This is a genomic window from Corynebacterium sp. CNJ-954, from assembly GCF_001942345.1.
Taxonomy (GTDB): domain Bacteria; phylum Actinomycetota; class Actinomycetes; order Mycobacteriales; family Mycobacteriaceae; genus Corynebacterium.
Window position 1 is genome coordinate 1 of record NZ_MKKI01000003.1, and the last position, 57,671, is coordinate 57,671.

At 65.6% G+C, this 57,671-nt stretch carries 49 protein-coding genes, 1 tRNA gene, 1 other RNA gene and 4 pseudogenes (1 of these 55 running past the window's edge); 39 read left to right on the top strand and 16 right to left on the bottom strand.

Annotated features, from left to right (window positions below; genetic code table 11):
* The 3 genes from BJF89_RS01570 to BJF89_RS01580 form a co-directional block, all read right to left on the bottom strand.
* Positions 1–450, bottom strand: a 450-nt coding sequence (locus tag BJF89_RS01570; RefSeq protein WP_075811693.1) for a hypothetical protein, incomplete at its 3' end; no start/stop codon positions are given.
* A 52-nt stretch (positions 451–502) separates the two neighbouring features.
* A complete protein-coding gene (locus BJF89_RS01575; RefSeq protein WP_075811695.1) occupies positions 503–850 on the bottom strand; it encodes a helix-turn-helix domain-containing protein in 348 nt (115 codons plus the stop codon).
* A 70-nt stretch (positions 851–920) separates the two neighbouring features.
* On the bottom strand, positions 921–2,426 hold the full coding sequence (locus BJF89_RS01580; RefSeq protein WP_075811697.1) for a long-chain fatty acid--CoA ligase: 1,506 nt from the start codon (positions 2,424–2,426) through the stop codon (positions 921–923).
* A 221-nt stretch (positions 2,427–2,647) separates the two neighbouring features.
* Here BJF89_RS01580 and BJF89_RS01585 point away from each other — a divergent pair.
* Positions 2,648–3,484 (top strand): annotated as a pseudogene (locus tag BJF89_RS01585) (DNA-formamidopyrimidine glycosylase family protein); the annotation flags it as partial.
* A 184-nt stretch (positions 3,485–3,668) separates the two neighbouring features.
* On the opposite strand, the gene pgi reads toward BJF89_RS01585, so the two are convergent.
* The 3 genes from pgi to BJF89_RS01600 form a co-directional block, all read right to left on the bottom strand.
* The gene (gene pgi, locus BJF89_RS01590) at positions 3,669–5,372 is read right to left on the bottom strand and encodes a glucose-6-phosphate isomerase (protein WP_083650435.1); all 1,704 of its coding nucleotides are present in this window, start codon (positions 5,370–5,372) and stop codon (positions 3,669–3,671) included.
* A 63-nt stretch (positions 5,373–5,435) separates the two neighbouring features.
* Positions 5,436–6,269 (bottom strand): histidinol-phosphatase, encoded by an 834-nt coding sequence (gene hisN, locus BJF89_RS01595; RefSeq protein ID WP_075811699.1) that lies wholly within the window; start codon positions 6,267–6,269, stop codon positions 5,436–5,438.
* Positions 6,266–7,111 (bottom strand): inositol monophosphatase family protein, encoded by an 846-nt coding sequence (locus BJF89_RS01600; protein ID WP_075811701.1) that lies wholly within the window; start codon positions 7,109–7,111, stop codon positions 6,266–6,268. Before BJF89_RS01600 ends, hisN begins: the two co-directional genes overlap by 4 nt.
* A gap of 62 nt (positions 7,112–7,173) precedes the next feature.
* Here BJF89_RS01600 and prfB point away from each other — a divergent pair, with 62 nt between their 5' ends.
* The 9 genes from prfB (at position 7,174) to BJF89_RS01645 (ending at position 15,944) form a co-directional block, all read left to right on the top strand.
* A complete protein-coding gene (gene prfB, locus BJF89_RS01605; protein ID WP_075811703.1) occupies positions 7,174–8,307 on the top strand; it encodes a peptide chain release factor 2 in 1,134 nt (377 codons plus the stop codon).
* 101 nt (positions 8,308–8,408) lie between these two features.
* A complete protein-coding gene (locus tag BJF89_RS01610; protein ID WP_075811705.1) occupies positions 8,409–9,326 on the top strand; it encodes a hypothetical protein in 918 nt (305 codons plus the stop codon).
* 23 nt (positions 9,327–9,349) lie between these two features.
* The gene (locus tag BJF89_RS01615) at positions 9,350–11,002 is read left to right on the top strand and encodes a sodium:solute symporter family protein (RefSeq protein ID WP_075811707.1); all 1,653 of its coding nucleotides are present in this window, start codon (positions 9,350–9,352) and stop codon (positions 11,000–11,002) included.
* Positions 11,003–11,028: 26 nt separating this feature from the next.
* A complete protein-coding gene (locus tag BJF89_RS01620) occupies positions 11,029–11,343 on the top strand; it encodes a hypothetical protein (protein ID WP_075811709.1) in 315 nt (104 codons plus the stop codon).
* A gap of 14 nt (positions 11,344–11,357) precedes the next feature.
* Entirely contained in the window at positions 11,358–12,527 is a 1,170-nt protein-coding gene (gene galT / locus BJF89_RS01625; protein WP_187344663.1) for a galactose-1-phosphate uridylyltransferase, read from the top strand.
* On the top strand, positions 12,524–13,240 hold the full coding sequence (locus BJF89_RS19890) for a galactokinase family protein (RefSeq protein WP_369803619.1): 717 nt from the start codon (positions 12,524–12,526) through the stop codon (positions 13,238–13,240). Before galT ends, BJF89_RS19890 begins: the two co-directional genes overlap by 4 nt.
* A gap of 374 nt (positions 13,241–13,614) precedes the next feature.
* Positions 13,615–13,881 (top strand): hypothetical protein, encoded by a 267-nt coding sequence (locus tag BJF89_RS19895; protein ID WP_369803624.1) that lies wholly within the window; start codon positions 13,615–13,617, stop codon positions 13,879–13,881.
* Positions 13,882–14,018: 137 nt separating this feature from the next.
* Entirely contained in the window at positions 14,019–14,300 is a 282-nt protein-coding gene (locus tag BJF89_RS01635; protein ID WP_075811713.1) for a hypothetical protein, read from the top strand.
* Positions 14,301–14,744: 444 nt separating this feature from the next.
* Positions 14,745–15,944 (top strand): RtcB family protein, encoded by a 1,200-nt coding sequence (locus tag BJF89_RS01645; protein WP_075811717.1) that lies wholly within the window; start codon positions 14,745–14,747, stop codon positions 15,942–15,944.
* Here BJF89_RS01645 and BJF89_RS01650 read toward each other — a convergent pair.
* Positions 15,931–16,548 (bottom strand): class I SAM-dependent methyltransferase, encoded by a 618-nt coding sequence (locus BJF89_RS01650; protein WP_075811719.1) that lies wholly within the window; start codon positions 16,546–16,548, stop codon positions 15,931–15,933. The two genes, BJF89_RS01645 and BJF89_RS01650, sit on opposite strands and share 14 nt — an antisense overlap.
* 171 nt (positions 16,549–16,719) lie before the next feature.
* Between BJF89_RS01650 and BJF89_RS01655 the strand changes: the two genes are divergently transcribed.
* The gene (locus tag BJF89_RS01655; protein WP_255372446.1) at positions 16,720–17,394 is read left to right on the top strand and encodes an aminoglycoside 3'-phosphotransferase; all 675 of its coding nucleotides are present in this window, start codon (positions 16,720–16,722) and stop codon (positions 17,392–17,394) included.
* A 173-nt stretch (positions 17,395–17,567) separates the two neighbouring features.
* Here BJF89_RS01655 and BJF89_RS01660 read toward each other — a convergent pair whose 3' ends face one another.
* On the bottom strand, positions 17,568–21,062 hold the full coding sequence (locus tag BJF89_RS01660; protein ID WP_075811723.1) for a proline dehydrogenase family protein: 3,495 nt from the start codon (positions 21,060–21,062) through the stop codon (positions 17,568–17,570).
* Between the two features lie 404 nt (positions 21,063–21,466).
* On the opposite strand from BJF89_RS01660, the gene BJF89_RS01665 reads away from it, so the two are divergent.
* On the top strand, positions 21,467–22,060 hold the full coding sequence (locus BJF89_RS01665) for a TetR/AcrR family transcriptional regulator (protein WP_075811725.1): 594 nt from the start codon (positions 21,467–21,469) through the stop codon (positions 22,058–22,060).
* The gene (locus BJF89_RS01670) at positions 22,053–22,850 is read left to right on the top strand and encodes a heme biosynthesis HemY N-terminal domain-containing protein (RefSeq protein ID WP_075811727.1); all 798 of its coding nucleotides are present in this window, start codon (positions 22,053–22,055) and stop codon (positions 22,848–22,850) included. Before BJF89_RS01665 ends, BJF89_RS01670 begins: the two co-directional genes overlap by 8 nt.
* Here BJF89_RS01670 and BJF89_RS01675 read toward each other — a convergent pair.
* Entirely contained in the window at positions 22,745–24,352 is a 1,608-nt protein-coding gene (locus BJF89_RS01675; RefSeq protein WP_187344661.1) for an AbgT family transporter, read from the bottom strand. The genes BJF89_RS01670 and BJF89_RS01675 overlap by 106 nt on opposite strands.
* A 113-nt stretch (positions 24,353–24,465) precedes the next feature.
* Here BJF89_RS01675 and ftsE point away from each other — a divergent pair, with 113 nt between their 5' ends.
* The 8 genes and pseudogenes from ftsE to BJF89_RS19230 form a co-directional block, all read left to right on the top strand.
* A complete protein-coding gene (gene ftsE, locus BJF89_RS01680; protein ID WP_075811729.1) occupies positions 24,466–25,155 on the top strand; it encodes a cell division ATP-binding protein FtsE in 690 nt (229 codons plus the stop codon).
* 15 nt (positions 25,156–25,170) lie between these two features.
* Positions 25,171–26,073 carry a permease-like cell division protein FtsX gene (ftsX, locus tag BJF89_RS01685; protein WP_075811731.1) on the top strand — a complete coding sequence of 301 codons (903 nt, stop codon included), beginning with the start codon at positions 25,171–25,173 and terminating at the stop codon, positions 26,071–26,073.
* Between the two features lie 21 nt (positions 26,074–26,094).
* A complete protein-coding gene (gene smpB, locus BJF89_RS01690) occupies positions 26,095–26,646 on the top strand; it encodes an SsrA-binding protein SmpB (RefSeq protein ID WP_075811733.1) in 552 nt (183 codons plus the stop codon).
* A gap of 88 nt (positions 26,647–26,734) precedes the next feature.
* Positions 26,735–27,112: a transfer-messenger RNA gene (gene ssrA, locus BJF89_RS01695) on the top strand.
* Between the two features lie 145 nt (positions 27,113–27,257).
* Positions 27,258–28,148: a cutinase family protein gene (locus BJF89_RS01700; RefSeq protein WP_075811735.1), complete on the top strand. Its 891-nt coding sequence runs from the start codon at positions 27,258–27,260 to the stop codon at positions 28,146–28,148.
* An 85-nt stretch (positions 28,149–28,233) separates the two neighbouring features.
* Positions 28,234–28,953: a FadR/GntR family transcriptional regulator gene (locus tag BJF89_RS01705; protein ID WP_075811737.1), complete on the top strand. Its 720-nt coding sequence runs from the start codon at positions 28,234–28,236 to the stop codon at positions 28,951–28,953.
* Positions 28,954–28,955: 2 nt separating this feature from the next.
* Positions 28,956–30,179, top strand: a complete 1,224-nt coding sequence (locus tag BJF89_RS01710) for an MFS transporter (RefSeq protein ID WP_075811739.1) — start codon at positions 28,956–28,958, stop codon at positions 30,177–30,179.
* A 206-nt stretch (positions 30,180–30,385) separates the two neighbouring features.
* A pseudogene (locus BJF89_RS19230) lies at positions 30,386–30,763 on the top strand (phosphatase PAP2 family protein); the annotation flags it as partial.
* A gap of 52 nt (positions 30,764–30,815) precedes the next feature.
* On the opposite strand, the gene BJF89_RS01720 reads toward BJF89_RS19230, so the two are convergent.
* Entirely contained in the window at positions 30,816–32,516 is a 1,701-nt protein-coding gene (locus BJF89_RS01720) for an AMP-binding protein (protein WP_075811743.1), read from the bottom strand.
* Between the two features lie 122 nt (positions 32,517–32,638).
* Here BJF89_RS01720 and BJF89_RS01725 point away from each other — a divergent pair, with 122 nt between their 5' ends.
* Entirely contained in the window at positions 32,639–33,220 is a 582-nt protein-coding gene (locus tag BJF89_RS01725; protein WP_075811745.1) for a lipoprotein LpqH, read from the top strand.
* 30 nt (positions 33,221–33,250) lie between these two features.
* On the opposite strand, the gene BJF89_RS01730 is transcribed toward BJF89_RS01725, so the two are convergent.
* Positions 33,251–34,675 (bottom strand): sodium:alanine symporter family protein, encoded by a 1,425-nt coding sequence (locus BJF89_RS01730; RefSeq protein WP_075811747.1) that lies wholly within the window; start codon positions 34,673–34,675, stop codon positions 33,251–33,253.
* 265 nt (positions 34,676–34,940) lie between these two features.
* Here BJF89_RS01730 and BJF89_RS01735 point away from each other — a divergent pair, with 265 nt between their 5' ends.
* On the top strand, positions 34,941–35,735 hold the full coding sequence (locus tag BJF89_RS01735) for a thioredoxin domain-containing protein (protein ID WP_075811749.1): 795 nt from the start codon (positions 34,941–34,943) through the stop codon (positions 35,733–35,735).
* Positions 35,736–36,008: 273 nt separating this feature from the next.
* Here BJF89_RS01735 and BJF89_RS01740 read toward each other — a convergent pair.
* Positions 36,009–36,084: transfer RNA gene (locus tag BJF89_RS01740), tRNA-Ala, on the bottom strand.
* A gap of 200 nt (positions 36,085–36,284) precedes the next feature.
* Here BJF89_RS01740 and BJF89_RS01745 point away from each other — a divergent pair.
* The 6 genes from BJF89_RS01745 to nrdE all read left to right on the top strand — a co-directional run bounded on the left by BJF89_RS01745 (position 36,285) and on the right by nrdE (position 41,968).
* Positions 36,285–36,899 carry a vitamin K epoxide reductase family protein gene (locus BJF89_RS01745; RefSeq protein ID WP_075811904.1) on the top strand — a complete coding sequence of 205 codons (615 nt, stop codon included), beginning with the start codon at positions 36,285–36,287 and terminating at the stop codon, positions 36,897–36,899.
* Positions 36,900–37,112: 213 nt separating this feature from the next.
* Positions 37,113–37,235 carry a type B 50S ribosomal protein L36 gene (ykgO, locus tag BJF89_RS01750; RefSeq protein WP_012732041.1) on the top strand — a complete coding sequence of 41 codons (123 nt, stop codon included), beginning with the start codon at positions 37,113–37,115 and terminating at the stop codon, positions 37,233–37,235.
* A 376-nt stretch (positions 37,236–37,611) separates the two neighbouring features.
* The gene (gene nrdH / locus BJF89_RS01755) at positions 37,612–37,842 is read left to right on the top strand and encodes a glutaredoxin-like protein NrdH (RefSeq protein WP_038549888.1); all 231 of its coding nucleotides are present in this window, start codon (positions 37,612–37,614) and stop codon (positions 37,840–37,842) included.
* 108 nt (positions 37,843–37,950) lie between these two features.
* Positions 37,951–39,276, top strand: coding sequence for an MFS transporter (locus BJF89_RS01760; RefSeq protein ID WP_075811751.1), 1,326 nt, complete (start codon positions 37,951–37,953; stop codon positions 39,274–39,276).
* Between the two features lie 25 nt (positions 39,277–39,301).
* Complete coding sequence (nrdI, locus tag BJF89_RS01765) at positions 39,302–39,745, top strand: class Ib ribonucleoside-diphosphate reductase assembly flavoprotein NrdI (RefSeq protein WP_075811753.1); 444 nt, start codon at positions 39,302–39,304, stop codon at positions 39,743–39,745.
* A gap of 63 nt (positions 39,746–39,808) precedes the next feature.
* Positions 39,809–41,968: a class 1b ribonucleoside-diphosphate reductase subunit alpha gene (nrdE, locus tag BJF89_RS01770; RefSeq protein WP_075811755.1), complete on the top strand. Its 2,160-nt coding sequence runs from the start codon at positions 39,809–39,811 to the stop codon at positions 41,966–41,968.
* 118 nt (positions 41,969–42,086) lie between these two features.
* Here the strand turns inward: nrdE and BJF89_RS01775 are convergent, their stop codons facing one another.
* Positions 42,087–42,584 (bottom strand): ferritin, encoded by a 498-nt coding sequence (locus tag BJF89_RS01775; RefSeq protein WP_075811757.1) that lies wholly within the window; start codon positions 42,582–42,584, stop codon positions 42,087–42,089.
* A gap of 378 nt (positions 42,585–42,962) precedes the next feature.
* On the opposite strand from BJF89_RS01775, the gene nrdF reads away from it, so the two are divergent.
* The 4 genes and pseudogenes from nrdF to BJF89_RS01795 all read left to right on the top strand — a co-directional run bounded on the left by nrdF (position 42,963) and on the right by BJF89_RS01795 (position 48,155).
* Positions 42,963–43,961, top strand: a complete 999-nt coding sequence (nrdF, locus tag BJF89_RS01780) for a class 1b ribonucleoside-diphosphate reductase subunit beta (RefSeq protein WP_075811759.1) — start codon at positions 42,963–42,965, stop codon at positions 43,959–43,961.
* 327 nt (positions 43,962–44,288) lie between these two features.
* Positions 44,289–45,968 (top strand): annotated as a pseudogene (gene ctaD, locus BJF89_RS19235) (cytochrome c oxidase subunit I); the annotation flags it as partial.
* Entirely contained in the window at positions 45,942–47,345 is a 1,404-nt protein-coding gene (serB, locus tag BJF89_RS19240) for a phosphoserine phosphatase SerB (RefSeq protein WP_255372453.1), read from the top strand. The pseudogene ctaD and the gene serB, both read left to right, overlap by 27 nt.
* Positions 47,346–48,155 carry an aminoacyl-tRNA hydrolase gene (locus BJF89_RS01795; protein ID WP_255372447.1) on the top strand — a complete coding sequence of 270 codons (810 nt, stop codon included), beginning with the start codon at positions 47,346–47,348 and terminating at the stop codon, positions 48,153–48,155.
* Between the two features lie 24 nt (positions 48,156–48,179).
* Here the strand turns inward: BJF89_RS01795 and BJF89_RS01800 are convergent, their stop codons facing one another.
* From BJF89_RS01800 to BJF89_RS01810, 3 genes are all read right to left on the bottom strand, one after another.
* Positions 48,180–49,751 (bottom strand): AMP-binding protein, encoded by a 1,572-nt coding sequence (locus BJF89_RS01800; protein WP_075811763.1) that lies wholly within the window; start codon positions 49,749–49,751, stop codon positions 48,180–48,182.
* Positions 49,752–49,897: 146 nt separating this feature from the next.
* Entirely contained in the window at positions 49,898–51,985 is a 2,088-nt protein-coding gene (locus BJF89_RS01805) for an ATP-dependent DNA helicase (protein WP_075811765.1), read from the bottom strand.
* Complete coding sequence (locus BJF89_RS01810; protein WP_075811767.1) at positions 51,982–53,316, bottom strand: nicotinate phosphoribosyltransferase; 1,335 nt, start codon at positions 53,314–53,316, stop codon at positions 51,982–51,984. The genes BJF89_RS01805 and BJF89_RS01810 overlap by 4 nt, the downstream gene beginning before the upstream one ends.
* A gap of 32 nt (positions 53,317–53,348) precedes the next feature.
* Here BJF89_RS01810 and clpS point away from each other — a divergent pair, with 32 nt between their 5' ends.
* The 6 genes and pseudogenes from clpS to BJF89_RS01840 all read left to right on the top strand — a co-directional run.
* Positions 53,349–53,663, top strand: coding sequence for an ATP-dependent Clp protease adapter ClpS (gene clpS, locus BJF89_RS01815; protein WP_038549864.1), 315 nt, complete (start codon positions 53,349–53,351; stop codon positions 53,661–53,663).
* Positions 53,664–53,673: 10 nt separating this feature from the next.
* On the top strand, positions 53,674–54,288 hold the full coding sequence (locus tag BJF89_RS01820) for a DUF2017 domain-containing protein (protein WP_075811769.1): 615 nt from the start codon (positions 53,674–53,676) through the stop codon (positions 54,286–54,288).
* Positions 54,281–55,338, top strand: a pseudogene (locus BJF89_RS01825) (P1 family peptidase). The gene BJF89_RS01820 and the pseudogene BJF89_RS01825 overlap by 8 nt, the downstream one beginning before the upstream one ends.
* An 8-nt stretch (positions 55,339–55,346) precedes the next feature.
* The gene (locus tag BJF89_RS01830) at positions 55,347–55,994 is read left to right on the top strand and encodes a rhomboid family intramembrane serine protease (protein WP_083650438.1); all 648 of its coding nucleotides are present in this window, start codon (positions 55,347–55,349) and stop codon (positions 55,992–55,994) included.
* A gap of 61 nt (positions 55,995–56,055) precedes the next feature.
* Entirely contained in the window at positions 56,056–56,916 is an 861-nt protein-coding gene (gene murI / locus BJF89_RS01835; RefSeq protein WP_075811908.1) for a glutamate racemase, read from the top strand.
* An 89-nt stretch (positions 56,917–57,005) separates the two neighbouring features.
* Positions 57,006–57,671, top strand: the 5' portion of a protein-coding gene (locus BJF89_RS01840) for an MBL fold metallo-hydrolase (RefSeq protein WP_075811771.1). 162 nt of this gene lie beyond the right edge of the window; the window shows 666 of its 828 coding nt (coding positions 1–666); it begins with the start codon at positions 57,006–57,008; its stop codon lies beyond the right edge, outside the window.

Below are 57,671 nucleotides of genomic sequence, written 5' to 3' on the forward strand. Positions count from 1 at the left end.
GGACGTCCAGACCATCGAGGCCCCGGTTGACGAACCGGCCGAAGCGGAGCGCGAGAGCGTTCCGACCGGTGACGTCGTCGCCGAGGCACGTCCGGACGCCTCCGCACCGTCGCCCGCCGTCGACGAGTGGACGATCTCTTCCTCAACGCTTTCCGCGGTGTCGGCGGAGGCCCGCAGGATGTTGAGGGTCAGCTCCTTCTGGGCGGCGAGCAGTCGTTCGGTGAGCTCGAAGTTTGCCTCGACGACCTCGCTGGGCTTGGGCATCCGGTCCTTCATCGACTCATTGAACTGGGCGAAAGGCTCGGGGAGCGGCGGGACGGTGGGCAGGTTGGCCTCACCGGCGAGTCGGGACGAACGCTCGGCCCACCGGTTGACGACGTCCTCGGTACGCTTGAGCGTCTCGATCCACTGGTCGCCGATCTGGCGGGTGATGTCCTGGTAGCTGCTCATGATTTCTCCTTACTGTGAACCGGCGGTGCCAGGTTCATGACGGGTGGGACGATCACTTGTCCGCGATCATCGCTTTGTAGGTCTGGACCAGTGCAGTCTTCTGGGTTGAGGTCAGGTACTCGTCTGCGGCGATCGCCGTGGGCACGTCGTCGCGGGCGGGGGCTCCCGCAGACAGCCACCCCATCCGCTGGAACAACTGGTCCGGTGCGATGTTCAGTGCCGTCGCGATGGACCGCAGGACCTCCGGTGACGGTTGGTACTTACCCCGTTCGATCTGGCTCAGGTATGAGTCCGAGACACGGCTGACGCGTGCCAGATGGCGTATGGACAGCTGGGCGATCTCACGTTGTGCTTTGAGGTACTTCCCGAAGTCTTCGAGTGCCTCGGTGTGCCTGTCCATGGTGACTCTCTTTCTTTCGACTGCAGAAATAGTAAACCACGCAAGTGCGTGGCAAGTCAAGCACTCGGTGTCAGGATTTCAGCGCGCGCTTGAGGATCTTGCCGGTGGGCCCTTTCGGCAGCGAGGGGAGAATGGTGAGCGTGCGTGGGTACTTGTATGCCGCCAGCTGCTCCTTGCAGTAGGAGATGATCTCGTCCTCCGTGGCGGTTTCGCCGGGTGTGAGGGAGACGAACGCGGTGACCTCCTCACCCAGTCGGTCATCGTCCCGGCCGATGACGGCAGCTTCGGCGACTGCCCGGTGGGTGTAGAGGACCTCCTCCACCTCCCGCGGGTAGACGTTGTAGCCACCGCGGATGATGAGGTCCTTGAGACGGTCGACGATGAACAGGAACCCGTCCTCGTCGACGTAACCGATGTCGCCGGTGTGGAGCCAGCCGTCCCGTAGCGTCTCCCTGGTTGCGTCGGGGCGCTTGTAGTACTCCTTCATTACGTTGTGTCCCCGGACCACGACCTCCCCCCGGTGGTCGGCGCCCCGGGGCTGCTCGTCCCCGTTTTCATCGACGATCTTCACGTCCACACCCCAGATCGGCTTGCCCACGGACAGCACCTTCCGGTTTTCGGCGCTGATGTTGAAGGTGGATGTCGACGCCGTCTCGGACAGGCCGTATCCCTCGAGGACGGTCGCGCAGGGAAACTTCTCCTCGAAGGAGCGTATGACCTCGCCGGGAATCGAGGATCCCCCGGATATGGTCATGCGCAGTGACGACACATCGCGCCCCTCGGTGGGAGTCTGGATGAGGGCCATGTACATCGTGGGAACGCCGGCGAACTGTGTGGCGCTGTGTGTCTCGACTGCGTCGATCACTGCCTCTGCGGTGAAGCGCGGAATAAGGACGATCGAGGCGCCGTAGCGGATGACGGTGTTGAGCACGCTCGAGAGGCCGAAGACGTGGAACAGCGGCAGCACGCCGACGGAGACGTCGTCGCCGCTGAGATCGACCAGGGATCCGGCCACGGTGCAGTTCATGTACAGCTGGAAATGCGTGAGCTCTGCGCCTTTCGGTGTGCCTGTGGTGCCGCTGGTGTAGAGGCGCACCGCCGTGTCGTCTGCTCCTCGTGCGACGAGGTCGCCGGTGTCTGCCTCGGTGAGGAGGTCGTCGAAGGGGCGTGCGCCGTCCGGAACGCTCCCGACCATGTACACGGGCACGTCGCCCGCTTCGCGGGCACCCTCCAGCGCGTTGTCGGCGAACTGGTGGAACGTCACCAGTGCCCGGGAGTCGCTGTCGGTGAGGTGGTAGGCGATCTCTCGTGGGGAGAGCAACGGGTTGAGCGGCACCATCACCAGTCCTGCCTTGAGGATGCCGAAATAGGCGACGACGAACTGCGGGATATTGGGAAGTTGGACCGCGACGGCCTCACCGGGCTCATATCCGTCGCGCCGGAGGGTTGCGGCGAGTCGGCCGGACGCTTCATCGATCTGTGCGTAGCTCAGCTCCTCTCCCTCGAAGTACGCGAAGGTCTTCTCCGGGGCCGAGACCGTGGACTCCTTGAGCATGGTGGCGAGGTTGAACGACATGGTGGTCCTTTCGGGAGGGTGGTGTGGTGCCGTTCCTGAGGGGTGTCAGGACCGATGTCCGCCGAAGCGTTCTTCATACGACGCAGTATCATTCACAGCGACTACTATGTGATTTTGCTCTCAAACTATGTTCCCCGTCAAGTTGACGGCACGGGCGTGGAGACGTGGGGCGGCGTAACGTGAACCGGTGGCAGTGGTTGCGGCGACGGAGGAGGAGCGCGGTGCCTGAGGGTGATTCAGTACTTCAACTGTCCGACCGCATGCAGTGGATGACCGGCCGGACAGTGACCCGCTCAGACATCCGTGTACCCCGCTTCGCCACCGAGGACCTCACCGGTAGGCAGGTCACCAGGGTGTGGCCCTACGGCAAGCATCTCTTCATGGACTTCGACGGGCGTGTCCTGCACACCCACCTGAAGATGGAGGGAGTCTGGTCCATCCACGCCGCCGGAGCCCGGTGGCGCAGGCCCGGTCACACCGCGCGGGTCGTCCTGCGGCTGTCCCCGCAACATGCGGGAGGGCCGCAGATCGAGGCCGTCGGCCACAGTCTCGGATTCGTCCGGCTCTTCGACCGTGACGACTACGACCAGATCGTGGGCCATCTCGGGCCGGACATCCTCGCGTCGGACTGGGAGAGCGCGGCGTTCGGACGTGATGAAGCACTGGGAAGAATCCTCGCGCGCCCGGACCGTAGCATCGGGGCGGCGCTGCTCGACCAGCGTAATGTCGCCGGAATCGGCAACGAGTACCGGGCGGAAGTCTGTTACCTCGGTGGCGTGGACCCACGCCGTCCCGTCGGCGGCGGGGCGGAGGCAGAGGTTGCCGCGGCCCGCCTGCTCGATCTGTCCCGGAAGGTGATGTGGGAGAACCGTCGGGAACCCCGTCGGCTCTTCACCGGCGACCGGCGGCCCGGAATGGGCAACTACGTCTTCGGTCGGGCGGCGAAGCCGTGTCTCCGCTGCGGGACCGCGGTACTCAAAGGATTCCTTGGCGGGGTGGACGCCGGTGGGGATGACGGCGAACTCGAGAGGGTCATCTGGTGGTGCCCGGTCTGCCAGGCGGCTGAGCCGCCGGGAAGACAGATGCCGGGAGACAGGGTAGGAGTGGCAGACCTGTCGGTCAGATGGCAGATGCACCGGTCGATTTCCGGAGGTAAATCGACCGGTGCATCTGCCACGCGGGCGATACCTCTGCCATGCCCACCCTGGGGCGGACGTGTTGCCGGGAGCGGAGAGGCCGGGACTACCGCTTCCGGTTGCGCAGGACGTGGCGCAGCAGCGAGTCGGTCGACGGGTCACCGGTGTCGACGTCTGCGGAGTCGGTGTTGCTGCTCAGCAGAGGGAGCAGTTCATTCGCCTGCTTCTTCCCGAGTTCCACACCCCACTGGTCGAAGCTGTTGATACCCCAGACCACGCCCTGCACGAAGCAGATGTGCTCGTAGAGAGCGATCAGCGAGCCCAGGGTGCGCGGGGTCAGCTTGTCGGCGATGATCGTGCTGGAGGGACGGTTGCCCGGCATGACCTTGTGCGGGATGAGCTTCTCGTCCACTCCCGCCTCACGCAGCTCCTCCGCGGTCCGGCCGAAAGCCATGACACGCGACTGCGCCAGGAAGTTAGACAGCAGCATGTCGTGCATACTGGTCTCCCCGTCGGAGCTCCGGTGGTCGGTGTGCGGGTTGACGAAGCCGATGAAGTCCGCCGGGATGAGGTGCGTGCCCTGGTGGATCAGCTGCATGAAGGCGTGCTGGCCGTTGGTGCCGGCCTCACCCCAGTAGACCTCACCGGTCTCGGCGGTGGTCAGTTCGCCGTCGAGACGCACCGACTTGCCGTTGGACTCCATCATCAACTGCTGGAGGTAGGCGGGGAAGCGGCCGAGGTCCTGCGAGTAGGGGAGGACCACGTGCGACTGGGAGTTCAGCACCGAGGTGTACCAGACCCCGAACAGGCCCATCAGCACCGGCGCGTTCATCTCCAACGGCTCGGAGTAGAAGTGGTTGTCCACGTCGTGGAAACCGGCGACGAACTCCATGAAGTCCCGCGGCCCGATCGCCGCCATCAACGACAGTCCGATCGCCGAGTCCACCGAGAAACGACCGCCGACCCAGTCCCAGAATCCGAACATGTTGCGGGTGTCGATGCCGAACTTCGCGACCTCGTCGGCATTCGTCGAGACGGCGACGAAGTGCTTGGCGACGGCGTCGTTCACCACCGACTCGTCGGAGGTGTCCAGGCCGAGCCGTTTCAGTCCGTCAAGCAGCCATCGCTTCGCACTGTGCGCATTGGCCAGCGTCTCGGAGGTGGTGAACGTCTTCGAGGAGACGACGAACAGGGTGGACGCCGGGTCGAGGCCGTCGAGGGTCGCGGTGACGTCCGCCGGGTCGACGTTGGAGACGAAGTACGGGGTGATCCCGGCCGTGCAGTACGGGCGCAGTGCCTGTGCAGCCATCGAAGGGCCGAGGTCAGAGCCGCCGATGCCGATGTTCACCACGTTCTTGATCGTGTGGTTGGTCGCCCCCCGCCAGTCACCGCTGCGCAGCGCCTTGGCGAGCCCGCGCATCCGGTCCAGGGTGTGGTGGACGTCCTCGGCGATGTCCTGGCCGTCTACGCTGAGATCCTGGTCGATCGGCACGCGCAGGCCGGTGTGCAGTGCCGCACGGTCTTCCGTGGTGTTGACGTGTTCACCGTTGAACAAGGCCTGACGGTAGTCCTCGATCCCTTTCGCCCGTGCCACATTGAGCAGCAGGCGCACGGTGTTCTCGTCGGCGAGGTTCTTCGAGAGGTCCACGTGCAGCGGGCCGACGTCGAACGTCATGTCGCCGGCCCGGCCCGGATCGTCCCGGAACAGGTCCTTGAGCGTGGTTCCCTTGAAACGTGTCGCGTGGGCGACCAGAGCCTGCCACTCCGGCGTCTTCGTCACAGGGGTGGGGTTCGGGACGGTGAAAGTCACAGGTGTCGCCCTTTCGAGAATCCGGTGTCTGTATTCGTTGTCCCTGCCCACGGTAGCGGAAAATCAGGTGGCGGGGTTCTGCCCCGCATCCAGCGCGGACAGCACCCGGTCCTGCAGCAGGCCGTTGCTGGCCACCGCGGAGCCGTCGTAGGGCCCCGGTGTCCCGTCGAGGGCGGTGAACCGGCCACCGGCCTCACGGACGAGGACGTCCAGCGCCGCCAGGTCCCAGAGGTTGACCTCCGGTTCGGCGGCCACGTCCACCGTCCCCTCGGCGACCATGCAGTAGGACCAGAAATCGCCGTACCCCCGCAGCCGCCATGCCGCGTCGGTCAACGCGATCAGTTCGTCGCGACGTCCCACCTTCTTCCACCCCTCCAACGAGGACAGCGAGATCGAGCAGTCCGCGATATCGGAGACCTTCGACACCGAGATCCTGCGGGCCTCGTTGGTGTTGAAGACGGCCCACGCGCCCATCTGCTCGGCCGCCCACCACCGTCGTGCCAGGCCGGGCGCGGACACCACGCCGACGACGGGCGTCCCGTCGACGACCAGTGAGATCAGCGTCGCCCACACGGGCACGCCCCGGACGAAGTTCTTCGTCCCGTCGATCGGGTCGATGACCCACTGACGGCCCGTCCTCGCTGCGTCCCCGGTGTCCCCGCCGAACTCCTCGCCGAGTACGGCGTCGTCCGGACGGCGCGTCGACAGGACCTCGCGCAGCTGTCGCTCGACCTCGGTGTCGGCGTCGGACACCGGGGTCAGGTCGGGTTTGGTGGTGATCTCCAGGTCGCTGGCCCCGAAACGGGCCAGGGTGACCTTGTCGGCGATGTCGGCGAGGTACAGCGCCAGGGTCAGGTCGTCAGAATAGTCGGGGCAGTCGGACGTGGATGCGCTCATGGCTCCAAGGATAGGTTCTCCACGACGTGACCGACACTGGAGGGTGAGCCCGCCACCGACCACAGTTTTCCGCCGGCGCGGACCCGCGCGCACCGTCCCCCCGCGCCCTCGATCAGTGCCCGCCCGGGCAGCAGGTCCCACGGCAGGACGCTGTGCTGGAACCAGCAGCCCGCATTGCCCGACGCCACCCCTGCCATGTCCACCGAGGCAGAGCCGTTGAACCGCACCGTCGCGAAGTCCCGGACCGTGTCGGTGAACACCCGGTTCAGCTCCGGGGTCGCGATGTCCGTGGGATGCAGGTAGCCGGTGAGACAGGACTTCTCCGGGGGAAGGTCCGCCAGGGTGCCGACCGGTGCGCCGTCCAACGTGGTGGGGATACCCGGGCCACCGAACCACGTGTAGCCCATCGCCGGACGGTGCACGGCACCGAAGTGCAGCGCGTCCGGGTCCTCCGGGTCACCGTCGACCAACGCGAGCGCAGAGCACCAGTAGTCGGACCCGGTGGTGAAGTTGTACGTGCCGTCCACCGGGTCGATCACCCAGGTACGCCCCGACTCGGACGGTGCGGACGCACCCTCCTCACCGAGCAGGCCGTCCTGCGGACGCAGTGTACGCAGCACCTCGGCGACGAAATCCTCCGCCGCGCGGTCCGCCGCCGTCACCACGTCCGACACCGAGGTCTTGAACTCGGTGGTGACCCCTGCCTCCCGCATCCGCCAGGCCAGCCGCCCGGCGTTGTACACCAGCGCCTGGGCGAGGGTGCCGTCGTCGTCCCGGTCGTGCGAGATGATGAACGTCTTCGTGATGGCCTGCAGGGCGTCTGCGGGGATGGGGGAGTTCATGCGTCTATTGTGCACGGGGTGTGGCCCGGGTGCCGCCCGTGGGGTGAGTAGACTGGGCGACCATGCAGCCCGATGTGACCTCCGCGATCGATGACCTCGACTCCACCCTCACCACGATCGAAAAGGTGCTCGACCTTGATGAGCTGGAGTCACGCGCGCGCGAACTCGAGGATCAGGCCGCCGACCCGTCCCTCTGGGACGACCCCGACCACGCCCAGCAGATCACCAGCCAGCTCAGTCACGTCCAGGCGCGGTTGAAGAAGGTCCGCGGTCTGCGTGACCGGCTCAACGACCTGCCCGTGATGTACGAGATGGCCGAGGAGTCCAGGGAATCCGGGGACGCCGACGCCGCCGAGGCCGCCGAACTCGCGGAGACCGAGCTCGCCGATCTCCGCGAGGAGATCGACTCCCTCGAGGTCACGACGATGCTCTCCGGCGAATACGATTCGCGCGAGGCGGTGGTGAACATCCGCTCCGCCGCCGGTGGAGTGGACGCCGCGGACTGGGCGGAGATGCTCATGCGCATGTACACCCGGTGGGCGGAGAAGAGCGGACACAAGGTCGAGGTGTACGACATCTCCTACGCCGAAGAGGCCGGCATCAAGTCCGCGACCTTCGTCGTCCACGGCGACTACATGTACGGCACCCTGTCGGTGGAGCAGGGCACCCACCGCCTGGTGCGCATCAGCCCCTTCGACAACCAGGGCCGCCGTCAGACCTCCTTCGCGGAGGTGGAGGTCCTGCCGGTGGTGGAGACCTCCGACCACGTCGACATCGACGACAATGATGTGCGCGTGGACGTCTACCGGTCGTCCGGTCCCGGTGGACAGTCGGTGAACACCACCGACTCGGCGGTGCGGCTGACCCACATTCCCACCGGCATCGTGGTGACCTGTCAGAACGAGAAGTCGCAGATCCAGAACAAGGCCTCGGCGATGCGCGTCCTCGCCGCGAAGCTGCTGGAGCGCAAGCGGCAGGAGGAGGCCGCCGAGATGGACGCCCTGCGCGGCGACGGCTCGAACTCCTGGGGTAACCAGATGCGCTCCTATGTGCTGCACCCGTACCAGATGGTCAAGGACCTGCGGACGAACTTCGAGGTCAACGACCCCTCCAAGGTGCTCGACGGTGGCATCGACGGGCTGCTGGAGGCGGGGATCCGCTGGCGGATGGCGGAACAGCAGGGCGACGGGGAGTAGGTCGGAGGCCTGTGGGGGAGCTCCCGGCGTGCCAGGCGCCCGAGGGAATCCGAGGAAATCTAAGGTTCCTTCCTTAAACAAACTGGACTAATGTGAGCTGAATGACAGCTGGTCCGCCGAGTGTGACGATCGTCTCGGGGGAGTGTGCCGCGACCCTGGCGCTGCGGGGCGGTGGACCCTCACAGCTGACGTGGCGGGGGCTGGAGATGCTCGAGGGCTACGGCGGTGCGGGGCAGCAGACGACCGCGCCCCTGTCCGCGAATGTCGTCCTCGCACCCTGGCCGAACAGGACGAGGGACGGGGTATACAGCTTCGACGGCCGGCGTCACCGGCTCGGTATCACGGAACCGGGAAGATCCACCGCCCTGCACGGCTTCGTCGCTGAGCGGGAGTGGACCGTGGCGGTGCATGAGACGGATTCAGTCCGTCTCGTCGTCGAACCGGGGCCGCAGCCCGGATGGCCGTGGCCTGTCCACGTGTCGGTGCTCTACCGCGTCACCCGCGACGGACTGCGGGCGGACCTCGCCCTGCGCAACGACGGCACGACGGACATGCCCGCGGCCGTCGGGTTCCACCTCTACCCGTCGGCACTCGGTGCCTCGACCGACACCTGTTCACTGACGGCGCCGACCCACCGGTACCTGCCCCTCGACGAGCGGGGCATGCCGTGCGGGGAGGACCAGGAGGATGTCGGAGTGCTGCCTGACCTGGAGAACCCCCTCGCCGGACGGGTGCTCGACCACTGCCTGCTGACCGACGACCCGACGTTCGTCCTGTCGCGTCCAGACGGGGCCGGTGTCATGCTCAGCACCTCCCCGGAGCTGCGCTGGTTCCAGATCTTCACCCCGGACGCCCGGACCGGAATGCCCTATCCCGGCCGCCCGGGAGGTCGTGCCGTCGCCGTGGAACCGATGACGGCCCCGCCGGACGCGCTGAACTCGGGCACCGGCCTGGCACGTCTACCGCCGGGGGAGAGCCTGACCTGTTCCTGGCGCCTCGACGTGCTCGCCCCTTCCTGACCCCGACAGAAAGCGCATCCCTCATGGAGACCGCACAGAACGTCCTCCGGCTCGACGCGAGCTGGGTGGACTACGCGCTGGTTGCCCTGTTCTTCATCTTCGTCCTCGGCATCGGCTGGGCGGCGAAACGCAGGGTCTCCAGCTCCATCGACTTCTTCCTCTCCGGGCGTGGTCTGCCGGCCTGGGTCACCGGACTGGCCTTCGTCGCCGCGAACCTCGGCGCCGTCGAGATCATCGGCATGTCCGCCAACGGTGTCGAATACGGCCTGCAGACCATGCACTACTTCTGGATCGGCGCTGTGCCGGCGATGATCTTCCTCGGCATCGTGATGATGCCCTTCTACTACGGCTCGAAGGTCCGCTCGGTCCCGGAGTTCATGCGGCGCAGGTTCGGTAACGGGGCCCACCTGGTCAACGCGGTCTCCTTCGCCGTCGCCCAGCTGCTCATCGCCGGGGTGAACCTGGTGCTGCTGGCCAAGGTCGTCAACGCCCTGCTGGGCTGGCCGCTGTGGGTCACTCTGGTCGTCGCCGCGGTGATCGTGCTGTCCTACATCACCCTCGGCGGACTGTCGGCCTCGATCTACACCGAGGTCCTGCAGTTCTTCGTCATCGTCGCCGCACTCGCCCCGTTGACCATCATCGGCCTGAACCGCGTCGGCGGCTGGGGCGGGCTCAAGGAGCAGGTCCAGGATTTCCAGAACCATGCGTGGCCGGCGCAGGAACTCTCCGGCTTCAACAGCCCGGTGCTCTCCGTGATCGGTATCGTGCTGGGCCTGGGCTTCGTCCTGTCCTTCGGCTACTGGACCACCAACTTCGTCGAGGTCCAGCGCGCGATGGCGTCCGACTCGATCAGTGCCGCGCGTAAGACACCGATCATCGGCTCCTTCGTGAAGCTGTTCGTCCCGTTCATCGTCATCGTCCCGGGCATGATCGCCTCCGTCGTCGTCGCCGCGTACAGCGACGGCGGGGACGCCGCCCCGAACGACGCGATCCTCTACCTCATGCGTGACCTGCTGCCCACCGGTCTGCTCGGCGTGGCGATCGCCGGTCTGCTGGCGTCGTTCATGGCCGGTATGGCGGCGAACATCTCCGCGTTCAACACAGTGTTCAGCTACGACATCTGGCAGGCCTACGTGGTCAAGGACCGCAAGGACGGCTACTACCTGAAGGTCGGACGCTGGGCCACCGTCGGTGCCACCGTCATCGCCGTCGGCACCGCGATGATCGCCAACAACTTCGGCAACGTCATGGACTACCTGCAGACGTTGTTCGGCTTCTTCAACGCCCCGCTGTTCGCCACCTTCCTGCTCGGTATGTTCTGGAAGCGGATGACCCCGCACGCAGGCTGGTCTGGCCTGGTCGCCGGTACCGCTGCGGCCATCATCTTCTGGGCCTTCTCCCTCGGCGAGGACCCGCTGGTGAACCTGCCCGGCCAGGGTACGGCGTTCGTCGCCGCCGGCCTGGCGTTCGTCGTGGATATCCTGGTGTCTGTGATCGTCACGTCCTTCACCGCACCGAAGCCGGACAAGGAACTCGTCGGTTTCGTGAAGTCCGTGACCCCGAAGGCGATGCTCGAGGACCCGGAGGAGAAGACGCTGCCCTGGTACCGCCGTACCGTCCCACTGGGCATGCTGGCCCTCGCCATCACCGTGATCCTCAACATCGTCTTCCACTGATCCCGCTGACCTGAAAGGAGAGAACAATGTCTGCAACGCCTGACATCCAGACCACCGATCCCGCAGCTCCGACGAAACACAGGGCCGGCGCCTTCGACATACGGACCGTGACAGCGGCCCTGCTCGGCATCTACGGGGTCGTCCTGCTGCTCTGCGCCGCATTCCTCGACCCCGGGGTCAACCCCGACACCGGCGAGGCCAAGTCCTCCGTGGACAACCTCTGGACCGGTCTCGCCCTGCTCGTCGTCGCCGGGGTGCTGGTCCTCTGGGCGAAGCTGAACCCGGTCGTCGTTGACGAGTCGCTCATCGACGAGGACAAACTGCCGGGGTCCGACGACTGATGGGGGAGCACCCGCTGAAGATCACCCCCACCCGCCTGTCCGACGGCCGCGAGCTGATCTACTTCGACGACGACCCGGAGGTCCTCGCCGGACGCGTCACCCGCGAACTCCGCGACTCCCGTGAGCTGCCGGAGACCGTGGCGGAATCCGAGATGCGACGCGACCCGCTGACCGGGCAGTGGGTGACCTACGCCGCCCACCGCAACAACCGCACGTTCATGCCACCGGCGAACGAGAATCCGCTGGCCCCGACCACGCCGGGGAATCTGCCGACCGAGGTGCCCGCCGACGACTACGACGTCGTCGTCTTCGGCAACCGTTTCCCGTCTTTCTCGACGTCCATCGCCATGCCGGATGACCCGGCGGACTACGCGTGGACCGTCGACGGGGAGGACCTGTACCCGCGGCGCCCCGCGGAAGCCGCCTGCGAGGTCATCTGCTTCACCCCGGACACCACGAAGTCCTTCCGCGACCTGTCGCTGAGCCGGATCCGTACCGTCGTCGAAGCCTGGGCGCACCGCACCGCGGCCCTGTCACGGATCGACAGCGTGGTGCAGGTCGCCCCGTTCGAGAACCGCGGCGAGGAGATCGGGGTGACACTGCAGCACCCGCACGGGCAGATCTACAGCTACCCCTTCCTGCCGCCGCGCTCCCGCCAGATCCTGGAGAACGCCCGCGAGCACCGCGCCGCCACCGGCCGTGACTTCTTCGACGACATGCTCGCCGCCGAGCGTCGCGCCGGTACGAGAATCATCCTCAGCACCGAGGAGTTCACCGTCCTCGTCCCCGCCGCGGCGAAGTGGCCTGTCGAGGTCATGGTGACGCCGAACCGTCCCGTCGCCGACTTCACCGACCTCACCCGGGACGAACGCGCGGCGCTGGCACGTGTGCTGAAGCCGCTCTACATGGCCGTCGACCGGTTCTTCGAAGGCGTGGAGCGCACCCCGTACATCGCCGCGTGGAACCAGGTGCCGGTACAGGCACGGCTCACCGGGGACGACGAGTCACTGCGCGGGGAGGGACGTCTGCACCTGCAGCTGTTCTCCCTGATGCGTTCACCGCACCGGATGAAGTTCCTCGCCGGCTCGGAATCGGCCTTCGGCGCCTGGATCAGCGACACCACACCGGAAGCGGTCGCGGAGAGGATGCGCGCGGTATGGCCCGGCGACAAGGAGTGGCAGTGACACCTGACGGGACACCTGACTGGTGGACGACCCGCGACGACAACCGGCTCGCGTCCGATGCCCGCGCACTTTTCGCGACCCACTTCGGTGACAGTGCGCACTGCGAGGGCGTGTGGGCTGCGCCGGGGCGGGTGAACCTCATCGGCGAGCATGTCGACTACGCCGGCGGGATGTCCCTGCCGTTCGCGCTGCCGCAGAACACCGCCGCCGCCGTGGGACGTCGGACAGACGGTCTGCTGCGACTGGTGTCCGTTCCCGCGGGCGTGGCGTCGGCGCAGGTGACCGACGTGGTCGAGGTCAGCCTGGACGACGTGGGCCCTGGGCAGCCCGACGGCTGGGCGGGGTACGCGGCCGGTGCAGTGTGGGCCGGCCTGCAGGACGGAGTCATCCCGACCTGTGACGGCCTCGACATCGCGCTGGTCTCCGACGTGCCGCTCGGCGCCGGGCTGTCCAGCTCCGCAGCCTGGAGTGTTCCGTTGCGCTGGCCGCCTTCGAGCTGGCCACGGAGCGTCCACCGGAGGCCGACGAGCTGTCAGCCCTGGTGGCGGCGTGCATGCGTGCGGAGAATGAGGTCGTCGGTGCCTCGACCGGTGGCCTTGACCAGCGCAGTTCCTTCTACGGGCGCGCCGGCACCGCCCTGGCCGTCGACTTCCTCAGTGACACGGTGGAGGCGGTCCCGTGCGATCTCGCCGCAGTCGGCCTGTCACTGCTGATCATCAACACCAATGCGCAGCACCGTCTGGTCGACGGGCAGTACGCCTCCCGCCGCGGGGTCATCGACGCGGTCTCCGACCATCTCGGCGTCCGGACCCTCGGGGAGACGCTGGCGGGGGCGCCCGACACCGCTGCACTGGAGGACGCCGTGACGTCCTGGTCGACCAGTCGGCAGGCCCGTGACCTGCTCGGCGGTAGCGAGGAGACGGGCCAGGTGACACAGGACGAGGTCACCCGGACCGCTCTGCGCCGCGTCCGGCACGTCGTCGAGGAGATCCGCCGGACCCGTGAGGACGCCGTGCCGATGCTGCGTGGCGGCCGCGCGTTCCCGGTCGACGGGGGAGCGTCGGGGGAGCAGTCGCTCGGTGACCTGATGAACGACAGCCACGCCAGCCTGCGCGACCTGTACGAGGTCACCGTGCCCGAGCTCGACAGTGCACAGGATGTGGCGCTGGCCTGCGGCGCGCTCGGTGCGAGGATGGTCGGCGGCGGCTTCGGCGGCAGCGTGATCGCTCTGGTGGGGCAGGACGACGTGGCGCAGGTCGCCACCGGTGTCACGGAGGAGGCCGCCCGTCGTGGCTTCCCGGCACCGATGTTCTTCACCGCCGAGCCGTCCGCCGGGGCGCGCCGGATCGGGTGAGGCTCGTCGGCCCGTCACCGGGCCCGTCGCAGCAGTCCGTTGCAGTAGCCCGGGGCGTTGTCGGTGTCGGTGGGGTGAAACCGACAACGCCCAGCCATCCCGTGACAAGCATCGGGGCGAGTTGTAGTCTGCGGGCCATGAACCAGCGGCGCGACGATCTTCTTGAACTGTTCTCCGAGGTGGATCCCTGGAAACTCCGGGGAGAGCCTCTGAAGGCCCCGGCGGACGAGTATTCCCCGGAAGTCGACCGCCTCATGGAGTATGACCGCCCGACGGTGCAGGACGTGCTGAGGGTTTTCGTGGAGATGGGGAGCACCGGGACGCCGTCGGTGGGGGAGGAGCCGGTGTTCGGGGAGTATCCCGCGATCAGCGAGCGCGATGCACAGCGCCTGGCGGAAGGGATCGCGCAGATCCGGTGATGTCGCAGAATCCCGGGGCTACGGTGGTTTCACAAAGGAGGCGGGGCCAACCCTTGCGGGTAGGAAAGCAGTGTGCCATCATCATCTGGTCCGGACGGCACGATGCCCCGGACACAGACCATCGCAGGGTGGACACCAGAAGTCAGAAGCGTCAGAGATCCGGAAAGGGGAACGGCATGTTTAGGAAGCACCAGCTTTCGTCGTGGCAGCAGCTGCGACAGCCGCAGCTAGAGCTGCACGAGCTGCCCGCTGTTTCCCTGAACGCTCACTGACCTCCACCTCGCAATTCCCCGGGCGCGGCGTCAGTGCCGCGTCCGGACGAGAATCCACGGATGACCCGTGTGACCCCTGCCGACCCTTCGGTCGGGTCGCCCCGGATCCCGACTTCTCCGCCACGGACGTGCGCCTGCCGCCGTCGCCCTTTCACCAGAAAGGACGACCATCATGTCCACTGACTCCGTCGACATACCGGGAGTCACGCTGAAGGAGAACAAGCTCCTCAGCTTCGCCTCCGACGTCGACGACAACACCCTCGATCAGGCACGCCAGCTTGCCGGCCTGCCCTTCGTATTCCCCCACGTTGCGCTCATGCCCGATGCCCACTTCGGCAAAGGCTCGTCCGTCGGTACCGTCTTCGGGACTGAGAGAGCCGTTATCCCCGCTGCCGTCGGCGTGGACATCGGCTGCGGAATGATCGGTGTACGTACATCATTCAGCAGCGACGATCTGGCAGGACGGGAACTCACGGACCTGCGTGACGCCATCGAGCGCACGATTCCGTTGTCCCCCGGACGCTACAACGGCTGGGTGCTGGGTGGAACTGCGGAGGCACGTACCCGGGAACTCTCCGAACTCGCGGAGAACACCGGTGTCGATCTGGGGCACCCGAAGAAGTGGCGTCAGCAGCTGGGGTCGCTCGGCGGCGGTAACCACTTCATCGAGTTGTGTCTCGACGAGGAAGACCGGGTCTGGATGTTCCTGCACTCCGGCTCGCGCGGGGTCGGCAACAAGATCGCGCAGAAGCACATCAAGACCGCCCAGCGGCTGATGCGTACGTTCTGGGTGCAGCTCCCGGACCAGGACCTCGCATACCTGCCTGAGGGTACTCCCGAGTTCGACTCGTACCTGCGGGATCTCGCCTGGGCCCAGCGGTTCGCCTGGTTGAACCGCGAGGAGATGATGGACCGGTTCTCCACACTGCTCGGCGAGTGGGTCGGCAGGCAGGTCGAGGAGACCGAAAGAATCAACTGCCACCACAACTACACCGTCAAAGAGCAGCACTACGGACGGACGGTGTGGCTGACCCGTAAGGGTGTGGTCCGCGCCGAAGAAGGAGTGAAAGCGCTGATCCCCGGGTCGATGGGGACGGCGTCCTACGTGGTCGAGGGACGTGGCTTCGCGCCGGGTCTGCGCTCGGCACCCCACGGTGCGGGGCGTCGGTTCTCGCGGAACCAGGCACGTAAGCGCTTCAGTGCGGAGGATCTCGATGCCCGGATGGACGGCATCGTCTACCGGCCCGGTGACGCCTTCGTCGATGAGATTCCGGACGCGTACAAGGACATCGACGTGGTCATGGCCGATGCCGAGCCATTGGTCCGCGTGGTGCACAAGCTGCGCCAGGTGATGAACGTCAAGGGGACGTAGCGTCTGAGTTCCTGACCGCGATGATCTCCCCGTGGGTGCGTTCAGGACGCCCGGATCGTGTTGCTGCGTGGGTGACCGTGAAACCGGCCTCTCCGACGAGCTTCTCGAGGGCATCGAGTGGCCAGTGGTAGGCCGTGGTGACGGCGTGGTCGAACGGCCCGTGTTCTGGGGCGGTGAAGAAGCCGAGGAGTAGACAGCCTCCGGACCGGACGCACCTGGCGAATTCTCCGAGAGCCGTAGCAACCTCGTCCGGGCTGGAGTGGATAAGGGAGTACCAGGCCAAGATCCCGCCGAGGGAAGAGGAAGGGACGTCGAGGTTCTCGGCACGTCCGATGCGGTAGGGGGCCTCCGGATACATTCGACGCGCCCGGTCGATAAACTCCCGGGCCGGATCGATTCCCTCAATGTCGATGCCCTGCGTGGCCAGCCAGTGTGTCCACTGGCCGGGGCCGCAACCAACGTCGAGGATCGGGCCGTCGACACTCTGGGCCCATTCGCCGATCAACTGGAGATCCGCGTCGGCGGCGTGGTCGATACGTCCTACCGCGTTGATGTACTCGTCGGCCCGGGCTCCGTACGCTCCTGCAGCCACGGTAGATGTCATGAGGATGATCCTAACGGCCCTTCCGGCCGTATGTCGTGGAGGTAGGGTGAGACCCATGGTGACCATGGGAAAGACGTCGTGACTGTTCCCCCGGCCCTCGCCGGACCACCTGCAGGGGAGCAACGGGTGCCAGAAATGCTCCGCCGGACGCTTGAGACTCATAGCTTCAGTATGGAAGGTGTGGAGCCTGTCTGGCGTAATGAAGCAGGTGGACTGACGTTCGCTGTCGCCGGGACGCCGGGGCATCCAGAGATCTACGCGAAGTGGAACCCGGCCTCGTCGGGAGAGTCGCTGGAGGACGAGGCACGACGCATGACTTGGCTCCGGGAGCGTCATCCGGTGCCGGAGGTTATTGAACTGGACACCAGGGGAAGTGGCGAGGTCCTGCTCACCAGAGCACTGCCGGGTGAGAGCGCGGTGTCGGCGCTATGGCGTGCGACACCAGAGGCGGCACTGCGTGCGCTGGGGGAGGGGCTCCGTCGACTGCACAGCGTGCCGATTGGCGGATGCCCGTATGACTGGAGTGCGGAAAGACGGCTCGCTGCGTTGGATGCGCGCCGTGGGGTTACGCCATTGGGCTCCGTTCCGCCGGTTGACCGTCTGGTGCTGTGTCAGGGTGACCCCTGTGCGCCGAACACGTTGATCGGGGACGACGGTTCATTCCTCGCGCACGTCGATCTCGCCCGGCTCGGTGTGGCCGACCGGTGGGCGGATCTTGCGGTGATGTCGATGTCTCTGGCATGGAACTACGGTGACGTCGACGAGACGGTTTTCTGGGAGGCCTACGGTGCAGACCCCGCCCCGGCGCGTATCGACTACTACCGCCGTTTATGGAACGCGGAGTAGAGGACCGTACGCTTGTTCCCGCGCGTGGATGAGGACGGCGCAGCGGGATCCACGGTTGACCAACACATGACCCAGGTTTGTGTCGGTTCTCAGGGGATGAAACCGACACAAACCTGGGGTCTCAGGCGAGTGTGGGGGGCGGGATCGATTCCCGCCGCCACCCTCACGACTACCTACGGCGTGGTGCCGTGGATGTAGCCGAAGCGGTGCTCCGTGGTCGTCACGGCCTGCTCCAGCAGCATCGGCAGCAACTCGCGGCGACCGTCCGGAAGAACGGGGCGGTCGAGCACGACGGAACCGGACCGCGCGGCGGCCTCGTAGAGGCCCTCGTCGACGTCACCGAGGGTGCGGATCCGCACACTGGGCTGGACACCGATTTCTGCGGCGAACTCGGTGTCGGAGACCATGCGGATCCGGTTGGCCAGCTCGCCCATCTCCGACGCGACGGACGCCGCTGCGGAGACGTCGAGTCTGGTCCCGGTCACTGATGCGCCGAGGTAGAGTCGCAGCAGGTCACGGAGGTTGGCGTTCGTGCCGATGCGTACGCGCAGCGGCTCCAGCAGCGGCCGGTAACGGAAGACGTTGGACTCCACCACCAGGGCTGTCCGGTCGTGTTCGATACCGAACTCGGAGGTCCAGGCCTGCGCGTCCGACTCTGCGGCGCGTCGGAGCCACCGGTGGTCGTCCTCGGTGAGCACCGGATGTGCCATGCCGTGGAACTCGCGCAGCATCTGGGTGATTTCAGTGGAGACGCTGCCGCTGTGGAGTTCGCTGATGTCTCCCTCAGCCCAGTATCCCTGCTGGGCGACGTAGTTCGGGCCACCTGCCTTGGCGCCGTTGCCGATAGAGGAGCCCTTCCAACCTCCGAAAGACTGACGCTGGACGATGGCGCCGGTGATGCCCCGCTCGACGTAGACGTTGCCGGCTTCGACCCGGTCGCGCCAGAAGGCCGTCTCGTCGCGGTCGATGGTGTGCAGGCCGGCGGTCAGACCGTATCCCGTGGAGTTCTGCCATTCGATGGCCTCTTCCAGCGTGTCGGCGTGCATGACGCCGGCGACCGGGCCGAAGCACTCGTGGGTGTGGAACCATGCGCCGGGGCGGACGTTGTCGCGGAGGCCGGGGCTCCACAGGGTGGCGTCATCCACGGTCCCGTTCAGCGGCTCGGGCTTCACCAGCCATTTCTCACCCTTGTCCAGCTTGGTGAGTCCGCGCAGGAGTTTGTCTCCGGCTGGTTCGATGATGCCGTTCATGTCGGTGGAGATGTCACTTCCCGGCCCGACATTCAGCGACTTCACGGCGTCGACGAGCTGTCCCATGAATCGTTTGGACTTGCCCATCGATCCCACGGTGATGATCAGTGACGCGGCGGAGCATTTCTGGCCCGCGTGTCCGTAGGCGGACGCCAGGATGTCGGACACCGCCAGGTCCGGGTCTGCGGCCGGGGTGACGATGATCGCGTTCTTCCCGGAGGTCTCGGCGTTGATGACCATCCGCGGATCCCAGGAACGGAACAGCCGTGCAGTCTCGGAGCCGCCGGTGAAGATCACCGAGTCGATGTCCTCATGGGACACCAGGCGTTTACCTGCGTCCCCCTCGTCGGCGTTGACGAGCTGCAGCATGTCCTCGGTGACACCTGCCTCCCGCAGGGCCTCGACGAAGACCTCCGCGATGCGCAGGGTCTGCGGCGCGGGTTTGATGATCACGCAGGCACCGGCGGCCAGTGCGGCCATGCAGCCGCCGACGGGAATCGCGATGGGGAAGTTCCACGGCGGGACGACGGCCACCGTCCGGTAGGGGGTGAAGGTGGAACCACGGTGGCGGTCGATCTTGCGCGCGGATTCCGCGTAGTAGCGGCAGAAGTCGATGGCCTCGGAGACCTCGGGGTCGGTTTCCGCCACGGTCTTGCCGGCCTCGTGGACGGCGGCAGCGATGAGACGGTGGCGGTTGTCGGCGAGCGCGTCCGCGGCACGGTCCAGTATCTCGGCGCGCTCGGCTCCGGTCTTGGAGGCCCAGGCCTCGTGTGCTCCCAGGGCGCGTTCGACAGCCTTGTCGACGACGGCGGGGTCAGTGACTTCCTCACTGACCACCGGACCAGGGTCGGACGACGGGTCGACGATACGTGCCGCCCAGTCACGGTTGGCCGGCAGGTCAGAGTCCGTGTCCGGCTCGTTGACGAAGTTGCCGGGAACGCTGGCGGAGCGTGCCCCGAGCTTCCGACGGGATTCCTCTGTGCGGTCCTGCGTCCGACGGGGGCCTGCGTCGGTGGACCACCGTTCACGTACGGCGGCGAGGTAGCGTTCGCGCTGTCCCTCCATCGGGGTCATGCCTGTTTCTTCGTCGTTCTCGGGGGTGAACATGGCGTACAGGAAGTTCTGCTTGGCACCGTTCTCTTCGAGACGTCGGACGAGATAACTCACCGCGACGTCGAAGTTCTCCTTCTTGACGACCGGAGTGTACAGGATCACCTCGCCCACGACATCGCGTACCGCCTCGGCCTGCGCGGGCGCCATGCCCTGGAGCATCTCCGCGTCGATCTGGTCTTCGACGCCCCGCTCAACCGAGAGTTCGTGGGCCAGCGCCATGTGGAAGACGTTGTGGGTGGCCACACCGATGCGGATGGCGTCGGAGTGCTCCGGACGCAGTACCCAGTCGAGCAGTCGCAGATAGTTGGCGTCGACCTCCGCCTTCGTCAGGTACGGGGTCTGGGGCCAGTCGTGAAGTTCGGAGTCCACGCGCTCCATCGAGAGGTTCGCGCCCTTGACGATGCGGACCTTGATCTTTGCGCCGCCACGGTCACGACGTTTCCGGGCGAACTCGGTCAGCTGACGGAGGGCGTCGAAGGAGTCGGGCAGGTACGCCTGAAGGACGATGCCTGCCTCAAGCTCGAGGAACTCGTCCTCGTCCAGCAGTTCGGTGAAGATCCTCAGGGTGAGGTCGAGGTCCTTGTACTCCTCCATGTCCATGTTGATGAAGGGATGAGGTGAACGCTTCATGGCCTCGCGGTAGAGCGGCCGGAGCCGCTCTTTGAGGCGTTCGGTGGATCCGTCGAGGTCCCAGTGATTCAGCTGGGACACCACGGCGGAGGGTTTGACGCTGACGTAGTCGACCCTGGGGTTGCGTACCAGGTCGATGAGGTCGTCGCGCCGGCGGACGGCCTCGTCCTCACCGAGGACGGCCTCGCCCAGGAGGTTGATGTTGAGACGGAACCCGGATTCGCGGGCGTTGTCCAGCATCTTGTCCATCGTCGTCCCTTCGGCGTCGAGGACCAGGTGGCCCACGACGGAGCGTAGGTACGAGCGTGCGATGGGCATCACGATCTGGGGGAGCAGCGGCGCGGCGATCGAACCAGCCGTCATGAGGATCTGGTCGACGACGCCGAGGAAGCCGGGGACCGGCGCCTGCCGCTTGACGGGGTGGGCAATCTTGGCGAATTCTTCTGCGGCGACCTTGTTGTCCTCGGGACGGGCGACGCGGTCAACGAAGCTGAAGGTGAATTCCACGCCGCTGGGTTCGTGGACCATGTCCGCGAGTTGCTTGGTCGACTTGCTGGTTTCCTTCACCTGCAACCAGGTGTCGGCGAGATCGAGAGACTTCTTGACCACGGCCTCCACGTCGTCGGCGTGCTCTGGACGGGTGGTTGCGGCGGCTGGGGACGTGTTCGGGGACATGGGTGCCTCCTGTCGGGGCGGCGTACCGGCCCGGGTAAATCAGTGACGGTGGACGTGCTGGTCAGCTGGGTGGTCACTCTGTAGCGGGAGGACGGTCTCCGACCGGTCGGAGACCTGTCGGTGCCATGAGATCGCATGACGGTAGGTGGTGCAGCACGGTGCTCCTCACTCTCGTCGTATGCGTCCGGAAGTGGGTCCGGACGGCGGTGTCGTTCTGTATCCACGGCGCGCAAGGGCAGAGGAGAGTGGGCGCGCGGGTGATGTGGGGCCCGAGCCTACGCCCACGGCAGATGCAGTGCCGGTGACGCAGCGACGTCGGGTGTGCCCGGCGACCACCCTTGTGTATTATCTGACTGATCAGTCAAATAATACGGACGGCGGAGCACATCGACGGAGGGCTACATATGGCACGCAGGACGGACCCGGAGGAAGTGGCACGGAAGAAGTCGCGGATCGCGGACGAAGCCGCGCGTCTCTTCGCCACACAGGGATTCGAGAACACCAGCGTGGCGCAGATAGCGGCCGCTGTCGGCACCAGTCCGGCGAGCATCTTCTACTACTTCCCGGACAAGGCGTCGTTGTTCCGTGCCCCGTTCGAGCAGGACGTCCCGGCCGCTGAACGGCTGGTCGCGGAACACTCCGATGCCGCGGACCCGCTGGAGGCGATCCTCGCGATCGTCGATGCGCTGGCATCAGAGGCCGCCTACCCCTATGCGCAGGGAATGCTGGTGGAGTCGCTACGCAGGATGGGGCACGACCCGGAACTCATCGCGGCATCAGAGCAGGCCGCCGCGACCCAACGTGCCGGCCTTGCCGCGCTGATCTCCCGAGCGATGCAGGACGGCCAGGTCGACCAGACGTTGGACCCCTCTTTCGCCGCGCGGTGGGTGCTCACGATCATCGACGCCTGCTACCTCAACGCGGAACCGGGGCGGTCGCCGTCACCCGAGGTGCGCCGGACCGTCCTGGGGTACCTGAAAGGAACAGACCATGAGTGACCGGAGCGACACGACCACAGTGCGGATCCCCGCGGGGTACACGGTGACCTTCACCGTCGGCGGGGCGGTGGTCGGGCTGGTCGCCGCGTTCATCGTCGGGCCGCTGGTGGGCTGGTTGATCGGACTGATCGGTGATGCGCCGGGACCCTTGCGTCTCGCCGCCGAACTGCCGTTCATCGGGGCTCTTCCCGTCCTGGCGGTGCTCGGTGCGGTGGCTGGTTTCGTCATCGTCGCGTCCTGGTCTGACGGTGCCGGGTCGATCGACGTGGGGGAGGACGGGATCACGGTGCGCTCGAAGGACGCTGACCGGCACATACCCAGGGCCTGTGCGCGCCGGGTGATCGCCGAGAAGAAGGAACTGATCGTCCTCGACGAGGGGACACGCGAGGTGTTCCGTGGCCCGGTCGAGGACGAGATGCTCGCGGGCCTGCGGGCGGCCTGCGGGACCACGGCTACCCGGAGCTGGAGACGGTCGACCCGTACTCGCGGGAGTACACCACCTGGGTGGAAGGCGACGGGCGCCTGGATGGTGAGGCCGAGGACCTGCTGCGGGCCAGGCGTCGGGCGCTGGCGGATGACAGGCCCGGTGCGGCCGAGGAGGCGTTGGAGGGCCTCCGCCGCCGCGGAATCATGGTGCGGGACCGCGAGGGACGGCAGCAGTACCGTCGCCTCTAGATCGTCGTCCTACCCGGCCGGATACTCCATCGGTGCTCCGGGCCCGAGTGGGACGCCCAGTGCCCACCAGGCGAGGAAGAGCAGGAACCAGCCCAGCATCATCGTCAGGCAGTAGGGGATCGTCATCGACATCAGGGTGCCGAGGCCGGCCCTCTTGTAGTAGCGGAGCAGGAAGGCGAACGCCATGGCGAAGTAGGGGTTCATCGGGGTGACGATGCTGGTCGTCGAGTCGCCGATACGGTACAGCATCTGTGTGACCTCGGGGGAGATGCCGATGTACATCATCATCGGCACAACGATGGGCGCCATCAGAGCCCACTGCGCCGAACCGGAGGTGATCATCATGTTGAGGAAGGCCACCATCAGGACGAAGCAGGCGAACAGCACGGGGGTGGGAAGGTCCCAGCTCTGCAGCAGGTCCGAGCCCTTGATCGACAACCAGATGCCCAGGTTTGACGCCTCGAACCAGGCGATGAACTGGGAGACCACGAAGAACAGCACGAGCATCGGCAACATCGTCTGCAGGCCCTTGGCCATGAAGTCCGGGATGTCGGTGGCCTTCGTGATGCTCTTGACGGTCAGCCCGTACACGGTGCCCAGCAGGAAGAACCCCACCGAGATGGGGACCGCGATGTCGGTGATCAGCGGGCTCTCCATGACGGCACCACCGTCACCCTGCAGCGGCGAGCCGGGGACGAACAGAAGAGCGAAGTAGACCGCGAGAAAGACGGCACCGGCGAGTCCGGCGAGCTTGAGACCGCCGCGTTCGCTGTCTTTCAGTGTCAGGTCGGTGACGACGTGACCGTCGTCGTCCGTGAAGTTGACCTCGTCGTAATTGATGTCGTCGTGATCGACGATCTGGTGGATCTTCTTGTCCATGAACAGTTCGGTCAGCGCCGTGATGATCAGCGCGAGAACGACCGAGGAAGCGATCACGAAGTAGTAGTTCGCCAGGGGGTTCACCACGTACTCCGGGTCCACGAGTTGTGCGGCGCTGGTCGACAGTCCGGCAAGCAGGACGTCGGTGATGTTGAGCAGGAGCGAGGCGTCGAAACCGGCTGCTGCGGCGGCGAAGGCGACGATCGCGCCCACGATGGGTGACCGTCCCAGGGCGTTGAACGCCATCGCTCCGAGGGGGATGATCACGATGAAGATGGCGTCTGAGGCGATGGAGCCGGTGACACCGGCCAGGGCGACGGCGAACGTCAGGGTCTTGGGACCCGTCCGGGCCACCATGGACCGCACTGCCGCGGAGATGAGGCCGGAATGCTCGGCCACCGCGACACCGAGCATCACGGTGATGATCACGCCGAGAGGCGGGAACGAGGTGAAGTTCGTGACGGCCTCGGAGACGATCAGCTGTAGACCGTCGGTACTCAGGAGGTTGACGACCTCGACGTCGTCACCGGACTGGGGGTCGGTGGCATGCATCCCGATGAGTGACCCCAGCCAGCTCGCCACCAGGACGATTCCGGCCAGGCACACGAAAAGCCAGAACGGGTTCGGCAGGAGATTGCCGAGACGTTCCACCCACCCGAGGATGCCGGGGGTACGGCCGTTCTTCTTCTCCGACGTCTTTACCGTCTCCGACAAGGTCGGGGTCTCCTGTGGCGTCATGGGGCAGCAGACTACCAACGCGGCAGGGGCCGTGCAGGAAATGTACAGAAATAGACTTGTCACAGCAGTCACATCTGTTTCTTTTGTCCCACGAGGTCAGGTACGGTAGCGACGTGATCACATTCGACAAGGTCAGCAAGACATACCGGACATCCACCCGGCCTGCATTGCAGGACATCTCGGTCGAGATCGAGAAAGGGGAGTTCGTCTTCCTCATCGGCCCCAGTGGGTCGGGCAAGTCGACTTTCCTGCAGCTCATGATCCGGGAGGAGGAGGTTGACGCCGGCGAACTCCACGTCGCCGACTTCCACGTCAACACCCTGCCCAAGCGGAAGACCCCTCAGCTGCGGCAGAAGATCGGATACGTCTTCCAGGACTTCCGGCTGCTGCCGAACAAGAATGTCTACGACAACGTCGCGTTCGCGCTGGAGGTGACCGGTCGACGCCGGGACGCCATCGAGAAAACCGTCCCCGAGGTTCTGGACATGGTCGGCCTCGCGGGTAAGGGACAGCGGATGCCCGATGAACTCTCCGGCGGTGAGCAGCAGCGTGTCGCGATCGCCCGCGCCACGGCGAACCGTCCTCTCGTCCTGCTCGCCGACGAGCCCACCGGCAACCTGGATCCGGACACTTCGGCAGAGATCATGGCGCTGCTCAACCGCATCAACCGCGGAGGGACCACCGTCGTCATGAGTACCCACGACGACGTCGCCGTCGACTCCATGCGCCGCCGCGTGCTGGAACTGTCCAACGGAAAGCTCGTCCGCGACGACGCCCACGGCATCTACGCCGTCGGGCGCTAGGGAAGGAACACGACCATGAAAATCCGTTTCGTCCTCAAGGAAGCCTTCGCGGGCCTGACCCGTAATGTGACGATGACCGTCGCGATGGTCATCACCACCGCCATTTCCCTGGCCCTGCTGGCCACCGGTGTGCTGATCACCAACATGACCGCCGACACCAAGGAGCTCTACCTCGACCGGATCGAGGTGATGGTCCAGCTCGACGACGAGATCTCCGCCAACGACCTCGACTGCTCCAGTGACGTCTGCAAGGACATCCGGGACACTCTCGAGAACGACGATGACGTCGAGTCGGTGACCTTCCGCAACAAGGACCAGAGCTACGAGCGGTTCGTGGAACTCTTCGGCCAGTCCGACCCCGTCCTCGTCGAACAGACCTCGCAGGACGCCTTCCCGGCGGCGCTGCATGTGCGTCTGGCCGACCCGTTGGACACCAGCCCCATCGACGAGATCGCCGAAAAGCCCGGAGTGGCGACCATCGTCGACCAGCAGGACGACCTGCGCGGGGCGACGCAGAACCTCGACGCCGTGCGCAACGCCAGCTTCGTCCTCGCCGCAGTGCAGGCGGTCGCCGCGGTCTTCCTGATCATGAACATGGTGCAGCTCGCGGCATTCTCCCGCCGGCATGAAACCAGCATCATGCGCATGGTGGGGGCGACCCGGTGGTACACCCAGGCGCCGTTCATCCTGGAAGCGGTGCTGGCGTCCCTCATCGGCTCGCTGCTGTCGGTGGGTGCGCTGCTGCTCGGGAAGAGTTTCCTTCTGGACCAGGCACTGGGGTCGTTGTACGACGCGAACCTGATCGCCAGAATCACCGCCACCGACATATGGCTGGTCTCTCCGTTCATCATCGTGGCGGGAGCACTCGTCGCCGGGGTGACTGCGCAGGTCACACTGCGCTGGTACGTGAAGAAGTAAGAAGGTAGACTTCTTCGGGCTATGGCGAAGAAGAGCACACCGGTGGACTCCGGACGTAAAAAGGGCGAGAAGGCCGCCAAGCCGGGGAAAGCCGGCACGAAGAACGGTGGCCCGCTCGTCGTCGCCACCAACCGTAAGGCCCGCCACAACTACCGCATCCTCGATACCGTCGAAGCCGGGGTCGCCCTGGTCGGAACCGAGGTCAAGGCACTGCGTGAGGGCAAGGCGTCCCTGGTGGATGCTTTCGCCACCATTGACGACGGCGAGGTGTGGCTGCGCAACCTCCACATCCCCGAGTACGCGCAGGGGACGTGGACGAACCACGCGCCACGTCGGGTCCGCAAACTCCTGCTCCACCGTGGTGAGATCGACTCGCTGATGGGGAAAGTCCGGGACGGGAACAACACCCTGGTCCCGTTGCAGCTCTACTTCGTCTCAGGACGGTTGAAGGTTGAGCTGGCCTTGGCCACCGGTAAGCAGGACTACGACAAGCGTCAGGACATCAAGCGGCGTACCGAGGAGCGTGAGGCGACCCGTGAGCTGGGGCGCCGGATCAAGGGAATAAAGGGCTGAGTCACCAGGTTGACTGGGGTAACTCACCCGAACTAGGATGAGTCATCCTGCCACCGCCGAGCTTTCCGGTGACGGGGATGCACCACAAGGGGTCGATCAGGTTTCGACTTCGTGCATTGAGCCAGGGGAAGCGTGCCGGTGCAGGCTGGAGACCACCGTAAGCGTCGCAGCAACCTATAGGCGCCGAGAAGAACACTCAGCGCGACTACGCCCTCGCTGCCTAATCAGCGACCGCGTGTCTGTCAGCCCGGGTAGGTCCCTGACCCGGTCACTGGCATCAGCTAAGGGACTTGACGCTACCGTCCTGTCGTTCGGGCGAGTAGCGGACATTTCAGAGCGACTGGGCTCATCGTCCGGGCACGTCCGCATGACCCGGAGAGCCGAGCAGAGATGACCGCGGACTGCGCACGGAGAAGCCCTGGCGAGGTCTCGAAGGACCCGGGTTCAATTCCCGGCGGCTCCACCGAGAGATCCCCTGACCTGTAATTTCTGGTCAGGGGGTTTTCTTGTTCAGGTCAGGGTCGGGGGTGGAGGTATCCGGGGGAGAGAATGTGCTTATAATCCTGTCGTTGTTTCATGTCGGAGTCTGTTCACCGAGCCCAGGAGTTTCCGTGCGCCCCAATCTCTCCCACCGCCGTCGCGGAATCCGCACGGCTGTCGGTGCTGCAGCTGCTGCTCTCGCCGTCGCTGTCGTCAGTGCACCGGTGGCCTCCGCCGTCGGGTTCTCCACCGGTGTCGTGGCGACCCCGGCCATTCCCCGGTGTGAGCCTGACATCGTGGTGATTGTTCCCGGTGGTGGCCAGTCAGCGCCGGGAATGCCCGACAATCTGCCTGTTGGTGCCTACACCTCGGATCTCGGGGCGATGCTCGAGACGTTCGGGACGTCCACGACCCGGACGGTCGCCTACAACGCCGTCCCGTTCGTGTCCACGGCGTACACGCAGATCCAGTCGGACGGCATCGCCAAGACCCGTCAGTTGATCGCGGGTACGGCGGCACAGTGCCCTTCGTCGACGATCAGTCTGGCAGGGTACTCGCTCGGGGCGGACGTGGCGTCCCGGGTGGTTGCGGACATCGGACACGGACGTGGTCCGATCGCTGCGGAGAAGTTCGGTTCCGCAGCGGTGATCTCCAGCCCCAACCGTGGCGCAGGTTCAGTGGAGGGTGGCAGTGCCCGCGGTGGGGAAGGGGTTTTCGGCGCTCTTCCCGGCGGCTACGGTGAGCTCGCTGATCGGGTCATGGACATCTGCGACGACGGCGACTACATCTGCAATTCTGATGAGCGCACGAAGAACACACGCGGCCGTGCGGAGGCGATCACCCAGATGACAGCCCTCGACCAGGGGCTGAACGGGAGTTCCGGCATCCGTGGTGTGGACAACCGGAGCATGGTTGCCGAAGTCCCGTTCGGGCTTGCGCCCGGGCAGTACGCCCACGTCTCCAGCTACGGCGGGAACGGTGGGGTCAACCCCGCCTACGGGTTCCTGAAACGTCACTTCTGAGTCCGGGGCGGAATCCGTTCCGGTGACTGATGCTGGCGGGAAGTAAATGTAGGACATTTGGCTATTTTCTGTTAGGCTGCCCTCTATGCCTAGAATCAATCCGCAACGTACCCTGTCTGAACGGGTCGCCGACCAGCTCCGGGACCGGATTGCGGCCGGCGAGTTCCCGGTCGGCACACTGATCCCGACAGAGAACCATCTCGCCGAGGAAATGGGCGTCAGCCGCAACAGCGTCCGTGAGGCACTGCGGGCGCTGGTGCACGCAGGAATGCTCGGAGCTCGAGCTGGCTACGGCACATTCGTTACCGCGACCAGTGACCTTGCGCCCACGCTCGCCCGTCACATCGACCGGGACCGAGAACAGGACGTGGCGGAGGTCCGGGCCATCCTTGAACGCGAGGGGGCCCGTTATGCAGCTCTGCGTGCCACCGACTCCCAGGTCGAGGCGTTGGAGACAGCTCTCCTCGCACGCTCGGACGCTTCCGACGAAGATTCCTACGCTGCCACCGACATCGCATTTCACCGTCTGCTCATGGAAGCGTCCGGTAATGCCCTTCTGGCGGAGCTCTACCGCGGAGTGGGAGGTAATGAACAGGCGCTCATGCATTTCACTCCGGCAGAGATCGATTTCGCTGAGCGATCGGGTGCAATTGCCGACATCGATGCCGAGCATGCCGCCATCGTCCGTGCGGTTGCCGACCATGATCCGGAGGAGGCCGCAGCCGCCGCAGAGCGGGCGGTGTTCAAGGTCCAGCAGTACACAACGTCGCGTCAGGAGCTAGACGGCACAGGGGAAGGTCGATAGTCATGACAGATACATCGTCCAGTTCCACGGAGCGAAGCGGGATCAACCGGTTTGGTTCCGGTGTCCCTGTTGCTTTGGTGGTCGTCGGTATCCTGCTTGTCGCCGGTAATCTGCGCGCGGCTATCACCACAGTCGGACCTGTCCTCACAGAAATCGAGGATGACCTCGGCATCTCCTCGTCTGCGGCCTCCTTCCTTGTCAGCCTCCCCCTGTTGGCATTCGCTGTGGTGTCCCCACTGGTGCCCCGGGTTGCCCACCGGTTCGGGTTGGAACGCATCATCGTCATCGCGCTGGCCGGGCTTGCCGTCGGCCTGGTGGTGCGTTCCACTCCGCCGATCGCTCTAATCTGGATCGGGACGACACTCGTCGGCGTCGCTATCGCTGTCCTCAACGTCGTTCTTCCTGCACTGGTGAAACGGGACTTCCCCACGAAGATCGGACAGGTCACCGGTGCTTACTCAGCCGTGCAGTCAGGCTTTGCGGCCGTCGCCGCCGGAGTGGCGGTGCCAGTGGCCGGTCTCACAGCACTGGGGTGGCGACTGCCCCTGGCCATGTGGGCGGGTCTCGCACTCATCGCCATGGGCGTCGTCCTTCCGCAACTTCGGAAGTCCTCACCGACGGCCGCCGTCCCGGCGCCCCCGGTCTCTGCAGGGACGGCTCCGGTGTGGCGTCGGGCACTGGCCTGGCAGGTCGCGGCATTCATGGGCCTCCAGTCGACGAACTACTACGTACTTGTCACGTGGCTCCCGTCCATCGAACAGGACGCCGGAATCAGTGGCACCACCGCAGGTACGCATCAGTTCCTCTTCAATGTGTTCGGCATCGCGGGAAGCCTCTGTTGTTCAGCGTTGTTGACTCGGCTCCGCGACCAGCGGGTACTCGGCATCATCATCCCCGTGACTCTCCTCATCGCAGTACTCGGAATTCTCGTCGCACCCGGCTTGACCGGGGTGTGGGCATGCATTGCCGGTATCGGTGGCGGGGCCAGCATCGTCCTGTCCCTTTCATTGTTCGGCCTGCGCGCCCGGCACCACACCACTGCCGCGTCGTTGTCCGGAATGGCGCAGTCCGTCGGTTACATCCTCGCTGCGCTTGGGCCGGTTCTCGTCGGTGCGCTGCATGATGCCACCGGGTCTTGGACTCCCGCATTGAGCGTGCTTGTCGTTGTCGACCTGGCGATGCTCTGGGCCGGCGTCCTTGCGGGCCGAAACCGGACGGTCGACTGATACGGAGCCAGCCTCCCCACCGTCGACTGGGGAACCGGGGGAGAGAGTTGGTAGCGTTCAGCGCAATGTCGAGATCAGTTTTTGCTCCACGTATTGTCGGCGCCGTCATCCTTGTGCTGGTACTGACGGCTGTCACGACCTACCCGGCACGGGACACGTTGTACCGGACCGTGGCTGAGGGGACTGCGGGATCACCGCTCAGTGGCATGGTCGAGGTGTTCACCGAAGCGGGCCTTCTCGCTCTCGTCGCGACAGCGGGAATCATCGCGGTATGGGCACTGGTGCGTGACCATGAGGTACTGCGTCGACTGGTGATCGGGGGAGTGGGTGTCATCGCCGCATACCTGATCAGTGAGGTCACGAAGAATATCGTGCAGGAGGCCCGGCCCTGCTCTGCCGGGGACGTCGCCACCGTGCTGTCCTGCCCGGAGGCGGGAAGTTGGGCGTGGCCGTCGAACCACTCCACCCTTGCGGCGGCTTTCGCGGTGGCCTGTGCCTTCGCTCTGCCGAAGCTCGGGTGGTTCACCGTGCCGCTGGCAGTCGCAGCAGCCTTCAGTCGTGTCGCGGCAGGCGTCCATTACGTGCACGACGTCGCCACGGGGCTGGCGCTGGGCCTGGCCGTCGTCGTACTGGTCGCTATCCTTCTCGATCGTGTGGTGCCTCGCGTGGATTCTCTCCCTGGTGCTCGCTCTCTGCCTCGTCACGCAGCACGTTCTTCCGGACCTTCCCCGTCGAGGTCCGGGGCAGCTCCTCGATGACCCGGTAGTCCCGCGGCACCTTGTAGCCGGCGATCAGCCCGCGGCAGTGGTCGATCACCGTCTGCTCGAGGGCCGCGTCCGGCTCGACACCGGGGGAGACGACGACATAGGCGCGCAGAGCCTCACCCCATGTGTCGTCGGGAACACCGATGACGGAGACGTCCGCAATCGAGGGGTGACTGATGATCGCCTGTTCCACCTCGATGGTGGAGATGTTCTCCCCACCCGAGATCACCACGTCCTTGGCCCGGTCGAGGACCTGGATGTAACCGTCCGGGTGTTTCACCGCCAGGTCCCCGGAGTGGAACCATCCGCCGAGAAAAGCTTCCGCGGTGGCGTCCGGGTTGTGGAAGTACTCGCGCATGACGATATTGCCGCGCATCACGACCTCACCCATGGTCTCGCCGTCCTGCGGTACGTCGACCAGGGTCACGTCCTGCGGAGCGTTCTTCGCGACCTGCTCGACCACGCGGACCTCTTCGCTGGTGACCATCGCCAGGCCCTGGCGTGACTTCAGCGTCGCCCGTTCCGCCGTACTGAGTGTGGACCATTCCGGCTGCGGGGCGCAGGCGACGGTCGGGCCGTAGGTCTCCGTGAGTCCGTAGACGTGGATGACATCGATGCCGAGGTCCTCACAGGCACTGATCACGGTCGGGCTCGGCGGGGCCCCGGCCGTGGCGATCGACAACGTAGTGACCTTGTGTGCTTCTGCAGAACCCACGATCGTGGCGAGAACCGCGGGCGCACCGCACAGGCTCGTGACACCTTCATTGTCAATCAGACGCCAGATCTCGGGCCCGCGTACTGCGCGCAGGGCGATCTGCGTCGCGGAGGCCGCCATGGCCGCCCACCCGGTGCACCACCCCGAGCAGTGGAACATCGGGAGCGTCCACAGGTACACGGTGTCGCGGGTGTAGGTGTGCGTCATGACCATGCCCAGTGCGGCAAGGTACGCGCCACGATGGGTGTAGACCACGCCTTTCGGACGCCCCGTCGTTCCGGACGTGTAGTTGATGGCGATGGCGGCGTCTTCGTCGTCCACGGTGAAGGCCAACGGGGCATCGTCCTGCGGGTGCTCTTCCCCGTCGCCCTCGGCGAGGAAGGCGTCGAAGGTGGTGACCACGCCGGAATCCGGGAAGCGGGGTTCCGGCTGGGAGCCGTCCTCGTCGTGGATGAGCACGAAGGTGTCCACCAGGCCGGCGCTGCCCAGGGTCCGGCGACAGGCGTGGATGAGGTCCTGTTCGCCGAACAGCGTGCCGATCCCGGCATGATCACAGATGTAGCGGACTTCCGCCGGAGCCAGGCGCGTGTTGATCGGGACCAGGACACCACCCGCCAGCGGCACGGCGAACTGTGCGAGGAGGGCCTCGTAGCTGTTCGCCGCGAGCATGCCGACCCGTCCTCCGGGGCGCAACCCGCGACGGAGGAGGGCGCGGGCCATACGTACCGCGTCCGCACGCATCTCGGCGAACGAGACGCGGCGGGGGCCGTCGACACAAGCGGTCCGATTCGGGTAAATCGTGGCGCTGCGGTCCAGGAACCGGAGTGGGGTGAGGGCGACGTTCAGTCCGGCGGTCATGGGGGTCCTCGGGATAGGAGATGGTTTCCCAGAGGATAGCGCCCCACGCTGACGCGGCGGCGGTGAAACTCGGAATTCATCTACTATTGAACGGAAAACATTCGCCGACGGAAGGAACCGCCGTGAACATCCGCACTACCCGCCGACGTACCGCCGCCGCAGCACTGGGGATCGCCGTTGTCGGTGCGCTCGCCGCCTGCGGTGACGACAACAGTGATGAAAACGCCTCGGACACCGCGGCCCCGGAGACGGTCACCGAGACGGTCACCGCCGACCAGGGTGCCCCGTCGGACACCACATCGGACAATGCAACGGGGAGCGAGACCCGGAGCCCCGAGAACGGTTCTGCAGGTGGCGGCGGCAGCGTCGCCACGCTGGTCTTCGACGGAAGCGACCTCGCGTCGCAGTTCACCGAGGTGCAGTGCCGGCAGGACGGTACGGACGAGTTCGAGATCGACCTGTGGAATGACGACAGGACGGACCACGTCGAGGTGGACCTCGACATCCGGGACGCGCCGCGCGTCGACGGGCTCGGTGTCGACCGGGAAGGCAAGGAATGGGAGCCCACCGATACCCAGGAGCGTGACGCCACCGTCGAGGTCGACGGCGACACCTACCGCGTGAACGGCCAGCTGGAAGTTGATGACGACCATCCCGACGCCGGCGACGTGGCGGATCTTGAGCTCGAGGTCAGCTGCGCCTGACGGCGAGGTGGCCCCGGGCGCTGACGGGGATCAGCGCCAGGGGGACTTCTGCTCGATGAGGAACTTCTCGACATCGGTCGCCGAGGCCTTGAGCGCCGGATCGAAGTCCAGGTACGCCTTGGTTTCGCGGGCCACCAGTCCGGAGAGGATGAGCATGCCGATGAGGTTCGGCATGGCCATCAGGCCATTGGCGAGATCCGAGAAGGTCCATGCCACACTCAGTTCCATCGTGGCACCGACCACGACCACGCAGGTGAAGATGACACGGTAGGGGACGGTGGCGTGATCGCCGAAGATGCGTTGTGCGTTGCGCTCACCGTAGTAGGACCAACCAACGATGGTTGAGAACGCGAAGAACACCAGGGACAGTGTCACGATCCACGGGCCCCAGTCGCCCAGGACCGTGCCGAAGGCTTTGGCGGTCATGTTCGCGGCATTCGCTTCACCGTCCTGCCACACCCCCGTACTGATCAGAATCAGGCCGTTGAGGGTTACGAGGATGATGGTGTCGATGAACGTCTGGGTCATCGACACGAGTCCCTGGCGTGTCGGGTGGGTGGTCTTCGCTGCGGCAGCGGCGATCGCCGCAGAGCCCATCCCTGACTCATTGGAGAAGATGCCGCGCGCGACACCGGTCTGCAGGGCGAGCAGGATGCCGGCACCGACGAATCCGCCGGCGGCGGCGGTGCCACTGAACGCATCGGTGAACACCAGGCCGAGTGCGCCCGGGATCTCCTGGATGTGTCCGATCAGGACGATCAGACCACTGCCGAGGAAGAGGATGATCATCATCGGGACGAAGCCTGAGGTGACACGTCCGATGGCGGTGATGCCGCCCAGCAGGACCGCGCCCAGGAGGACGAACATGACGATCCCCGAGACGATTGGCGCGACGCCGAAAGTGTCCTCCAGCCCGGCGGCGACGGCGTTACCCTGGGTCATGTTTCCGATACCGAAAGAGGCGATGACCGCGGCGATGGCGAAGAACCAGGCCAGGAACTTCCCGAGTGGGCCCTTGATCCCCCGTTCGAGGTAGCGTTGCGGGCCGCCTGACATATTGCCCTTGCCGTCCGTCACCCGGAACCGGACGGCGAGGAACGCCTCGGAGTACTTCGAAGCCATGCCGACCAGACCAGTGACCCACATCCAGAAGAGAGCGCCGGGGCCGCCGATGGCGATGGCTGTTGCCACGCCGACGATATTGCCCACACCGACGGTGGCGGCGAGGGCGGTGGTCAGTGACTGGAACTGGGAGATATCACCTTCGCCGCCGTCGTCGCTGCGGTCGATGAAGCCGAGCCTCAGGGCTTTTCCCAGCTTGCGGAACTGGATTCCCCGGAGTCGGAACGTCAGCACCAGACCGGTGACGAGAAGGAGCGGGATGAGAAGCCAGGGGCCCCAGACGAAGTCGCGTACTGCGCCGAGCCCGTCCTCGAAGCTCGCGGCGAGCACCATGTCAGATGTTTGCATGAGAGAAAGATATCCTGCCTGTGTTTCCGTGAGGTAATGAACAGTGAAGTTTTTATGTCCGGGGGTGAGGGGGTCGCAGCTGTGCGCCCACTGTGAGCGCGGAAGCCGTGCATGCCAGTTTGCTGGGAATGGGGGCCGGGAGGGCGACGCCGTGTGGATATACGCCGAGGGCGACCGCTAGGGTAGACGCGGTCACGTCCTGCGAAAACGTCGGGGCGAGGAGAGAGAACACCGTGAAAGGTTGAGGTTTGTGAGTCAGAAGATCAAGGCGCCGAACGACAGGAACCGGAGTTTCCTCTGGGGGATCGTGGCGCTCGTCGTCATCTGCGTGGTGTTCATCGGTTTCATGGTCTTCAACGGCCGGAAGAGTACCGATGTCGAACTCAGCGCAGCGGATGTGTCTTTCTCGGTAGCAGTGGAGGACGGTGTGGTTCAGCTTCGTTCCGATGATGTCGCCGATGGTGCACCCACGGCTGACGTCTACGAGGACTACAGCTGTACTCACTGTGCAGATCTCGTTGAGGCTGACAGTGAGTCCATGGAGGGTGCTCTGGACGCGGGTGACATCAACGTCAACCTGCACACCGTCAACTTCCTCGACGGCAACGGCAACGAGTCCTCGTCCCGCACGGGTGCGGTGGCATTGGCCATCGCCGAGACCGGCGACGCCGGGGCATTCTGGGCGTTCCACGAGAAGGCCTTCGGTGATCAGGCTGAGGTCGCGCGGGATTGGCGCTTCGACGAACTCGCAGACGCCGCAGAGCAGCTCGGCGTGGACAGCGGCGTTGTGGATTCGATCCGCGACGAGTCGGTGATGGACCAGTACAAGCCGAATCTTCAGGCTAACGGCGATCGCCTGCGGGAGCTCATGGGCGACCAGGCAGGAACGCCGGCGCTGTACATCGACGGAGAGTACCTCACCGTCGAACGCGATCCGGAGGATCCGTCGAAGCTGAAGGACTGGGTGCCGGATGTCATCGGCGGCGAAGCTGGCGACGCACCGCAGGAGTCCGCGACGGAGACAGAGTCGTCTGACTCCGAGTAGGTCTGAGTAACCAGACGACGGGACGCCCCCGCACATCGCTGTCTTCTCTCCACGGCGATGGCGGGGGCGTCACACCGTTCCGGGTCGACCGTCGGTGCACTGACTCACTGGGACAGTACTCTGAGGTTGGTTTCCGGCCCGGAGACCAACCAGGGATGGCTGTCTCAGCTGGTGGTGACGACTGCCCGCCGCGGATGAAGCCCGCCGACGCTCGCACATACGGAAAAAGTCCGGTCCTCGCTCTCCCTGGGGAGAACGAGGACCGGACCTCGGTGGTGGAGCTAAGGGGACTCGAACCCCTGACCCCCACACTGCCAGTGTGGTGCGCTACCAGCTGCGCCATAGCCCCGTTCGCTGTCGTGAAGAAGGTGACTTCCTCGCTGCGGACGAGATATAACGTACCCCAGCCCTCTCTGACGGTGCAAACCAGCAGGTAAATGCGGTGAGAGGTGGGTTACAGATGTTGTGGTTCCGGTGACCGTATGTGCGAGAATTGCAGGTACAGCCATGGCGGTCACCGTGTCCGCTTCGGACCTGATGGGAGATCCAGTGAGTGCAGCAGTAGAGACGCGTCCCGAGACGCGCGGCCCGGGCTTCTGGGGTGCGTCGAAGCTTTATTCTGCGGGCCTGGTCCTGTTCGGTGTCGTCGGACTGTTCATGTCCGGTCTGATTCTCTACGACAAGATCAAGCTTCTCCAGGATGCCGGGTTTACGCCGGCCTGCACACTGAATGACGTCGTCTCCTGTACCGACGTCATGAACTCCAGTCAGGCCTCCGCATTCGGGATTCCCAACCCCTTCATCGGGCTCGTCGGCTTCGCTGTCGTGCTGACCATCGGTGTGGCGTTGCTGGCTGGGGCGCGGTTTCGTGCGTGGTTCTGGTACGGCTTCCTCGTCGGACTGATTTTCGCCGTGGGTTTCGTGCACTGGCTCGCCTACGAGGCTGTCTACGAGATCGAGGCACTGTGCCCCTACTGCATGGTGGTGTGGGCCGTGGTGCTTCCGCTGTTCGTGTCGACGGTCGTACGTGTTGCGCGTTCCCGGAGCCTGGACCGTGGGGATGAACCGTCATCTGGTCTGGCGGCAGTCGGGATGCCGTCGGCAGTCGTGCTGGTCTGGTACCTCGGCTTCGTGGCGCTCATTCTGCAGCAGTTCGTGTTCTGATGCCGCACGCTCACTGCACCGGTTTGGTTGAGGCACTGTCTGCGGCTAGACTGTCGTGCTGTGTCGCGACCCGGCTTTCCGGGCTCGCACGTTGTTTCTCCGGACAGTTCTCTTCGGTCCGGGAAGCCTGATCAATTCCGATCAATCACGATCAACACCGCGCCGAGGTTCTGTGTGAGCAGCCCGGGGCGCACGACGAGAAAGGAGCGCCCGATGAAGGTCCGTAAGTCCCTTCGGTCGCTGAAGAACAAGCCGGGCGCCCAGGTTGTCCGCCGCCACGGCAAGGTCTTCGTGATCAACAAGAAGGATCCGCGTTTCAAGGCTCGCCAGGGCTAGACCCGCGGTTCCGTCGCCGAACCCCTCCCGACCGCCCCTCGCAGGGCTGTCGGGAGGGGTTCTTCGTATGCGGGGAGGGGGACACCCGTGGATGGACATGGATGGAATTACAACCGTGATTTTCCGGCCCAACATGTAGTGTCGACACCGCTCGGCCACCTGCGAATACTCGACTTGTAACTACTACATATTGTATTTCATCACTGTAGTTACCCCAATATCTCGTGGGAAATTGGGTTGTGTCCCGCTCTGATCCCGGTGTAGTGTCGTCGTCATCAGCCCGGCAGGGGCGCGGTACCGGGCTTCCCCGGCGACCCCGCTGAACCGGGTCCCTCACCGCAGAACAGTCCATCGTTATTTTCCAGGGAGTGCCTCGATGATCACCGTCTACACCAAGCCCGCCTGCGTCCAGTGCACCGCCACCAAGAGGGCTCTCGACAAGGCCGGACTTGACTACGAGATGGTCGACATCAGCCTCGATGACGAGGCCCGTGACTACGTCATGGCCCTCGGCCACCTGCAGGCCCCGGTCGTGGTCACCGAGGACGCCCACTGGTCGGGCTTCCGCCCCGACCGCATCAAGGCGCTGGACGCAGCAGCGGCCTGATCCGGGCCCCGAGGGGCTGGAACACCACCGGGAAGGAGGCTGCGATGTGCAGCGTCCTTCCTTCTTTTTATGTCTGATCGTTAACGAACCCCCTGGAGTGGTGTTTTCATGGCTTCGCGCTCTGCACGCCGTTCGGGCAGGACGGCATTCCGGTCGATCCTGGCCGACACCACGCCGCTGCAGTCACCGCATTTCCGCCGGTTGTGGACCGCCAACATCATCACGGTGATCGGCGCCCAGCTCAATGTCATCGTCGTTCCCGCGCAGATCTACTCGATCACCGGCAGCTCCGGTTATGTGGGACTGGCCGGTGCCTTCGGCCTGGTTCCGCTGATCATCTTCGGCCTCTACGGGGGCGCACTGGCGGACATGATGGACCGACGTCGCCTGCTGATGATCACGACGGTCGGGCTGATCGTCACCGCCGTCGCGTTCTGGGCCCAGGCGGCCTCCGGTGTCGACAACGTCTGGCTGCTGTTGAGCATCTTCGCTCTCCAGCAGGCGTTCTTCGCCGTCAACCAGCCGACGCGGACCGCGATCACCGCACGTATCGTCCCGGACGGGTCCATCGCCGCGGCCGTGTCCCTGAATATGACGGTCCAGCAGGCAGGAGCCATCGTCGGCCCGATCCTCGGTGGTCTGCTGATCCCGGTGACAGGGTTCGCCCTGCTCTACCTCCTCGATGCGTTCTGTCTGGCAGCGACGTTGTGGGCGGTGGCGAAGCTCCCGGCGTTGCCCCCGGACCTCGGGGAATCGACGGCGCCCCGTCGACGCACCCCCGGGTTCCGCAGTATCGCCGAGGGTTTCATCTACCTGGCGGCCATGCCGATCCTGTTGATGAGCTTCGTCATCGATCTCATCGCCATGGTCTTCGGCATGCCGAGGGCGTTGATCCCCCAGATCTCCACCGTGGACTTCGGTGAGACCGGTGACGGAGGGCTCTTCTACGCGCTGCTCTTCGCCGCTGTCCCCCTGGGGGCCGTGCTCGGCGGGGTCTTCTCCGGTGCCGTGACACGACTTCGCCGTCAGGGCGCAGGCATCGTGGTGTCCGTGCTCTGCTGGGGTGTCGCGATCATCATCATGGGGCTCGCCGTCAATCTCGCCGACGGCCGCACAGGACTGTGGGCCTGGGTCGCGGTCGTGGCCTTCGTCATCGGCGGCGTCGCCGACATGTTCTCCTCCGTGCAACGCTCGGCGATGCTCCAGGAGGCGGCGGATGACCGGATGCGGGGGCGCCTGCAGGGCGTGTTCCTGATCGTGGTCGCCGGCGGGCCACGGTTGGCGGACATGCTGCACGGCTGGGCGGGCTCCGTGTTCACTGCGGGGACCGCGACGCTCGTCGGCGGCGTCCTCGTTGTTGTCGGTACCATCGTCGCTGTAGCGGTGGTCCCGTCCTTCCTGAAGTACATTCCCGCTCGGTTCGCCGAGAAGTAGAGAGAAATAGAAAGGACAGTCACCCATGCTCATCGTCTATTTTTCCTCCACCACGCGGAACACCGACCGTTTCGTCCGCAAGCTGGGCCTGCCTGCCGCCCGGATTCCGCTCCGGCGCACGGAACCTGCGTTGACGGTGGACGAGCCTTTCGTCCTGATCTGCCCGACGTACGGCGGGGGAGGGTCGATCACCGGCGACGACTCGCGGCCCGTCCCGAAGCAGGTCATCCGCTTCCTCAACGATCCGTCCAACCGGTCCCTGCTCCGGGGTGTGATTGCGTCGGGCAACCTGAATTTCGGGGAGGACTTCTGCAGGGCAGGTGAGGTCATCGCCGCGAAGTGCGGTGTCCCTTATCTCTACCGGTTCGAACTGATGGGGACACCGACGGATGTCGCCCGGGTCAGTGAAGGACTGTCCGACTTCGAGGATTCGCTCCGGCAGGACGGTCGCTGGGAGGCTGTCGCATGACATAGGCCGCCGACTCCAGTAGACATAGACAGACACACCATCTTTTTCACAACGGGGAGAGCCATGACCACCGATCTCGGGAAGACCGTCGCAGAGCCGGTCCAGCAGGCCGATCAGCTGGACTACCACCAGCTCAATGCGCTGCTCAATCTGTACGATGCCGACGGTCAGATCCAGTTCGACAAGGACCGTGAGGCCGCCAACCAGTACTTCCTGCAGCACGTCAACCAGAACACCGTCTACTTCCACGACCTGGAGGAGAAGATCGGCTACCTGGTCGACAACAAGTACTACGACCCGGAGGTGCTGGGCAAGTACGAGTTCGCCGACATCAAGGCGCTCTTCAAGCGCGCATACTCCCACAAGTTCCGTTTCAAGACCTTCCTCGGTGCCTTCAAGTACTACACGTCCTACACGCTGAAGACCTTCGACGGACGTCGGTACCTCGAGCGCTACGAGGACCGTGTGTGCATGGTCGCGCTGGGGCTGGCGGACGGTGACATCACACTGGCCGGCCACCTTGTCGACGAGATCATCGGCGGCCGGTTCCAGCCGGCCACGCCGACCTTCCTGAACATCGGCAAGGCACAGCGCGGTGAGCCGGTGTCCTGCTTCCTGTTGCGTATCGAGGACAACATGGAGTCCATCGGCCGTTCCATCAACTCCGCGCTGCAGTTGTCGAAGCGTGGCGGTGGTGTGGCGCTGTTGCTGAGCAACCTGCGTGAGACCGGGGCGCCGATCAAGCACATCGAGAACCAGTCGTCCGGGGTGATCCCCGTGATGAAGCTGCTGGAAGACTCCTTCTCATACGCCAATCAGCTCGGTGCACGTCAGGGCGCCGGTGCGGTGTACCTGAACGCCCACCACCCGGACATCATGAAGTTCCTCGACACCAAGCGCGAGAACGCCGACGAGAAGATCCGGATCAAGACGCTGTCGTTGGGTGTCGTCATCCCGGACATCACCTTCGAACTCGCCAAGCGTAACGACGACATGTACCTGTTCTCCCCGTACGACGTCGAGCGCATCTACGGGCGCCCCTTCGCCGACATCTCCGTGACCGAGCACTACGAGGAGATGGTCGAGGATCCGCGGATCCGCAAGAAGAAGATCAACGCCCGCCAGTTCTTCCAGACCCTCGCTGAAATCCAGTTCGAGTCCGGTTACCCGTACATCATGTTCGAGGACACCGTGAACAAGGCGAACCCGATCGAGGGTCGTATCACGCACTCCAACCTGTGCTCAGAGATCCTCCAGGTCTCCACCCCCAGCGAGTTCAACGACGACCTGACCTACTCCCACGTCGGCGAGGACATCTCCTGCAACCTGGGGTCGTTGAACATTGCTGCGGCCGTGGACTCCGAGGACTTCTCCCGGACCATTGCGACGGCCATCCGTGGTCTCACCGCGGTCTCGGACCAGACCGCCATCGACTCGGTGCCGTCGATCCGTGAGGGCAACGACGGATCGCACGCCATCGGGCTGGGGCAGATGAACCTGCACGGGTTCCTCGGACGTGAGCACATCCACTACGGGTCGGACGAGGGGTTGGACTTCACCAACGTCTACTTCGCTGCGGTGATGTACGAATGCCTCAAGGCGTCCAACGCGATCGCCCGCGAGCGCGGCGCGAAGTTCCGGAACTTCGAGAACTCCGACTACGCCTCCGGCGCGTTCTTCGACGCCTACGACCCCGCAGCCTTCCAGCCGCGCACCGAGAAGGTCGCGGCCATCATCGAGGACTCCTCGATCCACGTTCCCACCACTGAGGACTGGGCCGAGCTGAAGGCGGCGGTGATGGCCGACGGTCTGTACAACCGGAACCTTCAGGCCGTGCCGCCGACGGGATCGATCTCCTACATCAACAACTCCACGTCGTCGATTCACCCGATCGCGTCGAAGATCGAGATCCGCAAGGAAGGCAAGATCGGTCGCGTCTACTACCCGGCGCCCCACATGGACAACGACAACCTCGAGTACTTTGAGGATGCCTACGAGATCGGCTACGAGAAGATCATCGACACCTATGCGGTGGCGACGAAGTACGTGGACCAGGGGCTGTCGTTGACGCTGTTCTTCAAGGACTCGGTCACCACGCGTGACATCAACAAGGCGCAGATCTACGCCTGGCGCAAGGGCATCAAGACCCTGTACTACATTCGACTGCGCCAGACGGCCATGGCAGGAACCGAGGTCGAAGGCTGCGTGAGCTGCATGCTCTAGCCACTACGGCCACGGCGGGTCGTACCGCCCGGTGTGACACGGACACCCTGGGTCATCTGAAGTTCAGATCCGACCCAGGGTGTCCGTGTCAGGTGGGCCAGCAGGTGACGGGGAGAGACTACTCGCCGTCGCGACCGCCGAGCTTGGCGTCGATGCGCAGCAGCCCGGAGCCGTCGTTGCCGACGGTCTTGATCCAGTCGATGATGTCGTTGACGGAGGACTCTTCCTCGATCTGCTCGGCGAGGAAGAAGTTGATCAGCTGGCGGGAGTCGATGTCGCCGGTCTCGTCCGCGGTGCGGGCGAGGTTGCGGATCATCTCGGAGACCTTCTGCTCGTGGGCGAGTGCTGCCTCGAAGGCGTCCAGCGGGGTGGCGATCTTCAGGGACGGCAGCTCGATGTCGGTGAGGTCGACGCGGGCCTCACGGTCGAGGAGGTGCTCGGCGAACTTGGCGGCGTGCTCACGCTCTTCGGCGGCCTGGGCGCGGAACCAGTCCCGCATGCCGAGGAAAGAGAGCCGGTCCATCTCGTAGGACAGCTGGGTGTAGATGAGGGCCGCCTGGTGCTCGGCGACGACCTGCTTGTTGACGGCTTCCTGGAACTTCTCGTTGATGCTCATGGCTGCAACGGTACTAATCGGTTTAACCTTTCTCTAGCCAGTTCAGGCTAACCAACCGGTTATATGTGCAGGTGAAAAGGCGTGTCTGCCCTAATTATGCATTGCCTCCGCTATCTTGTCGGTGGACGCATACCCGCAGGTAGTGGTGGTTACAGTGGCGCGACAGGTGGCGCACTGCGCACTCCAGGGGTGTAGCAGCTTTTGGTGGTACTTAGTGCCACCTTGTGTGGAATACCCTAATTCAGGGGTGAAAGGGGCGTGCGGGAGAGCGCATGCCGGAGGCTGGGCCAGCGCCGTGACGGGCGTTCGCGCGGGGTGTATTTCGAAGCTAGGATGGCGGGCATTCAAGGCTTCATCCCCGCCCCTCAGGAGAGGTACATGACAACGTCCCGGCAGCCGCACTCGCCCATCCATCACGCTGAGGGCGGGCCAGTCACCGCAATCAACTGGAACACGATCCCCGATGACAAGGATCTCGAGGTGTGGGACCGGCTGACCGGTAACTTCTGGCTTCCGGAGAAGGTTCCGCTCTCCAATGACATCCAGAGCTGGGGAACGCTGACCGAGACCGAGAAGCAGGCGACGATGCGTGTCTTCACGGGGCTGACGATGCTGGACACCATCCAGGGCACCGTCGGTGCGACCAGTCTGATCCCGGACTCGATCACCCCCCACGAGGAGGCGGTCTACACCAACATCGCCTTCATGGAGTCCGTGCACGCCAAGTCGTACTCGTCGATCTTCATGACGCTCGCGTCGACCCCGGAGATCAACGACGCCTTCCGGTGGTCCGAGGAGAACAAGAACCTTCAGGACAAGGCCGACATCATCCTCGACTTCTACCGCGGTGAGGATCCGCTGAAGAAGAAGATCGCCTCCACCCTGCTGGAGTCCTTCCTCTTCTACTCGGGGTTCTACCTCCCGATGTACTGGTCGTCCCATGCCAAGCTGACCAATACCGCCGACCTGATCCGGCTCATCATCCGCGATGAGGCGGTCCACGGCTACTACATCGGCTACAAGTACCAGCGCGGTCTGGAGAAGGTGTCCGCCGAGCGGCAGCAGGAGCTCAAGGAGCACACCTTCGAGCTGGTTTTCGAGCTCTACGACAACGAGTGCCAGTACACCGAGGACATCTACGACGACCTCGGGTGGACCGAGGACGTCAAGAGGTTCCTCCGGTACAACGCGAACAAGGCATTGAACAACCTCGGGTATGAGGGCCTGTTCCCGGACGACGAGACCAACGTCTCGCCCTCCATCCTGTCCTCGCTGAATCCTGGTGGTGACGAAAACCACGATTTCTTCTCCGGGTCGGGGTCGAGTTACGTGATCGGCAAGGCAGAGAACACCAACGACGACGACTGGGACTTCTAGGGTCGATCTTCGGTCTCCGACATGCGATGATTCCTGCTGGCTGCTGGCCCCGTAGCCGTCGGGTCCGCCCCGTTCCCCGCCAGGGGAGCGGGGCGTCGGTGTGCCGGACGTCGGGGGAGTGGGCGCGGTGGCGCACCCCCGATCGCGTCAACGAGGGGGCGATGGGGGCCTCCGGCTATTAAAGCCGGCCCCAACCGATTAGTATTGGTCCCAGTCTGCGCGGGTGGCCCCGTGACGGGTGACGTTCAACGCCACCGGGTGCCCGCTGTGCAGCTCATTCATTGGGTGCCGTCCCGACGAACGGCACCGCGTAGTCAGGAGGATTGAATGACCGCAGTAGCGCCCAGGGAAGACCAGCCGGTCTCCCCAGCTCGGCCTGCTCCTCAAGGTGGTAAGTCGAAGAAGGGTGGTCATGCGTGGACACTGCTGACCACGACTGACCACAAACAGCTCGGCATCATGTACATCATCACCGCCTTCATCTTCTTCGGGATCGGTGGTCTGATGGCGCTGCTGATCCGTGTGGAGCTCTTCCACCCGGGTCTGCAGTTCCTGTCCAATGAGCAGTTCAACCAGCTGTTCACCATGCACGGCACCATCATGCTGCTGCTGTTCGGTACCCCGATCGTCTGGGGTTTCGCCAACTACATCATGCCTCTGCAGATCGGTGCACCCGACGTCGCCTTCCCCCGGCTGAACGCCTTCGGCTTCTGGCTGACCACGTGGGGCGGCATCATCATGCTCACCGGCTTCCTGACCCCCGGTGGTGCGGCGGACTTCGGCTGGACGATGTACATGCCGCTGGCCGACGCCATCCACTCGCCGGGCATCGGGTCTCACCTCTGGATCATCGGTGTCGGTGTCGGTGGTGTCGGCAGTATCGCCGCGGCCGTCAACATGCTGACGACGATCCTGTGCCTGCGTGCCCCGGGGATGACGATGTTCCGCATGCCGATCTTCACCTGGAACATCCTGGTGACTTCCCTGCTGGCTCTGCTGATCTTCCCGCTGCTGACCGCTGCCGCCCTCGGCGTGCTTTACGACCGCATCCTCGGCGGGCACATCTACGACTCGGCCAACGGTGGCGCGATCCTGTGGCAGCACCTGTTCTGGTTCTTCGGCCACCCCGAGGTCTACGTCCTGGCCCTGCCGTTCTTCGGCATCGTCTCGGAGATCTTCCCGGTGTTCTCCCGCAAGCCGATGTTCGGTTACGTCGGTCTGGTGTTCGCCACCCTGTCGATCGCCGCACTGTCACTGGCGGTGTGGGCGCACCACATGTTCGTCACCGGTGCGGTGCTGCTGCCGTTCTTCAGTTTCATGACCTTCCTCATCGCGGTGCCGACCGGGATGAAGTTCTTCAACTGGCTGGGCACGATGTGGAAGGGCCGGATCACCTTCGAGACGCCGATGATCTTCGCGGTCGGTTTCTTCGCGACCTTCCTGTTCGGTGGCCTGACCGGTGTGATGCTGGCGTCACCGGCGCTGGACTTCCAGTTGTCGGACTCCTACTTCGTGGTCGCCCACTTCCACTACGTGCTCTACGGAACGGTCGCCTTCGGCTCCTTCGCCGGCGTGTACTTCTGGTTCCCGAAGATCACCGGCCGCATGCTGGACGAGAAGCTGGGCAAGATCCACTTCTGGCTGACCTTCATCGGTTTCCACACCACCTTCCTGGTGCAGCACTGGCTCGGTAACATGGGTATGCCCCGTCGTTACGCCGACTACCTGGATTCCGACGGGTTCACCCTGTTGAACCAGGTCTCCACGATCGGTGCCTTGATTCTCGGTATCTCGGTGCTGCCGTTCGTCTGGAATGTGTTCAAGTCGTGGCGCTACGGTGAGGTCGTCACCGTGGACGACCCGTGGGGCTACGGCAATTCGCTGGAGTGGGCGACGTCGTGCCCGCCGCCGCGGCACAACTTCACCTCGATGCCGAAGATCCGGTCGGAGCGTCCGGCCTTCGAGCTGCATCACCCGCACATGGTGAAGACCGCGCGCGAGGAAGCCACGTGGGACGCCACTTCTAGACGTTCCCGTCCCATCGCAGCCGCACCCCAACTACGCGGGGTGCGGCTGTTCTCGTCTCTGACCGTCCATGAGACAATAAGACCCGTGGACCAGCCGAATTCCTCCCGTCACCTCACCGTCAGTCTCGCTCCCGGTCTTTCCCCCGGTGTCGTCACCGTCACCGGCCCCGACGCCCCCGGAGTGTCCGCGGATTTCTTCCGCATCCTCGCCGACCATGGGGTCCAGCTCCTGGACGTCGAACAGGCGAACTTCCGCGGCACACTCAACCTTGCCGCCTACATCGGTGTCGTCGCCGGCAGCACCGAGGCGATGCGCCAGGCGCTGACCGATGAACTCACCGGCCGTGACATGACCGTCACCCTCGATGTCGACGACGACCTCGAAGGAAGCCGCGCGCGTTCCACGCACGCCGTCATCGTCCTCGGGAACCCGGTCACCGCCGAGCACATCTCCGCCATCGGCCAGACGCTCGTGGACCACGGCGCGAACATCGACCGCATCCGCGGTATCGCCGACTACCCGGTCACCGGTCTCGAGCTCAAGGTCACCGCAGCGGATCCGGCCCCGGGTGGAAGCGCCGCGTTGCGCCAGGCTCTGGCCTCCGTGTCCCACGCCACGGGCGTCGACATCGCCATCCAGCGGGCCGGCCTGACCCGTCGCGCGCCCCGTCTGATCTGCTTCGACGTCGACTCCACGCTGATCCAGCAGGAGGTCATCGAGATGCTCGCGGCCCACGCCGGTCGCGAGGCGGAGGTCGCCGAGGTCACCGAGCGTGCCATGCGTGGCGAACTCGACTTCTCCGAGTCGCTCCACGAGCGGGTCAAGGCGCTGAAGGGGCTTGACGCCTCCGTCATCGACGAAGTCTCCCGCATGGTCCAGCTCACGCCGGGAGCACGGACCACGATCCGCACGCTCAAGCGGCTCGGCTTCCGCACCGGGGCCGTCTCCGGTGGATTCGTCCAGGTTCTTGAACCGCTCGCGAGGGAACTCGGTCTGGACTTCTACCGTGCGAACACCCTGGAGATCGAGGACGGGAAGCTGACCGGACGCGTCATCGGCCAGGTCATCGACCGGGACGTCAAGGCCGAGAGCCTCAAGGAGTTCGCCTGGTCCAACGGCATTGCACTGCACCAGACCGTCGCCGTGGGGGACGGTGCCAATGACATCGCCATGTTGTCCGTGGCCGGCCTGGGAATCGCCTTCAACGCCAAGCCGGCCCTGCGTGAGGTCGCCGACGCCACGGTCAACCACCCCTTCCTCGACGAAGTTCTCTTCATGCTCGGCATCGACCGTGAGGAGATCGACGCCGCGGACCTCGAGGACGGCAGCTACCGTCGCGTCCCGCTGGAGCGCTGAGTGTCCTTCGAACGTGCCCATGACCGTCTGAGGACGGTCCTGGGGGAGCGGGACGGGGAGGACCCGGACGACCCGATGAGCATCCAGGCGATGCCGTTGGTCATGCACCTTCCGCACGACCCACGCCCTCTCCGACGCGATGTGCTGGAGGCCGCGGCAGTGGCCTGTGTGTCGCTGTGCCTTGACGAGCGTGCGGGAGTCGACCTGGGCACCGACGTTGCCACAGGACCGACTCAGGAGACTGCGTCGGAGGACGCCGCTGACGCCGCTGTCGCCACAGCGTTGGTGCGATGGTACGGTGCCCGGATCCGGAAGGTCGCCCGCCGGGCCCGGAACAAGAAGTGGCGGGACGTTCAGTCACTGCCCGGGGTGACGGCCACGGTCGGGACAGCCTCAGTGCGCGCCTTCACCCCGTGCCCGGTGGCACGTACCCCGGCTGCCGTCAACCGCCTGCAGATCGAGGGGACCGATCTTCCGCTCCCGGAGGACGCCGAGGGCGTGACCGCAGGTGACGCGCATCCGGTGATCTACGTGGATGCGTCCCTGGGGATGAGTGTGGGCAAGGCTGCGGCGCAGGTCGCCCACGGTTCGATGCTGCTGGCTGCGGCGATGGACCGGGACCGCGCCCGTGACTGGCGCGCAGACGGTTTTCCGCTGCATGTCTGCGAGGTGGACGCCCCGCGCTTCGCGGACCGTCGTGCCGCCGCCGAGGCACGGGAACGCCGGGACAGTGCGGCTGTCGTGCGCGACGCGGGCTACACGGAGGTGGCCCCGGGGTCCGTCACCGTGGTGGCACTGGACCGCGGGTGAGCGAGGCCCGGGTGCATCCCGGGCTCAGAGGAGCGATCGGCGCAGGATCTTACCGGTCGCCGACTTCGGGATCTCCCGGATGAACTCGAGGGCCCGGACCTTCTTGTAGGGCTCGACATTCTCGGCGACGAAGGCGATCAGTGTGTCCCCGAGTGCGTCCCCGGCGGCGTCCTTGTCACGGGCGACGACGTACGCCTTGGGGATCTCCTCCCCGTCGTCGTTGGTGACCCCGACGACGGCGGCGTCGGCGACCGCGTCATGCGTGAGCAGCAGCGCCTCGAGTTCCGCCGGCGGAACCTGGTAACCCTTGTACTTGATCAGCTCCTTGAGGCGGTCGACGATGAAGACTTCGCCGACGGATCCCTGGCGGGCGAGGTCGCCGGTACGCAACCAGCCGTCACCGGGCAGCGCCCCGGCGGTGGCCTCCGGGTTGTTGAGGTATCCGTCCATGACCTGAGGACCACGGACCCACAGTTCACCGGCGTCGCTCAACGCCCCGGCGTCGGTCGGGACGGGGATCTCGTCGCCGGAGTCCGGGTCGACCAGCTTGTGCTCGGTGTTGGCCACTGGCCGACCGACGGACCCGCGGGAGAGACTTCTGTCGAGGTTCACATGGGTCACGGGGCTGGTCTCCGTGAGACCGTAGCCCTGGTAGACGTCGATGCCGAGACGCTTCTCCACGGCGCTGGCGAGTTCCTCGTCCAGGCTGGCGGCTCCCGACAGCACCCCCCGGAGTGCCGAGAGGTCGTAGTTGTCGACTTCGGGGTGCTTGGCCAGGGCGAGGGCGACCGGAGGCGCGATGAACGTGAACGTCACCCCGTGCTTCTGATGGTTACGCAGGAAGGTGTTCAGTTCGAAACGGGGGACGGTGAGCAGTTGCGCCCGCAACCGCACCACCAGGTTGGCCAGCGTGGAGAGGCCGTAGATGTGGAAGAAGGGCAGCACGCCGAAGACCACGTCGTCCCGTGTGACTGGACCGGAGCTCTCGACCTGGGCCATGTTCGCCACCAGATTGCGGTGGGTCAGCCGTACCCCCTTGGGTAGGCCGGTGGTGCCCGAGGAATAGGGCAGTGCCGCGAGCTGGGTGGACGGGTCGAAGGAGACGGTCGGGGGCGTGTTACGCTCCGCGAGCATCTGGTTGAGACCACGGGAGGTGTCGAGGTGGATCAACCGGTCGGCGGGCAACCCGGCGAGCTCGGCAGCCTCCTCGCCGCCGTCGCCCAGTCCGGCGAGGGTCAGCAGCATCACTGCGTGGGAGTCGCGCAGCTGTTCTGCGACCGTGGACGGTGAGGCCAGCAGGGGCACCGGCGTCAGCACGGCACCGAGACGCCACACGGCGTGCGCGGCGACGATGAACTCCACGGAGTTCGGGCAGTGCAGGGCCACGACGTCGTTCTTCGCGACGCCGTGGCGCGAGAGCCAGCCCGCGACGGAATTGACGTGGCTGCGCAGCGTGGCGTACGACGTCTCGGTGCCCCCGGCGAGATCCACGACAGCGACGCGGTCCTCGTCCTCGGGGGACAGGTCGCCGTAGAGGTACTCGTGGAGTCCGACATCGGGGATGATGACATCGGGACGGTCACTCGTGACGGGCATGTGTGTCCTCCTGCGCAAAAAAGTTCGGGGTCGTCGTGTCCCGGTAGATGTGTTCGCGGCCAATCCTACCCGCCAGGGCCCGTGACCCCGCCCACAATCCCCCGCGCGGCCACACCCGCCCCCGCCGCGACCAGGCCGTCGTCAGGTCAGTCGCCGCGTAGACGGCGCAGCGCGCCGCGGGCGGTGTCTCCGTCGACCGTCTGCCAGAATTCCGGCATCGAGGCGCGGAGGAAAGCGCCGTACCGCTTCGTTACCAGGCGTTGGTCGAGGACCGCGACGACGCCGCGGTCGTCCGCGGCACGTAACAGCCGCCCCGCCCCCTGCGCCATCAGCAGGGCCGAGTGCGTCGCAGCGATCTCCATGAAGCCGCTGCGCCCGGCGGAGTCCACGGCCTCCTTGCGCGCCTGCGACAACGGATCGTCGGGTCGTGGGAACGGTATCCGGTCGATGACCACCAGCGACAGCGACGGCCCGGGGACGTCCACCCCCTGCCACAGGCTCAACGTCCCGAACAAACAGGTCTCCGGTTCTTTCCGGAACCGGTCGATGAGTGCTCCGAGGGAGTCGTCCCCCTGGCAGAGAATCTCGTAGGGGACGAGGGTACGCAGTTCCGTGGCCGCGTTCTCCGCCGCCCGACGGGAGGAGAAGAGGCCGAGGGTCCTCCCGCCGGCAGCGGAGACGAGCTGGGCGAGTTCGTCGATGGATTCAGGTGACGCGCCCTCCCGCCCGGGCGGTGGCAGGTGGCGGGCCGTGTAGAGGATGCCGTGGGTGGAGGGTTCGAACGGGGTGCCCACATCGAGGGTGGTGCAGGCGGATGCAGCCAGGCCCCACGTGGCCAGCATGGAGGTGAACCTCCCGCCGAGCGCCAGTGTCGCGGAGGTGAGCACCACGGTCTGGTCGGCGAACAACCGGCCGCGGAGCAGGTCGGAGACACTCAACGGGGCGACGTAGACACTGCGACGGTTACGGTCGCCGGACAGCCAGACGACGTCCTCGCCGAGGAGGGAATCTGACGGTTCTGAGGGTTCTGAGGATTCTGACGCTTCCCCGCCTCCGGTGGTTTCCGCGGTGGCTTCCGCGGGCGAGGCCTCGAGAATGCGCACCACGGTGTCGTGCATCTCCTCGCAGGCGGAGAGGCAGGAGAAGATCTCGGCGGTCTTCTCCGGGTCGTTGTCGGCGGCACTTCCGGAACCGCCCGGCGCGGTACCGGTACCACCGCTGCCGTGCAGTCTGCTCCGTGTCTTCCACAGGGCGTCGCGGAGCGAATGCAGGGGTTCCACGAGGGTGACGGGGACGCTGGTCCAGCGGCCGTCGGGGGCGGTGTGTGCGGTGACCGCCGCCTCGATCTCGGCGGTCCAGGTGTCACCCGCGCTGAGCAGCTCGGAGGCGCAGTCGTCGGGGCCGACCTTCTCGCACCGGCGCGCGAGAATGGCGACGGCGGCCCCGGAGAGTTCCTCGGTGGCGACGGAGGTGATGCGCCCCTCCAGTTCGTGGGCCTCGTCGATGATCACCGTGTCGTGGTTGGGCAGCACGGACTGTTCCGACAGGGCGTCGATCGCCAGGAGTGCGTGGTTGGTCACCACCACGTCGGACTGCGCGGCCTTCTCCTTGGCGGCTTCGGCGAAGCACTGGTCGCCGAAGGGGCACCGCGTGGCGCCCACACATTCCCGACTGGTCACGCTGACCTGGCGCCAGGCGCGGTCGGAGACCCCTCGGGGCAAGGTGTCGCGGTCGCCGTCCTCGGTCTCCTGCGCCCAGTCGTGCAGACGGGCGACCTGTGCACCGGTGGCGCTGACCTCTGCTTCGTCCAGGAGCGATTCGGCACCGTCCTCGGTTCCGGTGTTGCCTGCGCCCCCGGTACCGCCGATGCGGTTCAGGCACAGGTAGTTGTTGCGGCCCTTGAGGATCGCGAAGGTCGGACGGCGTCCCAGATCCTCCTTCAGCGCCTCGGTGACCCGCGGAAGATCCCGGTCGACGAGCTGACGTTGCAGGGCGATGGTGGCCGTGGACACCACCACCCGTTCACCGGCTCCCACCGCGTGTTCGAGGGAGGGGACGAGATAGGCCAGGGACTTGCCCGTCCCCGTGCCCGCCTGGACCGCCAGGTGCCGACGGGTGGAGATCGCCGTGGACACTGCTGCCGCCATTCGCCGTTGCCCGTCCCGCCGGGAGCCGCCGAGTGCGGCCACGGCGTTGTCGAGCAGCTGCCGGGTGTGCTCCTGCTGGTCGTTCACAGGCCGGCGAAACGGACGCTGAGGGCGGGCTCGTCACGGGAGAGGGCCAGACCCTCCCACGGCAGGGACACGAGCTGACGTGCGAGATGGTCGCGGGACTCGTCGAGGGTCGGTAGGTCGTCAACCGTCTCGCCGTTCCGGACCAGCGGCACCGTGAGCTGCACGGGGTGCAGGATGCCCAGTTCGGGCATGTCGGAGTCGAAGGGGTAGACGACTTCCTCGACGGCGGTGCCGGTGTCCCGGCAGGCCCGTAGCGCGCGTTTGGCGCCACCGTGGCTGGCCTTGTGGCTGCTGCGCTTGGCCACCGGGTGGCCGTCGACTGACGTGAGCTTGTAGACCAGGCCCGCGGTGGGCGCGCCTGAACCGGTCACCACGGATGTTCCGGCACCGTAGATGTCCACCGGCTCGCTCCGGAGGGCGGCGATCGCGAACTCGTTGAGGTCCGAGGAGACCACGATGCGTGTGTCGTAGGCGCCGAGTTCATCGAGCTGGTTGCGTACCTGGCGGGCGAGGACGCCGAGGTCGCCGGAGTCGATGCGCACCGCACCCAGTGCGGTGCCGGCGACCTCCACGGCGTGACGCACCCCCTGGGTGATGTCGTAGGTGTCGACCAGCAGCGTGGTGCCGGGCCCCTGGGCGTCGATCTGGGACCGGAACGCGGCCTTCTCGTCCGGCCGGCCGTCCTTGTCCACGTGCAGCAGCGTCCACGCGTGGGCACTGGTTCCCCCGGCGGGCAGCCCGTAGCGGGAGGCGGCCTCTAGGTTCGAGGTGGAGTGGAATCCGGCGAGGTAGGCGGCACGGGCCGCGGACACCGCCGACTGTTCGTGGGTGCGCCGGGAGCCCATCTCGATGATCGGGCGACCTTCTGCGGCGGTCACCATGCGGGCCGCTGCGGAGGCGACCGCCGAATCATGGTTGAGGATGGACAGGACCACGGTCTCCAGGATCACGGTCTCGGCGAAGGTGCCGCGCACGGTGAGGATCGGGGAGTTCGGGAAGTAGAGTTCGCCCTCCCGGTAGCCGTCGACGTGTCCGGAGAACCGGAAGGTCCGCAGATACTCCCGTGTCCTGTCGTCCAGGAAATCCAGGCCTGCGAGCTGGTCGTCGGTGAAGCGGAAGTCGCGCACCGCCTCCAGTACACGTGCTGTGCCGGCGACGACACCGTAACGGCGTTCATTGGGGAGCCGGCGCGTGAAGACCTCGAAACTGCACTGGCGGTCGGCGGAACCGTCACGCAGCGCGGCCTGCAGCATCGTCAGTTCATACATGTCGGTCAGCAGTGCTGTCGACGGGGCAGGGGTCTCGGCGTGCTCGTTGGTGTGCTGGGTCACGGTCGACCATTCTAGTCGGTAGTCTGGACACCATGACTTCGCCTGCCGCTCCCGCCGCACCGGCGGTCACTCCTGTGGAAGAGCAGCTTCCCGACTCCCTCACGGAGGCCAACCTTCCCTGGCAGTGCATCTGCTGGGATGACCCGGTGAACCTGATGAGTTACGTGACCTACGTTTTCCAGACCGTCCTGGGGTACTCCAGGAAACGCGCGACCGAACTGATGATGAAGGTCCACAACGAGGGCAAGGCCATCGTCAGTTCCGGCGAACGTGACAAGGTCGAGGGAGACGTCAAGAAGCTGCAGACGGCTGGCCTGTGGGCCACCATGCAGCGGGCGGAAGGATGACGGGCAGACCATGAAACCGTGGGTGAAGAAGAAAGGCCTGGTGCGAGGCGTCAGGTACATCACCGAGCTGGAGCCGATGGAACGCGAGATGCTCGGCAACAGCGCCGCCACCGTCGGGGAACTCCTCATCGGGCGGGCCCGCTCGGCGCCGAAGGACGAGCTCGCCGAGATGACCGGCCTGCCGTCGGGACACACCGACGCCCCGGACGATCCGGTACTCGCCGCCATGCTGCCGTCGTTCTTCCGGGACGGAGATGAAGAGGTCGACGGGGAGGCCGGTGTCTCGCGCCAGTTCAACGAGACCGACATCATCAAGGGGAAGCTGACGAACCTGCGGTTGGTCAGCGATCTGCTCGGTCCGGACGGGTCGGTGCATGTCAGTCTCACCGCTGAGCAGACCAGTTCCTGGCTCGGTGCCCTCACCGACATCCGTGCCTACCATCACGGTCGTCTCGAGCAGGAGCGCACTGCCCAGGCAGACGGGCCGGACGGTTCCGGCGGTTCCGGCGGTTCCGACCGCGCCGGGGAGATCGCGGCGACGGAGAACTACCTCGAATGGCTCGGGTACCACCAGGACAGCCTGCTCACTGCGATGGTCGGCCCGATGGACGTCCCTGATGAATGATCTGCCGAAAGAGCCGGGGACGGACACGCTCCTCGACATTCCGGGACTCTTCCTGGGACACGCCGAGGTCGACAGTTCCGGCGTGAGTGTCGTGGTGTGCCCGGACGGGGCGGTGGCGGCGGTGGACGTTCGCGGGGGCGGACCGGGGACCAGGGAGACCGACCTGCTTGCACCGTCGAACACGGTGGAGTCCGTCCATGCCGTCGCCTTGTGCGGCGGCTCGGCGTTCGGTCTGGACGCCGCCGGCGGGGTGATGGCGGAACTGGAGGACCGCGGTATCGGCCTGCAGGTCCTGGGGGAGGCCGCGCCGTCCCTGATCGTGCCGATCGTTCCGGCCGCGGTGATCTTCGACCTGCCCGTCGGTGACCCTGGTTCCCGTCCGACCGCGGAGACGGGGCGACGGGCGGTAGCTGCCGCTCTCGGTGACACCACCGCAGACACGACGGTGGTCGCCGGGGCGCGCGCCGGAAATGTCGGTGCCGGTCTCGCCGCGACCGCCGGAGCCGTGAAAGGCGGCTTCGGTCAGGCCAGTGAAACCGTCCGACTCTCCGACGGGGGCAGCGTGACCGTCGCGGCCGGGGTGGTCGCCAACCCCGCTGGTTCCGTCGTCGACCCGATGACGGGACGACTCTGGGGTCGTGACGTACCGGACGACATTCCCGGACCGACGGCCGAGGGGCTGCAGGCGATCCTCGCCCGGGGCATCGGCGGAACCAAGATGACCCCGTCAGGACCGTCACCGTTGAACACGACCATCGGCGTCGTCGCCACCGACGCCGGGGTGAACAAACCCCAGGCCGGACGACTCGCCATGGCGCGCACGACGGCCTGGCTCGGGCAGTCCGTCCGTCACACCTGCCGATGGACGGTGACACGTTCTTCGCCCTGGCGCCGTGCGGGGCCCGTACCGGCGTCGGCACCAATGACCTGGCGGTGCTCTGCGCCGCTGCGGCATCCTGCACCGAGCGGGCCCTCGTGCACGCCGTCCTGGCCGCCGAGACCGCCTTCGACGTCCCCTCGTGGCGCGACATCATGACCGGAACCACCTGAGGAGAAACATGACCGGGACAACACCTGCGACATCTGCGACATCTGGCAAGACCCGTTTCCGCGACCGTGGCAGGTTCGGCCAGGCCCTGGTCACCACCCTGGTGTTCCTCGCCGTGCTGTGGGCCGTCCAGATCATCAACTGGGCCTCCGGAAACCGCCTCGTCTCACTCGGCATTCACCCGCTGGACTTCTCCCGCTTCTGGGGGATCCTCCCGGCGCCGTTCATCCACGTCAACTTCTCCCACCTGATCGCCAACACCCCGGCCGTTGCCGTCCTCCTTTTCCTGGTCGCGCTGTCGGGTCAGAAGGCGGTGTGGGCGTCCACGATCGTGACGACCATCGTCGCCGGGGTCGGCGTGTTCTTCTTCGGCGGTGAAAACACCGTGCATGTGGGGGCGTCCATCCTGATCTACGGGTGGGCGGTGTTCCTCGCCGTGCGCGGCTTCTTCACCCGCAGCATTCCCGAGGTCCTGCTGGGCATCGTGGTGATCGTGGTCTACGCCGGTCTGTTCTGGGGGATCCTGCCAAACCAGCCCGGAGTGAGCTGGCAGGGACACCTCTTCGGTGGCGTCGGCGGGGCGATGACAGCCTGGGGCGCGGGCCGTCCGGCGGTGAAGCAACGTCAGCAGGCCAAAGCGGTGAATGCGAAGGCGTGACCGCCGACATCCTTTCGCCCCCTCCCTCCGCGAGGCGGCGGCCGCACTAGACTCGGACATCATGAACGATGTCTTTCCGGTTTCTCCGGTTCCACCGGCCCCCTCCGAACCGGCCGCCACAGCACCCATCGGGATCTTCGACTCCGGAGTCGGCGGGTTGACCGTGGCACGTTCGGTCATCGACCAACTCCCCGGTGAATCGGTGATCTACATCGGCGACACCGCCAACTCACCCTACGGTGACAAACCCCTGGCCACCGTGCGGCAGTTGGCCACGGCGATCGCCGACCAGCTGGTGGAGCGCGGCTGCAAGATGATCGTGGTCGCCTGCAACTCCGCCTCCGCCGCATTCCTGCGTGACGCCCGCGAACGTTATCCCGTCCCCGTGGTCGAAGTGATCCTGCCGGCGGTGCGCCGGGCGGTGTCGGTGACCCGGAACAACCGCATCGGGGTCATCGGGACCCAGGCCACCGTCACCTCCGGCGCCTACCAGGACCTGTTCGCCGCGAGCCCGAACGTGGAGGTCGTCGCCCAGGCGTGCCCGCAGTTCGTCCCCTTCATCGAACGTGGCATCACCTCCGGGCGTCAGCTGCTGGGGTTGGCGGAGACCTACCTGGAGCCGTTGAAAGACGCAGGGGTGGACACCGTCGTCCTCGGATGCACGCACTACCCCCTGCTGACCGGTGTGATCCAGCTGGTGATGGGGGACGACGTCACCCTGGTCTCCTCCGCCGAGGAGACCGCGAAGATGGTGTACCGCAGCCTGTCGGAGAAGGACCTTCTCGCTGAGCCCGTCCCGGGTACGGCCCCGGAGTTGACGTTCGAGTCCACCGGAGACCCGGCTCGTTTCGCCAGCCTGGCCTCCCGGTTCCTGGGCCCGTCGGTGGCCGGTGTCAGCAGGATCCCGGAACTGCTGCGTTAGCGGAACTGTGCCGGGCGAAACTGGGAGAATCACGGAGAATCACTGCCTGACTCCCAGTTTCCGGCATGGGTCATGTAACAATATCTGTCATGGACATGACCATTCTGGGATGCTCCGGGAGCCTCTCCGCTCCCGACAACCCCGCCTCCGGCTATCTTCTGCGGATGGCGGACGGGCGGGAGATCCTCATGGATATGGGCCCGGGGGTGCTTGCACAGCTCGAATCCCTGGGGGACCCGGGAAACGTCGACGTCATCTTCTCCCACCTGCACCCCGACCACTGCTCGGATTTCCCCTCCCTCGTGGTCTGGCAGCGTTTCCACCCCACACAGGCGGCAGCACGCCGTCACGCCCTGCTGGGACCGTCGATCTCCGCCCTGCACCTCGGCCGTGCCTCGGCCGACCACCCGTCCCAGGTCGACGACTTCTCCGACATCCTGGACGTCCACTCCTGGCACGCCCCTGCCCTGCAGGACGATCCGGTGGAATTCGACGACACGTCGAAAGGGACGGTGTACCCGGCGCACCACATCGGTGCGACGGTCCTGTACGCCGCCCCGGCGGTGCACCCGACCGAGTCCTACCTGATCCGGGTGGAGGAGCAGGACGGCTCCTCCCTGGTCTACAGCGGTGACACCGCCGCCACCGGCCACCTTGCGGCGCTGGCCGCCGGGGCGGACGTCCTGCTGTGCGAGGCGACCTGGGGGGAACGCGACGACGGCAACAACCCGCCGCAGATGCACCTGTCCGGCGAA

Excerpts from the sequence above, each read along its gene's own strand:
- BJF89_RS01575 (WP_075811695.1), bottom strand. The coding sequence starts at position 850 with ATGGACAGGCACACCGAGGCACTCGAAGACTTCGGGAAGTACCTCAAA.
- BJF89_RS01580 (WP_075811697.1), bottom strand. The coding sequence starts at position 2,426 with ATGTCGTTCAACCTCGCCACCATGCTCAAGGAGTCCACGGTCTCGGCC.
- hisN (WP_075811699.1), bottom strand. The coding sequence starts at position 6,269 with ATGAGCGCATCCACGTCCGACTGCCCCGACTATTCTGACGACCTGACC.
- BJF89_RS01600 (WP_075811701.1), bottom strand. The coding sequence starts at position 7,111 with ATGAACTCCCCCATCCCCGCAGACGCCCTGCAGGCCATCACGAAGACG.
- prfB (WP_075811703.1), top strand. The coding sequence starts at position 7,174 with ATGCAGCCCGATGTGACCTCCGCGATCGATGACCTCGACTCCACCCTC.
- BJF89_RS01610 (WP_075811705.1), top strand. The coding sequence starts at position 8,409 with ATGACAGCTGGTCCGCCGAGTGTGACGATCGTCTCGGGGGAGTGTGCC.
- BJF89_RS01615 (WP_075811707.1), top strand. The coding sequence starts at position 9,350 with ATGGAGACCGCACAGAACGTCCTCCGGCTCGACGCGAGCTGGGTGGAC.
- BJF89_RS01620 (WP_075811709.1), top strand. The coding sequence starts at position 11,029 with ATGTCTGCAACGCCTGACATCCAGACCACCGATCCCGCAGCTCCGACG.
- BJF89_RS19895 (WP_369803624.1), top strand. The coding sequence starts at position 13,615 with ATGAACGACAGCCACGCCAGCCTGCGCGACCTGTACGAGGTCACCGTG.
- BJF89_RS01635 (WP_075811713.1), top strand. The coding sequence starts at position 14,019 with ATGAACCAGCGGCGCGACGATCTTCTTGAACTGTTCTCCGAGGTGGAT.
- BJF89_RS01645 (WP_075811717.1), top strand. The coding sequence starts at position 14,745 with ATGTCCACTGACTCCGTCGACATACCGGGAGTCACGCTGAAGGAGAAC.
- BJF89_RS01650 (WP_075811719.1), bottom strand. The coding sequence starts at position 16,548 with ATGACATCTACCGTGGCTGCAGGAGCGTACGGAGCCCGGGCCGACGAG.
- BJF89_RS01655 (WP_255372446.1), top strand. The coding sequence starts at position 16,720 with ATGGAAGGTGTGGAGCCTGTCTGGCGTAATGAAGCAGGTGGACTGACG.
- BJF89_RS01660 (WP_075811723.1), bottom strand. The coding sequence starts at position 21,062 with ATGTCCCCGAACACGTCCCCAGCCGCCGCAACCACCCGTCCAGAGCAC.
- BJF89_RS01665 (WP_075811725.1), top strand. The coding sequence starts at position 21,467 with ATGGCACGCAGGACGGACCCGGAGGAAGTGGCACGGAAGAAGTCGCGG.
- BJF89_RS01670 (WP_075811727.1), top strand. The coding sequence starts at position 22,053 with ATGAGTGACCGGAGCGACACGACCACAGTGCGGATCCCCGCGGGGTAC.
- BJF89_RS01675 (WP_187344661.1), bottom strand. The coding sequence starts at position 24,352 with ATGACGCCACAGGAGACCCCGACCTTGTCGGAGACGGTAAAGACGTCG.
- ftsX (WP_075811731.1), top strand. The coding sequence starts at position 25,171 with ATGAAAATCCGTTTCGTCCTCAAGGAAGCCTTCGCGGGCCTGACCCGT.
- smpB (WP_075811733.1), top strand. The coding sequence starts at position 26,095 with ATGGCGAAGAAGAGCACACCGGTGGACTCCGGACGTAAAAAGGGCGAG.
- BJF89_RS01705 (WP_075811737.1), top strand. The coding sequence starts at position 28,234 with ATGCCTAGAATCAATCCGCAACGTACCCTGTCTGAACGGGTCGCCGAC.
- BJF89_RS01710 (WP_075811739.1), top strand. The coding sequence starts at position 28,956 with ATGACAGATACATCGTCCAGTTCCACGGAGCGAAGCGGGATCAACCGG.
- BJF89_RS01720 (WP_075811743.1), bottom strand. The coding sequence starts at position 32,516 with ATGACCGCCGGACTGAACGTCGCCCTCACCCCACTCCGGTTCCTGGAC.
- BJF89_RS01730 (WP_075811747.1), bottom strand. The coding sequence starts at position 34,675 with ATGGTGCTCGCCGCGAGCTTCGAGGACGGGCTCGGCGCAGTACGCGAC.
- ykgO (WP_012732041.1), top strand. The coding sequence starts at position 37,113 with ATGAAGGTCCGTAAGTCCCTTCGGTCGCTGAAGAACAAGCCGGGCGCC.
- nrdH (WP_038549888.1), top strand. The coding sequence starts at position 37,612 with ATGATCACCGTCTACACCAAGCCCGCCTGCGTCCAGTGCACCGCCACC.
- BJF89_RS01760 (WP_075811751.1), top strand. The coding sequence starts at position 37,951 with ATGGCTTCGCGCTCTGCACGCCGTTCGGGCAGGACGGCATTCCGGTCG.
- nrdI (WP_075811753.1), top strand. The coding sequence starts at position 39,302 with ATGCTCATCGTCTATTTTTCCTCCACCACGCGGAACACCGACCGTTTC.
- nrdE (WP_075811755.1), top strand. The coding sequence starts at position 39,809 with ATGACCACCGATCTCGGGAAGACCGTCGCAGAGCCGGTCCAGCAGGCC.
- BJF89_RS01775 (WP_075811757.1), bottom strand. The coding sequence starts at position 42,584 with ATGAGCATCAACGAGAAGTTCCAGGAAGCCGTCAACAAGCAGGTCGTC.
- nrdF (WP_075811759.1), top strand. The coding sequence starts at position 42,963 with ATGACAACGTCCCGGCAGCCGCACTCGCCCATCCATCACGCTGAGGGC.
- serB (WP_255372453.1), top strand. The coding sequence starts at position 45,942 with ATGGTGAAGACCGCGCGCGAGGAAGCCACGTGGGACGCCACTTCTAGA.
- BJF89_RS01800 (WP_075811763.1), bottom strand. The coding sequence starts at position 49,751 with ATGCCCGTCACGAGTGACCGTCCCGATGTCATCATCCCCGATGTCGGA.
- clpS (WP_038549864.1), top strand. The coding sequence starts at position 53,349 with ATGACTTCGCCTGCCGCTCCCGCCGCACCGGCGGTCACTCCTGTGGAA.
- BJF89_RS01820 (WP_075811769.1), top strand. The coding sequence starts at position 53,674 with ATGAAACCGTGGGTGAAGAAGAAAGGCCTGGTGCGAGGCGTCAGGTAC.
- BJF89_RS01830 (WP_083650438.1), top strand. The coding sequence starts at position 55,347 with ATGACCGGGACAACACCTGCGACATCTGCGACATCTGGCAAGACCCGT.
- murI (WP_075811908.1), top strand. The coding sequence starts at position 56,056 with ATGAACGATGTCTTTCCGGTTTCTCCGGTTCCACCGGCCCCCTCCGAA.